We start from the raw sequence: 57,671 nt of genomic DNA on the forward strand, positions 1-57,671 counted from the left end.
CAGCGCCACCGCCTCCAACCTGTTCGCGCGCAACCTGGGCAACACGCTGGGCGCGGCGCTGCTGGGCGCGGTGCAGAACTTCGGCATGCACCATGCCGCGGGCCTGGGCGTGGTCAGCACCGAGCAGCTGCGCCAGGTGCTCGACGGCGCCGGGCGGCACCTGGCCGGCAGCGCGCCGGTGCGCGAGGCGCTGCATCATTCGCTGCACGTCACCTTCCTGGCGATGCTGGTGATCGCGCTCGGCGCCATCGCGGCGATGCTGCTGCTGCCGGGCATCGAGATCGCGCGCCGGCAGGAAGTGCCGGCGGAATAGCGCGCGGGGGCGGGCGGGACCTGCCCCGGGGGCGCGCGGCACCCGGGCGCCGGCGCACCGTGCAAGCATCGGGCATCGGTGCGATAATCGCGGTCTTTTCCGCGATTCTCCCGGGCGGCAGCCGTTCGTTTCGCCCTCCGCCTGCCCGTGCGCCACTCATGCTACCTGCCCTGAAGGCTTTCATCGTGCCCGTGATCGTCGCGTGCGCGATGTTCATGGAAAGCCTGGACGCCAACGTGATCGTGACCGCGCTGCCCGAGATGGCGCGCGCCTTCGGCCACGATCCGGTCACGCTCAAGATCGCCGTCACCAGCTACGTGCTCGGGCTCGGGGTGTTCATTCCGGTGTGCGGCTGGCTGGCCGACCGCTACGGCGCGCGCTCGGTGTTCCGCGCGGCGATCGGCATCTTCGTCGCCGGCTCGATCCTGTGCGCGGTGTCCACGTCGCTGCTCGCGTTCACGGTGGCGCGCTTCATCCAGGGCGTGGGCGGGGCGATGATGGTGCCGGTGGGCCGCATCATCATTTTCCGCGTGGTGGAGCGCTCGGAATACATCCGCGCCATGAACTACCTGAGCGTGCCCGCGATGCTCGGGCCGGCGGCGGGGCCGCTGCTCGGCGGCTTCATCACCACCTATCTCCACTGGCGCCTGATTTTCCTCATCAACATCCCGGTCGGCATCCTCGGCATCTATCTGGCCAACCGCTACATCAAGAACACGCACGAGCCGCATCCCGGCCCGCTGGACTGGACCGGCTTCGTGCTCTCGGCGGGCGGCGCGTCGCTGTTCCTGCTCGGCCTGTCGCTGGTCGACGGCGGCCTGGCCTCGGCCCGGGTGGCGCTGGCGATGGCGCTGGCCGGCGTGGCGATGCTGGCGGTCTACGCCTGGTACGCATACCGCGTGCCGCGGCCGCTGCTGGACCTGCGCTTCTTCCGCGTGCCGACCTTCCAGGCCAGCGTGCTGGGCGGCTCGCTGTTCCGCATCGGGCTGGGCGCGGTGCCGTTCCTGCTGCCGCTGGTGCTGCAGGAAGGGCTGGGCATGAGCGCGTTCCGCTCGGGGCTGATCACCTGCGCCTCGGCGTTCGGCGGCATGTTCATGCGCACGCTCGCGTCCAAGGTGCTGGGGCGCTTCGGTTTCCGCAACACGCTGATGTACAACGCGGCGCTGTCGGGCCTCGCCATCGCGGCGTGCGGCGCGTTCTTTCCGGGCACGCCGACGTGGGCGATCTGGCTGGTGGTGCTGCTGGGCGGCTTCTTCCCCGCGCTGCAGTTCACCAGCCTCAATTCGATGACCTATGCCGAGATCAAGAGCGCCGACGTGGGCCGTGCCACCAGCCTGGGCAGCGTGGTGCAGCAGATCTCGCTCGGCCTGGGCGTGACGATCAGCGGCATCGTGCTGGAGATCACGCGCACGGTGAACGGCCATGCGGCGCTGCAGTGGTCGGATTTCTGGCCGGCCTTCATCGTGGTGGGGCTGTGCTCGTTCGCGTCGATTCCCGTCACGCGGCGGCTCGCCCATGACGCCGGCGCCGACATCTCCGGCCGCGCGCGCGTCAATGCGCGGGCGGCGGGAAAGGCGTAGCGGCGCGCCTCAGAACTGCCTGCGGTACACCACGAAGCCCGATTTCTCGGCCACCGCGTCGTACAGGCGCATGGCGGTCTGGTTGGTTTCGTGGGTCTGCCAGTAGACCCGCTTCGCGCCGTCCTCCTGCGCGCGCCGGTAGACCGCCTCGATCAGCGCGCGGCCCACGCCGGCGCCGCGCGCGGCCTCGGCCGTGAACAGGTCCTGCAGGTAGCAGCTCGGGCCGATCTGGATGGTGCTGCGGTGGTAGAGGAAATGCACCAGGCCCAGCAGCCGGCCGCCGCGCTCGGCCACCAGCGCGTGCACGGGCTCGTAGGCATCGAAGAAGCGCGACCACGTCATGCGCGTGATGTCCTCCGGCAGCGCGGTCGGCCCGTGGCGGCCATAGAAGGCGTTGTAGCCATCCCATAGCGCTTTCCAGGCCGGGTAGTCGGCCTGGCTGGCGGGGCGGATCAGGAGCGGGTCGGTCACGGCGTCATCCTCGCGGCGGGGCAAAGTCCGCAGTATGGCACCGATGCGCGCGCGGCCCGCCGCGTTCTCGCGCTCACGCCTCGGTCGGCGAAGGGGCCGGCGTGTAGCGGGCCTTGCCGCCGCGCTTGGCCTCGTACAGTGCCATGTCGGCGCGCATGAACAGTTCGTTGGCGGTCTGGCCGTCCCGGGGGTCGTGCACGGCGAAGCCGACGCTGGCGGTCGCCACGATGGTATGGCCCTCGATGAAATGCGGGCGCCGCGCCGCGTGCACGATGGCCTGCGCGATGCGCTCCAGGCTTGCCGTGCCGGTGGCGTCGTCGAGCACGATGCCGAACTCGTCGCCGCCGATGCGCGCCACGCCGTCGCCGGCGCGCACGCAGGCCGACAGGCGCTCGCCGAAGGCCGCCAGCAGCTGGTCGCCCACGGCGTGGCCGTAGCTGTCGTTGATGGTCTTGAAGTCGTCCACGTCCACCAGCATCAGCGCGGCGTCGCGGCCGGTGGCGCCGGCGCGCGTCATGGTCTCGGCCAGGCACCGGTCGAAGCCCTTGCGGTTGAGCAGGCGCGTCAGGTGGTCGGTCAGCGTCTGCGCCTCCAGGCTGCGGATGCGCTGGCGTTCGGTGGTCACGTTGCGGGCGAACATGTACAGGCCCTGCACCGTGTCGCCGGCATCGTTCCAGGCCGGCTGGTAGGTGACTTCCATGCACTCGCCGCCGTCCTGGCCTTCGAGGCTGAACGTGGCCGAGGCGCCCAGGTAGGCCTGCGCCAGGTACGGCTGCGACGCCACGTAGGTCGGCGTGCCCCACAGCTCGCGCAGCGTGAGCCCCACGATCTGCCGCGCCGGCAGGCCGAAGCGCCGCGCATAGGCTTCGTTGACGAAGACATAGCGCTCGTTCACGTCGATGAACGAGACGAAGTCCGGCACGTGGTTGGCGATGGCCTCGATGCGCTTCTCGCTCTCGGCGGCCTGGTCGCGGGCGGCGTAGAGCGCGGCCTCGCGCTCGGCAAGCTGCCGCATCACCGTGCCGAAGGTGGTCGCCAGCTCGCCGATCTCGTCGTTGCGCCCGGTGGGCAGGGCGGCCAGCGCGGCCGGGTTGCCGGGCGCCTCGCCCACCACGCGGTGCAGCAGCTCCAACGGCGCCAGCATGCGGCGGATCACCAGCCACATCAGCAGCGCCGCCACCACCAGCGAGAAGCCGGCGGTCAGGATGGTCTTGCTGCGCACCTCCAGCAGCGGCGCATAGGCTTCCCTGGCGGGCAGCACGGACACCACCTCCCAGCCGTTGGTCTCCAGCAGGTGGCGCGCCACGATGGGCTGGCTGGGGCTCACGACCTCCCACGCGGCGCGCGGCGTCTCCAGCCCGCAGTTGTCGCCGATCGCCCTGGCCGGGGCCATCACCTTGCCGGCGTCGGCATGCATGGCATAGCGCGGGTTCTCGCCGGAAGACACCAGGCAATAGCTGCCGGTCAGCCCGATCCGGCTGCGCGCGATCTGGCCGAGGAAGTTGTTCTCCGAGAGGTTCAGCGCGCCGCCCACCACCGCCAGCAGCCTGCCGTCGGGCGCGCGCAGCGGCACCGCCATCACCACGCCGGGTGCGGCGCTCAGCCTGCCGCGCAGCAGGTCCGACACGGCAAACGCCGAGCCGTCCAGGACCTCGCGGAAGTAATCGCGGTCGCCCAGGTGGATGCGCTGCCCGTCGGGCACGGCGGTGCTGAAGGCCATCTCGCCGTCGGGCCAGACCAGGAACACCGCGTTGAAGTTCTGCGGCATGGACACCGCCTGCGCGGCAAAGCGCTTCATGACGGCGGGCGGCTGGCCGAGCATGGGCTGGAGCTGGCTCGCCAGGCGGCGCAGGTCGGTGGCGCGCGCCTCGAATTTCTCGTCGAGCTGTCCGGCGACCATCCTGACCAGGGTGTCCTGCTGGCTCTGGCGCAGTTCCGTGAGGCCCTGGAAGGCGTAATACTGCGCGAAGAGCGCGCGCGCCAGGACAATGAGCGTCACCACGACAGCCGTCGCAATGGCTACCCGATACTTTAAGGAGTGCCGCATGATTATCTTGTTATTGGTGTGCGGACCAGCCATGCTGCCCGGCGCGACTCCGCCGGGCTGCCCGTCCTCCGCCGCGAGCGACTGACCCGGTTCACAGGTTAGCAGAAGCGGTGCGCCGGCCCGGGCATGCCGCGGCGGCGCGATGCGATAAGGCCGCGCGATGCCGGTTCCCGGTGATGCAACCTGCCCACCCGGCCCGCGCGCGGGGCTAGAATGCGGCATTCTTCCAACAGTGCCCCAACCGTGCCGCCCGGCGTGTCTTGCCGGGCCGTCCCGTCCACCCCACCAAGCCGCCGCCCATGAGCCTCGAACCCGTCCTGCGCTTTCTCCACATTGCCGGCGTCACCCTGTGGGTGGGCGGCATGTTCTTCGCCTACGTCTGCCTGCGCCCGGCCGCCGGCGCGCTGCTGGAGCCGCCCCAGCGGCTGCGCCTGTGGCGCGCCGTGTTCGCCACCTTTTTCGGCTGGGTGTGGGTGGCGGTGGCCGTCATCGCCGGCAGCGGCGCCATCATGATCGCCCGGGCGGGCATGGCCGCCGCGCCGCCGCACTGGCACCTGATGCTCGGCACCGGCCTGCTCATGATCGCGATCTTCGTCTACGTGTTCGCCGGCCCCTACGGCGCGCTGCGCCGCGCCGTGGACGCGCAGGACTGGCCGGCCGCCGGCGCCGCGCTGGGCCGCATCCGCCGGGCGGTGGGGGTGAACCTGCTGCTGGGCGGGCTCACCATCGCGGTGGCGACGCTGGGGCAGTGGCTGCGCTGACGGGCGGCCTTTCGCGCTGGCGCCAACGACATGCTGATCGCCGCGCACGCGATGGCGCTGGACGCCGTGCTGGTCACGGACGACACCGCGGCGTTCTCCCGCATCGGCGGGCTGCGGCTCGAGAACTGGATCGCCTGAACGGAAGCCGTCCGCGGGGGCGCGGCAAGCCGCCGCGAGCCTGCCCGCGCTTCCCGGCGTTTGTCAGGCCGCCGCCTCCATCACCGACTCCACCCGGTTGCGGCCCGCGCTCTTGGCGCGGTACAGCGCGAGGTCGGCCCGCCCGACGGCGCCGTCGAGGCGGCGTTCGGCCTTGTCCACGCTCGCTACGCCGATGCTGATGGTCAGGTCGGCCACGCGCTGGCCGAAGAAGCGCGACGACGTTGCCCGCAGGCGCTCGGCCAGCGCCAGCGCCGCCGCCGGGGTGGTGCGCGGCAGCAGCACCAGGAACTCCTCTCCGCCGAAGCGGCCGGGATACGCGCCGGCCGGCAGCTCGCGCTTGAGCATGGCGGAGAAATCGGTCAGCACGCGGTCGCCTTCGGCGTGGCCCATGCTGTCGTTGATGTGCTTGAAGTGGTCCAGGTCGATCAGCAGCAGCGCCATCTCGCCGCCATGCCCGGCCATGTGTTCCAGCTCGCGCTGGCCGGCGTCATAGAGCGCGCGGCGGTTGAGCAGTTGCGTGAGCGGATCGGTCCTGGAGAGGATGTCGAGCTCCACGTGCAGGCGCCGCGTGATGACCAGCATGAAGGCGACTGACAGACCGAGGTCCATCAGCGTGTAGGAACCCAGGTAGATGGCCTGGATCAGGTCGTCGGACGCGAACAGCTTCTGCCCGGCCAGCCCCGAGAACAGGCTCGCCACGCAGCGCGCCAGCACCACCAGCGTCTGCACCGTCAGCAGGAAGCCGAAGAAGCGCGCGCTGAAATCGCGCCCGCCGTGGCGTAGCACCAGCAGCGCCTGCGTGCCGAAGAACAGGCCCATGACCAGGGTCACGATGGTGACGCGCGCGTCGTAGCTCTCGTGCCCGTAGACGAACCACGTCAGCGCCAGCGTGGCCAGCATGACCACGACGGCCGCAGGCGCGCGCGCCTGCGGGCGGCCGTAGAAGGCCTGCGTGCCCAGCGTCCACAGCGCCACCGCGGCGAGCAGCAGGCCGTTGCCCAGCACGATCGAGACCCAGTCCGGCGCGATGTCGCGCAGCCAGAACAGCATCGGCGCCACCACCAGCACCAGCGAGCCGGCCACCCACTCCCCGATGCCGCGGATGCCGCGCGGGAAACTGCGGTACGCCGACAGCAGCACCACCGACATCAAGGCCGACATGATCGATGCAAGGAAGACCGTTGTCTTGAGATCAAGCTGAAGCATCGTGGGCGGCGTATCCCAGGCAGGGGCAGGAGCCTATGCTACCAAAGACCCGCCGCAATGGCATCGCGTTGCCACCGCGCGCGGCGCCGGCGGTCTTCCCGTTTACCGCGCGCATGGGGTCCGCGGCAGCCCGGAGCCGTACTCGCGCGCTTTGTCATCTCCCCCTTGCGAGGGGAAGGGAAATGCCGCATGGCTGCTCGCTCGTATTGTTATAATTTTTATATCAAAAACGACCATCGCAGCGGGCCACGCGCGCTGGGCGCCCTGACACACACGGTGCGGGCAATTGCTGGGGAGCGGCATGAGCGACAGGGGAAATGGACTGCCGGCATGGTCCGGAACGGGGGCGTGGATGCAGTCATCCGCATGGCGGGAGGCGAGGGTTTCCGCCAGCCGGGCGCGCGCCGCGCCGGAGGACGAGCAGCGCGAAGCGGCGCAGGACAGCGTGGCGGTGACGGTCTCGCGCCATTGCCTGGATACCTATCTGGGGTCCTGCGCGGGCATGGAAGGCAATCCCGCGGCCAGCCTCTGGTTTTGCGATGTCCGCTCCAACAGCGAGCCCGTTGCGCCGGCCAGCATGCTGCTGCCGGTGGCGGCGCCGCTGGTGTGGGACGCGGCGTTCCGCCTGCGGCAGCGCGAGCTGCTCGCGCGCTCGGCCACGCAGCAGAAGATCGCGCGCATCGCCGCCGCGGTGCGCAACGCCGCGGGCGGCATGGCGCCGTGCGAGGCCAAGGAATACTTCGAGCAGCATCTCTACGGCCCCGCGGGCCGGGAGTTCAAGCTCACCCTGTTCCCGCTGCCCACCGGCGAGGCCGGCGCCAGGAACTGGACCCGCGTCTACGGCAACCAGCCGGCGCTCAACCCGCAGGAACGCTACCTCGAACTCTGCCGCGACGGCATGCGCTTTCGCGCCATCGGCGCGCTGCGCCGGCAGCGGCAGCCCAAGGTGATCGTCTGCCTGGGCACGCGCAACACCGATGACTTCCTGCGGGCCTTCGGCTTCGGCGGAACTTGCCCGACGCAGCACGTCCTGCAGCCCGCGGACCAGGGCAAGCCGATCCAGGTCTACGTGGACGGGCCCACCACCTTGCTGGTGTGCCCGCCGCTGAGCGGCGCCTCCGGGCTCAACTCCGACGTCCTGCAGGCCGCCCTGGGCAGGTTCGTCGCCGGTTTCATGTAAGGCGCGGGAACCGGCCGGGCGCAAGGCGCGCCCTTGTCGCGCTACGTTCGCGTACCCGCGGCACGCGCCGGCCACAGGCGCAGCAAGGCCTTCATCGCGTAGATCACGATCAGCGTGCCGGACAGGTCGCCGACGAACATCGCCAGGAAACCATGCGCCAGTGCCGCGCGATTGCCGCGCAGCGCGAACCAGATGTGGTGCAGCAGCGGATTCGTCACCGCATATGCCAGCACGAACGCCAGCAGCCGCGCCGGCGTCAGGTTGGTCAGCGACGTCCGCAGGCCGAACGCATGCCGGGCAAGCCGGTAGACCAGGTACGGCGCCGCGCTCGCCAGGATGGCGCCGATGACCGCGCGCGCGGGATCGTCCGGAAAAAGATAAAAGGCATTGACCAGCAACGAGGCAATCAGCAGCCCCGCCGCTCCCGCCGCGCCGAACAAAAGCGTGCATAGCAGCCGGACGCCCGCCGGTAAATAAATCCAATTAATTCCAGGCACAAATTCCAAATGCTGGAAAAGCCACTCATTTAGTGCCATCGCCAAAACAAAGAAAACAATTGTGACGAAGGCCATACTTAACTGGAGGCGAACATGGGGCATTGCCGTAAAATGCATCAGGGCATATAAAAAAAGGGCCTGATGATAGTCGATCCCGCGCGCCGGATACCGCGCTCCGTTTCCCGCAGGATGCCGTCGTGACGCGGCCGGCAGACATCTACCTGCGTTTTCTCCAGTTGGCCGAAGCAGTGCGGGGCTTGCCCTCGCTGCCGGCGCTCGACCCCCTCGAAGAACGGATTCTCGAACTGATCGCGCGTACCAGCCAGGCGCAGCAGCGCCTGTCGGTCAGGGACATGATGGCCCGCAGCGAACTGGGATCGCCCGCCACCCTGCACGCCCGTCTGAAGTCCATGCGCGAGAAAGGCTGGATCATGCTGACGGACACCGAGGACGCCCGCCGCAAGCAACTCGGGCTGACGCCCGAAGCGTTGCGCCATTTCGACAGGCTGTCCGAATGCCTGGTCAACGCGACGAAAAGTCCCTGAACGAAAATCCCTGAACGCCGCGGGCGCGCAATGCGCGCGGCGCCCCGGTGCCAGATGCACGCAGTGCCGTCAGCCCTTCTGCGATTCCCTGGCCGGGCCGCGCGCGTCGCGGCGCCGCAAGGTCTCGCTGGCCACCGATTCCGACAAGAACAGCCACAGCGTGCGCACGCGGATCACGCCATCGCCGGGGCCGTCGTGCGTCAGGCGGCCCGCCACTTCCTCCAGCCTGGCGAACATCTCCGGGCGCAAGCGCGCGCGCAGCGCCTTCAGCTCGGCGGCCGGCACGGCAACCTCGTCGCGGTTGCCGAACACCACGCGCCCGACGACGAACAGCACCGCGCCCAGCACCGCGGCGCCGATCCCCACGTTCTGGAAATCCTCGAGGTGGAAGCTGCTCGCCGCGAAGCACAGCACCGCCACCACCGCCGACAGCATGAAGGCCGCGCGCAGCACCACGAAGCCGCGCGGCTGCGAGATACGGCGAGTCAGCTCGCGCACGGCGTCGATTTCGTCTTGCTCCAGGACGTTGAGGACATTGGTGGTCGAAACTTTCATTGTTTTTACTAGGTCTCGTTTCGTCTGGGTACCGCCAGGCCGGCGCGCAGGGGCAGATGGGCAGCGCAGGTGCCCGGTAGGATGGTATTTCCGTATTTTGAGGCCGGGCGGCCATGCCGGCAATCGGGCTTTTACCCGGTATGCGCCCTCAGGAGAGGGGCCAAAAGGATGAATGGAGGGATATTCGGAGGGATATTTGGAGAGATATTTGGGCGGACGGCCGCCCGGCCGCGGCCACCGGCGTCAAAGCCCGAGGCTGGGCACGCGCGGCACTTGTTGCGACCGCACATTGAAATGCGGCTCGCCGAAGGCTTCCAGCAGGCGCGCAATCTCGCGGGCCGAATTCGCGCGCGTGGTGCGGATCTCGCTCAGCCGGCGCGGCGCCGCCGTGCCAGCCACCACGAAATGCCGCCGCACCGTCAGCAGCGACTCACGCGGCGGCGGAATCAGCACCGGATGCGCATCCTGGTCCTTGTAGCTGCCATAGGTCCAGCCCGACGGGGTCAGGTGCGCCTCGACCCAAACCTCGCCGGAAGCCAGCGCATCCGGCGCAGCCGCTTCGCCAATCGTCATCGCCTTGCGCATCGTCCCGCCTCTCGAACATCGGCCAGGCCAGCCGCCGGCATACCACCGCCAGGCCTGGCTGCCCGAAATCATTTCGCCCGCGCTCTGATTCTGGTTCGTGCGGCGGCGCGTCGGTACCCTGCCTTGGGGGGCATCGCGCAAACGCGGGCAAGCGGGCTGATGAAGCCGCCGCGCCTGTGGTGGCGCGGACATCGTGTTTCTTTCCCCACCAAAGCGTGGCTCCCACCGAAGCAGGGTAAGCGTGGAACCATGCGTCCATCAATAATCCAACCCGGCAAGTGTGACCCCTTGCTAATTCCCGATAGGGTGTAGGCACTCCCCGCGCCTACACCCTCTTTTTTTGCTTTGCGATACCAGATCGGAAGCCCGGGAAATCGGCGCGAGACATGGGGTGCCGGGCATGAGGCTACAATGTTGCGCTGCGTGTCGTCTTCATTCGCTCGAATGAGACAACGGGACATTACCGTCGAGTCCGGGCCAAGGTACTGTGGAACCGTCGCTGTAGATGCAATTACAGCGATCGGGTTTAGCAGCCCGGACACAGGTGGACGGTCGCCTTTGGCGACCGTTTGCGTCCGTCTTGCCTTTGCACGCCCTTATGGGCGGGCCTTGGCGGGGAGAGTCTTCGGGCTCGCCGATCCTGTGTCGGTCTGCTAACCCTGTCTTGCGCCCGCCCACCCGACTAGCAGCGGGGACGCGGGATTGATGTTCCGCTCACAGGAGGCAATCATCATGCCGAAGATCTTGTTCGCCCGTCCCGGGCAATTCCCGCTTTCCAACCATGCTCTCATCGCCATGCGCTCGTGCGTCTGGCAAGGGAGGGTACGTCATGTCTAAGCACGCTCGCTATGGCGTTACCGCGGAACACACCGGCGCCGACATGTTCGTCACCGCTCATACCCCATGCGAAGACCCGTTGAGCCTCGCCGGTGAGAGGGCCGCACAACTCCATGCGCTACTGACCGTCACCCGCGACAACGCCGCCGCCGGCATCGCGAGCGACCCGGCGCCAACCATCCAGGACCATCTGCTCTCCCTGGCCGCCGGCCTCGCCCACGAGACACTCGTCCTGAGCGAGCTCGCCGCACGGCATGACACCGGAGACCAGCACACCTCCGACTAACAGCCGACTAACAGCCGGCGCCTGTTGTCTCCCCTCTCCCGCTTGCGGGAGAGGGGCCGGGGGAGAGGGGCAGCGTCCCCACGAAGTCAGTCCCGTCAAGACTCCGCAGGCCTTCGCCCGCCTCGCCTCACCGCCCAGCCTTCCCCTTCCTTCGTAGGGTACCCGGATTCCGAAGAACAATAATCAAAAAACATCGACGAATTGGTGCGCAGGAAAACAAGAAAAGATCCGCAAATATCAGGAAAATTAATCAATAAATGGTGAATTAAATATCCTGAATATCGACGCAATTATCCAGCTTCACTAGGGTTCGAATTCTTCCGCAATACCCCTTCCGGGGGCATCCCCACCTTTGTTGGGTCCACCCTTCAGTAGGGATAGAAAACCCGGTAAAAACGCCAGTATTGCCTTGAAGATTGACCCCGAGCGGCCATACACTTCGCCGGTCCTCCTGCGGTGGTGCACTGCAAGAGAGACAGCAGGAGATGTCGCGAAACCACCGCCGCAAGGTCCATATCCGCCGGCAGCGCAAACAAGACGGAAAGACACCAACGAGTGCCATGACGGACAAGCGGATTCACCGCAGCAAGGCCCACCTGGAGACGGCAGGGCAGCGCGGAAATTTCGGGTATCAAGGAAATCATCAAGTCGTGTTCAAGCTTCCAAGCAAGCTGCCCGTTGGCAGAGCAGTACTGTGGCTGGGAATGATCCCGTTGCTGGCATCCTGCGCACTTGCGCCAGGCATGCGCTTCGATCCGCAGCGCCCCCTCGATCCCGACGATCCAGAGTCGGTGCCCAAAGTCACGTTGATCACGCCGGCGCTGGTGAAGGCGCTGAAGGCGGCGGCCAAGCCGGCGAATGCGGGTGTGGAGGAACTGTACGGGGAGCCGAAACCGTACATGGTTGGCGTTGGCGACATCCTCTCCATCGTGGTGTGGGATCACCCGGAACTGGTGTTTCCGACGCAGACGTATTCGATTGGTACTGCGTACGATATTCCGAACTACAGCGGTGCTGCCAATGTGCCCGGCTATGTGGTCAGCCCGAGCGGTACCATTCAATTTCCGTATGCGGGCAAGGTCGAGGTCGTCGGCAAGACACCCGACGATATCCGCGGTCAGTTGACCGCACAACTCAAGCCCTACGTGGCCATGCCCCAGGTGACGGTGCGCGTGCTCGCCTTCCGCAGCAAGCGCGTGTATCTGGACGGTGAGGTCAAGACACCCGGGCCGCAGAACATCGACGACGTGCCGATGACGTTGGTGGAAGCGCTCAACCGGTCGGGCGGGATCAATGTGCTGACCGGTGACAACAGCCGCGTCAGCATTGCACGCGGCGGGAAAAACTACATCGTCAACCTGCCTGCGCTACTCAAGCAAGGTGTTGATCCGGCTCGCATTCTGCTGCGCAATGGCGACATCGTTCGCGTGGAGCAGCGTGAAGACAGCAAGGTCTTTGTGGCCGGAGAAGTCGTTCGCCCCATGAGCGTCTTGCCGCGTAACGGCCGCCTTACGCTCAATGAGGCAATCGGTGAAGCCGGTGGCGTCAACCCTGTCTCAGCGGATGCCAAGGAGCTCTATGTCATTCGCAAGAGCGCGGACGGCGACGCCGAGATATTCCACCTTGACGGCAAATCTCCCGTCTCGCTGGCCCTGGCTGAATCCTTCGAGCTCAAACCGAAGGATGTCGTCTACGTAGACGCCGCCGGCGTGGTCCGCTGGAGCCGCGTGATCAATCAGTTGCTGCCAAGCGGCAACTTTGTCACTGGCGCTGCGAACGTCGCGAAATGATCAGGACCGTTCTCGTGGTGTGTATCGGCAACATCTGCAGGAGTCCTATGGCGGAAGGGCTTCTGAAGCAGGCATTGCCGGATATCAATGTCGTTTCCGCAGGGCTTGGTGCGCTTGCTGGCCAACCCGCCGATCCTCACGCCGTCGATCTGATGCGCGAACTGGGCATCGATATTTCCGCTCACAGAGCTCAGCAGATCGGCCGCAACATGGCCACCCACGCAGACTTGATCCTGGTGATGGATAACGCGCAGCGACAGGAACTCCAGCGTTTGTATCCCGCCACCACGGGGCGGGTATTCCGCATGGGTGAACTCAATAAGTTCGACGTGCCCGATCCCTATCGTGAAGATCGCCCAGCCTTCGAAAATGCACTGCGCCTGATCCAGCGTGGCGTGGAAGCCTGGGTGCCACGCGTCCAGGCTCTTCGATAACAGATTCGGTAGCAATGCAGATGAACCAGACTCCCCCTCCCGTTGTTGTAGCAGGTCCTCCGGAAGACGAGATTGATCTTGTCCGCTATCTGGACGTGATACTCGCCAGTCGCTGGCTGATCGCATCTATTGCCGGTGTGGTCCTGGCGCTTGGCGTCGCCTATGCCTTCCTGGCACGGCCTGTCTATCAAGCAGACATTCTTGTGCAGGTGGAAGATAGCCCGAATAGCGCCAATAGCCTGTTGGGCGATGTGTCCAGTCTGTTCGACGTCAAGGCGCTTGCAACGGCCGAGATCGAGATTATTCGGTCCCGTATGGTCGTGGGGAAGGCAGTGGACAACCTGCACCTCTATATCTCCGCCAGGCCCCGTTATTTTCCCTTTGTGGGAGCGTGGATTGCTAGCCGATCTGGCGGTTTGTCGGAGCCGGGTCTTTTCGGGTTTGGCGGATTTGCATGGGCGAAAGAGTCAATTGACGTCGAGCAGTTCGACGTGCCTGAGTCCGTTGAAGGTGAGAAATTCAAGTTGACAGCGCTGGGTGAAGGGCGCTATCGCCTTGAACAACCCAGTCTGGATACGCCGCTCGAGGGGCAGGTGGGGCAGGTCTTGAAGGTCAGTCAAGGCGTAGGCACCATCACCTTGCTCGTGACTGACCTAAAGGCTAAGCCGGGGATTGTATTCGACCTTATACGAAGCTCTCAATTGCAGACGATAGAAAGTCTTCAAAATCAGCTGAAGATTGCAGAGAAGGGAAAGCAAAGCGGCATCATCGGCGCTTTGCTGGACGGCACGAATCCCAAGCTCACGGCCAATATCCTGAATGAAATTGGCGAGGAGTACGTTGCGCAAAATATCAAGCGGAAAGCAGCAGAGGCTGAGAAGTCACTAGTGTTCCTGGGGGATATGCTGCCGCAGCTCAAGGCGGAACTTGAGCGAGCGGAAGTGAAGTACAACGAGATGCGCAACAAGCGCAATACGTTCAATCTCAGCGAAGAGGGGAAGGCTTTTCTGACGGAAAGTGTAGCGGCCGAGACCAGTCTGCTGGAATTGAAGCAGAAGCGCACCGAGCTGATGACGCGCTTTACTGCAACGCACCCCGGTGTCCAAGCGATTGATCAGCAAATCGCGACGATGAATGCCAAAGTGGCTGGTATGACTGTCCGCATGAAGACCTTTCCCAACGTGGAGCAGGACACAATGCGGTTGATGCGCGACGTGCAGGTCAACAATGACCTCTACGTGGGATTGCTCAACAACATGCAGCAGCTCAAGCTTGTCAAGGCGGGCAAGGTGGGCAATGTTCGTCTGCTCGACAACGCTCGGATTCCTGAGCAGCCCATCAAGCCAAAGAAAAGTCTGACCGTTTTGTTGGCAGCGATTGTCGGGCTGCTGGCAGGCGTTGTCGCAGCCTTCGTGCGCGATGCGTTGTATGGTGGTATCACCGATTCGCAGGACATCGAACAGCACACGGGCCTTAGTGTCTATGCCACTGTGCCGTTGTCGGTCACCCAAACCGCCCTTACAGAGGAAATTCGGCAGCGCAAGCCAGGCAGGTTCTTGCTGGCAGACCGCAATCCCAATGAGCCATCCATTGAGAGCTTGCGTAGCCTTCGCACCGCGTTGCAGTTTGCCATGCTCGATGCAGACAACAATCGAGTTCTGCTGACGGGCCCCACGCCAGGTGTTGGCAAGTCATTTATCTCGGCCAATCTCTCCGTGGTGATGGCAGGGGGGGGGAGGCGTGTGCTGCTGATCGATGCTGACATGCGCAAGGGGCATCTGAATCAATATTTTGGCAAGGACAGAAATAATGGCTTGGCGGATGTATTGATCGGTAATGTCAGCTTCGAACAGGCAGTGCATCGTGATGTCTTTGAGAACATGGACTTTCTCAGCACCGGCGGTCTGCCACCGAACCCTGCAGATCTGCTACTCAATGAACGCATGGTGAAGCTTCTTGACGATGTAGGGAAGCAATATGACCTCGTGCTTATCGATACCCCTCCCGTGCTGGCCGTGTCCGATACTGCTATCTTGGCTGCCCGTTGTGGCACGGTGTTCCTCGTAACCCGCTTCGAGAAGACCACTATCGGTGAAGTGAGCGAATCCGCTAAGCAACTGCGCCAAGCAAATGCCGATGTGAATGGTGTGGTCTTCAATGGCCTGGACCCGAATGCATATCGTTACGGATACGGATCGAAATATGGTCGATACCGCTATGCGTATTATGGCTACGCGCCGGATACCGCTGGCAAGAAGCTGACAGTCGAAAGCAATTGACGCGGCGAGTCTAGTGAGTAAGCAGGAATAGGGTCCACGTCGGAGATATATACCGACGACAAAGCCGGCAGACTGACCGGCCAGATAGCAGCCAGCTCCATGAAGCCGGCGAACTTGCGTGACGGGGTAGTAAGCACAGAGTCGTGGAGCGTGTCTGGCTACCACCTTCCCACCGACCGCCCGGTGATCGATTGGTGCATCAGCACCAATCCTGATCCGGGGGGATTTCTCCAATTGCAGGGGTAAGTCGCTGCCATCCGGCGGCGTGCCGTCTCACGCCGGTCTTCGGTGTGGAGAGGGCTGACGTTTGAATTGGCACAAGGAGAGGTCGGATGCAAGAGCCAGCCGTCATTATTCCCGTCGTCCTTTGCGGCGGATCCGGAACACGCCTTTGGCCGCTGTCGCGCGAAGGCTATCCGAAGCAATTTCTCAAGCTCCTGGGTGATCGCTCGCTGCTGCAAGACACATTGCTGCGGGTGCGTGAGATTGCGGGTATCGGCGCACCGCTGCTCGTGACGAGCCACGCGCATCGGTTCATGGTGGCCGAGCAAGCCCAGGAGATCGGTATCGACGACGGGGTATTCATGCTCGAGCCACATGCACGGAATACGGCCCCGGCGGCTGCCGCGGCTGCCCTGCGCGCGCTGGCAGCAGGGCACGATCCGTTGATGCTGGTGCTGCCGTCGGATCACCTGATCCAGGATACATCTGCGTTTGCCGACATCGTGAAACAGGGGGTTCCCGCCGCGCAGGACGGGGCACTTGTGACCTTCGGCATCAACCCCAACGCACCAGCGACCGGCTACGGCTACATCAAGGCCGGCGTGCCCTGCACGGCATCGAGCTTCGCTGTGGCGCGCTTCGAGGAGAAGCCATCGCTGGCGCGCGCCAACCAGTTCCTGGCTGAGGGGGATTACTTCTGGAACAGCGGCATCTTCCTGTTCCGCGCCTCGGCATTCCTGGCGGAGATGGAGATCTTCTCGCCGGAAATCCTGCGCGCGGTGCAGGAGGCCGTCAGTCTCGGAAAGACGGACCTCGATTTCTTCCGGCTGGACGAGGCTGCATTCGCGCGCTGCCCGAGCAATTCCATCGACTATGCCGTCATGGAGCACACCACACGCGCGCAAGTGGTGCCGTTTGCCACTGCCTGGAGCGATGTTGGCGCATGGGATGCAGTCTGGGAACACGGTACGAAGCAGGCGGGAGGCAACGTCACGACGGGTGACGTGCTGATGCACAACGCCAGGGATTGCCTGGTCCACGCATCGCACCGACTTGTCGCTGTCGCCGGCGTCGAAGACGTGATGGTGGTGGAAACGCCTGATGCCGTGCTGGTGGTGCACAAGGACCAATGCCAGGACGTCAAGGCCATTGTGGACATGGTGCGCAAGCAGGGGCGCAGCGAAGCCGCGGATCACCGGAAAGTGTTTCGCCCGTGGGGCAACTACGACTCGGTTGACGAAGGCCAGCGCTATCAGGTCAAGCGCATCACGGTCAAGCCGGGCGCCAAACTTTCCATGCAGATGCACTACCACCGTGCCGAGCACTGGATCGTCGTCAAGGGCACCGCACGCGTGACCTGCGGAGACAACACCTTCCTGCTCAGCGAGAACCAGTCCAGCTATATCCCGCTGGGTACGATCCACCGACTGGAAAACCCGGGCAGCGTCCCGCTGGAACTGATTGAAGTGCAGAGCGGAAGTTATCTGGGGGAGGACGACATCGTTCGCTTTGACGATGTGTACGGCCGCGCGCCGGCTTCTGGATCCAAGACCGAACTCGCCTGACAGACCCGAAATTCAGAACTGAGCGCCTACCATGACCAAGACAAATCAAAAGACTGCACTCATCACCGGCATTACGGGACAGGACGGGTCTTACCTGGCTGAATTCCTGCTGGCGAAGGGCTACATCGTGCACGGCATCAAGCGCCGGGCCAGTTCATTCAATACTTCCCGCGTGGACCACATCTATCAGGATCCCCATGTCAGCCACCGGAACTTCGTGTTGCACTATGGCGACCTGAGCGACAGCACGAACCTCATCCGCATCGTTCAGCAGACGCAGCCGGACGAGATCTACAACCTCGGCGCGCAAAGCCATGTGGCCGTGAGTTTCGAGTCGCCGGAATACACGGCGGACGTGGATGCACTTGGCACGCTGCGCTTGCTGGAGGCGATTCGCATCCTCGGCCTGGAGAAGAAAACGCGCTTCTACCAGGCATCCACCTCGGAACTCTACGGCCTGGTGCAGGAAATTCCGCAGAAGGAAACCACACCGTTCTATCCGCGCAGCCCCTATGCGGCGGCAAAACTCTATGCCTACTGGATTACCGTGAACTACCGGGAGTCCTATGGCATGTATGCCTGCAACGGCATTCTGTTCAACCACGAAAGCCCGCGTCGCGGAGAAACGTTCGTGACGCGCAAGGTTACGCGAGGTCTGGCCAATATCGCGCAGGGGCTGGAGAACTGCCTGTACATGGGCAACATGGATTCGCTCCGGGACTGGGGGCATGCGCACGACTATGTGCGCATGCAGTGGTTGATGTTGCAGCAGGAGCAACCGGACGACTTCGTTATTGCAACGGGCAAGCAGGTGAGCGTCCGAGAGTTCATCAGTCGAAGCGCCAAGCAACTGGGCATCACGCTGCGTTTTGAGAGTGAGGGTGTTGACGAGGTGGCACTGGTGGAAGCGATCAGTGGTGACACGGCACCGGCCCTGGCCGTTGGTGATGTGATTGTCAAGGTCGATCCTCGCTACTTCCGCCCAGCTGAAGTAGAGACACTTCTCGGCGACCCCGCGAAAGCCAAGGCCAAACTTGGTTGGGAGCCGGAGATTACGCTCGACGAAATGATCGCAGAAATGGTTGCCGGTGATTTGGATCAAGCACGCCGCCATGCGCTGTTGAAGCAGCATGGATTCGACGTCGCTGTCAGCGTGGAGTAAATGAAATGAATAAGAAATCAAGAATATATGTAGCAGGTCATCGAGGGATGGTTGGGAGTGCCATCGTTCGCTGTCTACAGAGAACCCCGGAGGCGGAGATTGTCGTCCGCAGTCATGCGGAGCTAGATCTCACCGAGCAACAAGCCGTCCGCGATTTCTTCTCTAAAGAGCGGATTGACCAAGTTTATCTGGCCGCCGCGAAGGTTGGCGGGATCTACGCCAATAACAGGTATCCTGCCGAGTTTATTCACCAAAATCTGATGATTGAGGCAAACGTCATTCATGAGGCTTGGAGGGCTGGAGTACAAAAATTACTATTTCTGGGCAGTAGCTGTATTTATCCAAAATTAGCGCGGCAACCTATGGCAGAAACCGCGCTGCTCAGTGGGGGACTTGAGGAGACTAATGAGCCTTATGCTATAGCAAAGATCGCGGGGATAAAACTATGCGAGAGCTATAACAGACAGCATGGGGTTGATTACAGGAGTCTGATGCCGACAAATCTCTATGGTCCCGGAGATAACTATCATCCTCAGAATAGTCATGTCATTCCTGCGTTGTTGCGTAGGTTTCATGAAGCCAAAGAAAAAAAACTGAACAGTATTTCCGTCTGGGGGAGCGGGATGCCTCGGAGAGAGTTTCTTCATGTTGATGATCTGGCGGAGGCAAGCATCTTGATCATGAATGTTGACAGATCAGAATACGAGTCTCACACAGTCACGATGAATTCTCATCTGAATGTGGGAACGGGAACTGATCTGAGTATTAGAGAACTGGCCGAGCTAATTGGTGCTGTAGTTGGATACCGTGGTGCCATCGAATTTGACTTGTCTAAGCCCGATGGTACACCGCAGAAACTGCTCGATGTTTCAAAAATTAACGCGCTAGGCTGGCGAGCCAAGAAAGATTTGAAAGAAGGGCTAATCGAAACATACAAATCATATTGCCAGTTCGAAGCAGAAATTCGTTAGGTTAATTTGATTTATAAGATTAGGGTTGGCAATTTTCACAGAGAACACTAACTAATGGTTTGGTAATTGTGCTGGCAAAAACTCTCTCCGCCACGCTGTGCATACAGATATTTACTCTGTTGCAAGGGGTTGCTATAGCAAAAATACTGGGCCCGGCGGGGCGCGGCGAATTCGCGGCTATTATTTTATGGGCGAATTTTTTTGCAGCGATAGGAGGCCTGGGAGGTGGCGTTGCACTAGCAAGAATCGCTGCAAAGAACAAGGGAGACGTCGCTGATCTAAAGCGGATAGCATTAATAGTCGGTTGTGTCACGGGTGGATTGACGGCATTGTTATGCAATATTCTAATCGGGGTACTATTGGAAGGTGGGGGCGCCCATCTGGTTGGGACGGCTCGACTGTACACCTTATTTATCCCAATAAATCACGTGATATTGGCGATGATGTCGGTAGACCAGGGGGCAGGAAATCTTGGGGAATTCAATCTGCGCAGAGTCATGTTATATCCGATCTATTTCGGTTTGGTCGCTGCGCTCTATGTGAGTGGGGCGAGAGATGCATCGGAATATTGTATCGCGCTATTGGTTTCTAATGTCCTTCTGTTGGTCTATATGATAGTTCGTGACCATAGCGCTTTAAGAATAAGATCAAATTCTTACTCAGCAATTAATATACTGCGGGCCGGCAGTAGTTTCGGAATCGCCGATATCATCGTTCCGATGACTCAGTACCTGGATAAAGCGCTTGTGCTCTGGCTTCTCGGTCCACTTAATCTTGGCATATACAGTGTTGCCGGATCCGCTAGTGGAATTGCTGCGGGAATAAGCTCAGCTATTGGCATCGTCGCATTCTCCGTTTCGGCGTCTCAGCATGAGGCAAGCGATTTTGGGAGAATAGCAAAGCTATTCAGGCAAAGTTTAATCGCCTGGGGTGTAGTAGGCTTATTTTTGATAATTTTAATGCCATTTGTCTTGCCCGCCTTATTTGGGAAGGATTTCAAGGGAGCCGTAATGCCGGCATGTGTTCTTGTGTTTGGCGTCGCATTTTCAGGGCAGGGACAAATCGCTGAGCAGGTACTCCGTGGTCAAGGTGTGGCGCTTGCCGGTATTTGGGGGCGACTGGTTGCCTTATGCGCACTGTGTGGAGTCGGTGTATTACTGGCTCGTGGCGAATTCGGGGTGACAGGGATGGCGATATCCTATTCCCTTTCGCAGGCAATTTATGCCGCTTTTTTATTGGCAATTATTTTTAAAAAATATGGTGTTAAATTCGGTGAAATAATTCCAGAAGTCTCGGATTGTCGCGATCTCATGGGCGCCGTGCGTGATAAAGCATATTCTTTTGTGAAAAGAAATGGAATCCGATAAAAAACATGGATCCGGTGTGTACGTGGCTATTCGTGGGTCCCGAATGCATTATGCAATCCCACGTCAGCTGAGCGAGCGAGGCCTGCTTTCTCAATTTTTCACTGACACATATTTTTACGATGGGATTGCCAGAGATATGATCCAAGGTATATCTCCGAGAATAATTCCCACATGGCTGAGACGATTGAGCGGCAGAAATGCTAATCTGCCAAATTCGATAGTTAAGTCGTATCCGTTGGATGATCTGCTGTTTCGTCTGAAAGTGAAGCGTGTTGAGGATCCTAACAAGCGTATTTCATTGCAGAGTGAAGCGGCAGCGAAGTTCAACCGGCGTGTTATCCGTGATCTGAACGCTGGATTGGGTAGCGCGATCTATTGCATCAACGGCGATGCACTTGAGATCTTTCAGAATTGCCGTGAAATTGGGATTCGATGTCTGCTTGAGCAATGCATCGTCCCGCAACGTACACAGTACGAACTTCTCTCAAGAAAGTTTATACGAAGTAGAGGGCATACTAGTTTCGGAGCATGGGACGTGGAGCGAGCAGCAGCTCGAGAAGAGGCTGAATGGAGACTGGCGGATCTCATTATTACTCCGAGCGAATTCGTCCGTGATTCAATGGTTACGCTTGGGGTACCTCCTGGAAAGATTGTGGTGGTGCCGTACGGAGTCGACACGGATGCATTTCCTTGTCGAGTACGAAAGCCGAAAAATCCACATCTTAATCTTCTTTTCGTTGGGGCAGCTACCGTAAGAAAGGGGATTTTTGAGCTGCTAGATGCCGCACGGAGGGTAGGTAGTTGCATAGAGTTGAGAATTATTGGTCATGCTGAGGAGCAAATTTCCCGTCTCGCTGGCGCAGAGAGCAATGTGCGGCTTCTGGGAAAGGTTGCGCGATCGGAAATTGTAGAGCATTTCGAATGGGCAGATATTTTTGTCCTTCCGACATTGATGGAAGGATCTGCCACTGTCATTTACGAAGCTCTCGCATGTGGAATTCCTGTTATCACAACACCGAATGCGGGATCGCTGGTCCGCCACGGGCATGATGGACTAATTGTGGAGCCTGGAGATACTGAAGGGCTTGTCAATGCCATTCTGGAACTGGCTTCGAATCATCTGGAAATAACAAGAATGTCGCTCAACGCTATTGAAGGCAGGGATAGGCTATCCGTTTCTAGTTATTCCGAGCGATTGATCAACGCTATCTCGGAGCATTGAAATGAGAAAGAAAGTTCTTTGGTTCACTAATAGCGTGATGCCTGCAGCGTTCCGAAATTTCAAGTTGCCAAACCGGGCGACTGGGCCATGGATGTGGTCTCTACTTGAGAGCTTGACTCATCGCAGTGATCTGGATATCACCGTTGCAGCGATATCGCCAGGGATGCCAGATACAACGTTTTCGGAGAATGGAGTCTCCTATCGACTTATTGGACAAGCAAGACGATTTCAGTACTGGACTGAGTCGACTGCAGTGATTGGTAAGATTCGCCAGGTGGTGGACGACGTTGCGCCTGATATCGTGCATATTCATGGAACGGAACTTCCATACGGAATGATAAGTCGCGATAAGGACTATCGAAGACCGACAATAGTCTCCCTGCAAGGATTATTAGGACCTTTGTCAAAAAAAACTGGTGACAGCCTGCATTGGAGAGATCAGGTAAGAGCGACAACCTTGCTGGAAGCAGTACGAGGGCTCGGTGTAATCAATCAAGCCGGTGCGTATGGTAGGCGGGGACGGCGGGAGCGCGCCATAGTCGGGAGTTGTAGATATTTTATGGGCCGGACTGCATGGGATCGCGCCTTTGTTGAGGCGAATCAACCAAGAGCGCGGTATTTTCATGTGGGTGAGGTGCTGCGTGGCAGTTTCTATGAGAGAGCATGGGAAATTGAGAATTGCGATCCTTTTACCGTTATTTTCACAAATGTCTCCGGGCCAATAAAGGGAGCGGATATATTATTGGAGGCGATTGCCATAGTGAAACGCGATTTCCCTCAGGTAAAACTCCGTTTGGCTGGACGTATCAATGATAAATCAGGGTACGGTAAATATTTGCTTGGTAGAATAAAGGATCTGGGGCTCTCGAATAATCTTGAGATCCTGGGATATCTCGATGAAGAGCAAATGGCAGGGATACTTCTCCGAACTAATCTATATGTTACCGCTTCCTATTGCGATAATAGTCCGAATAGCCTAGCCGAGGCACAGGTGATGGGTGTCCCATGCATTGCGACTGCCGTCGGCGGTGTCCTCGACATGGTAGATGATCGGCGTTCGGGCTTACTTGTCCCGCCGGGGGATCCAGAGATCCTCGCGTGGAAAATTAAGTCTGTTCTGCAGAATCCGGATCTAGCTCAAACCTTGTCGGCTAATGCTCGGGAAATAGCGCAACGACGACATAATAGGGAATCCATTGTTGAGTCTCTGATGACCGCCTATAGAGCGACTATCTCTGGAGAAACCGATGTCTAGTATTCATGTTGATGCGTTACCTCACAATCTCAGATGTGCGCTTCAGCGTGTTGAGGAAGTACTTACCGGTATATTGGTCAGAATCTATTCGTATTGGTGGGGTGTGGATCTTGGGGCTGGGGGCTCATTCTGTGGACTTCCAAGGTTTCGGCGCCCTCCTGCAGCGAGGATTCGTATTGGCTCACGATGCCGATTTCTATCTCGATTTTCTGCAAATCTGCACGGAATCAATCGACCGTGCATGCTAGCTGCTCTAGATCGAGGTGCTGTGATCCAGATCGGCGAAGATTGCGGCATGAGTGGAACAGTCGTATCCGCGAAAACTCGAGTCGAGATTGGAAATCGTGTTCTATGCGGGGCGAACACGACGATATCTGATACCGACTCTCACCCACTAGACTATCGGCAGCGAAATCCGACTTATTTTGGCCTTCAAATTGGTATGACGGATGGTACTAAGTCCTCACCCGTGAAGATCGACGATGATGTTTGGCTGGGGATGAATGTCATTGTCCTTAAGGGCGTACATATCGGGAAGGGAGTGGTCGTTGCAGCAAATAGCGTCGTTGCGACTTCGTTGCCAGACCATGTATTAGCCGGGGGGAGCCCTGCAAAGATCATTCGCAAACTCTCCTAACGATTTGAGTATGAAAATCTACCGACTGATAGAGGTTTCAATTCTATTGATTTGCCTTGGCGCTAGTCTAAGCGATTATGCGATAGAGAATGACTCGATCATCCTTAAAGCGGGGACTGCGCTGTCTTTTGTAATCGCATTCATATTCCTTTTTTGGTGGATTATTCGGTCAAATAGGGAGCGAACCAAATTTTCAGCGACATTTCGCTTGATTTTCTGGGCATTTATGTTTGTGAGCCTCATGGCGATAGCCAGAGCCATTCGGCCGGAGATGAAGACTTTGACGGATATTTTGTTTATCGGAACTAATGGACTGGCGCTGATTTCTCCATTTTGGGTATTTGTCGGCAGTAGTGTTCCTGCTGCAGGGCGCGTCGTCCGGTTGCTTCCGAGGATCTATCTGGTCGGGATTGCTTTGGTAGTATATTTTTATATCACGCGAAGTGCGGATGATTTTTCCACTGAATTCGTAAATCGAAATTTCCTATTTCCTGTCGGTTTCGTGATGCTGTTATGGCGGGTTATTCCAAGGTACTTATTGGGAATGACGGCTGCTGGGCTTGTTGCTTTCATCTTTAATGCGGCCTCCATGGGGAAGCGCTATCTGCTTGGCATTGCTCTGGCTTTTACCCTTGTTTTTATATTTTCGGTGATTTTCAACAAAGGGTCGCTAAAGTTCGGAAGGAAGAGAATATTGGCGGCATTTCTGGTTGTAGGGATGTTGTCTTGTTCAATGCTGTTGCTCTCTCAGTACGATGAGTATGGTGATGGCGCGGTATCCGCTGCGATAAACAGAGTAGCGGAGAAGGGATTAAATAATTCTCGTGACGGCTTGGTTGATGAATTCTTGGATGATCTCAGCCCCGAGGAGAAGATTCTAGGGCGTGGCGTACTGGGTGCTTACACAAGCAAGATCGTATTAACCGCAGAAGAGCGGGGAGGGCGAGGGGTAACGAATCTGAGGAGAAATATTGAAATTGGTTATCTGCAAATCATTCTGAAAGGTGGGTTGCTTCTACTAATTCTGTTTCTTGTTGTTAGCTTGCAGGCCCTGGGCAGAATTATTGGGAAAAGAAATAATTCGCTTGTCTTTGCTGCTGGGTGTGTGGTGGGTATCAAGCTGATGGAGATGTTTATATTCGGGTTGCCGAGTTGTAATGGGGATTACGTGCTGTTTTGGATCTGCGTCGGTATTTGTAGGAATCCTGCTATCGGCAGGATGACCGATGATCAAATCGCGCAACTATTGAAGATAGATAATTCATGGGTGGCATCATCGCCATTTAATTACCCGTTAGCACCGTTTCAAAAAGGGAAACTATAGCCATGATTGTAATCGTAGCTCCTTATGCACCGATTGGTCGTGCTAGCTTTCCCAACTTGGGTGCTTCGAGAAAAATTGAGATTATAATAACGCAACTTGCGGAATTGACATCTCGAGTGGTCCTTGTTAATACTGCGCATAATACAGACGAGGTGGAGGGGCTTGTTGTACGGGAGACAACTGTTGCGGGTGTGGTGATATCAGAGATCATCCCTCCAATTTATAGGAATAGACAGTTGGGGAAACTAATAAACTTGGTGCAGGTAGGAAAAGTCGTGAGCCGAGTTATGGAGATTGGATCCCCCAGTCTGGTGTGGCTATATAATGGCTATGCATTCGAGTCAATATTCGCTCACAAAATTAAGAGGCTGACGAGCTGCCCTCTTGTTCTCGAATTCGAAGATTGGCATTTTGCACGAAGACGTGGATGGAATCCAAAACCATATCTGGATTGGATTTTTTGGAGTCGAATTAAATCTGCGTATACACGCGTGTATGCCGTCAACGCAACGGTAGCAAGCAAGGCCAGCATGGAGGGCGTTGATGTTCGTTTGCTACCAGGCATAGTTCCACAAACGCTACTGGATACGTGTGCAAAGCGACAACCTTTCTCCGATCCCAGCCAAATTACTGTGGGCTATTTTGGTCGCTTGGTAGCAGAAAAAGGTGCTGATAAAGTTATATCTTTTGCGAAAGAGCTCGGTGACTCGTTTCAATTCGTAGTTTCCGGGGCTGGACCCTTAGAAGGCGCGATGGCCGATTTTTCAAAAAATAATCCGAAGCGACTAAAGTACTTGGGCCGAATTTCAGATGATGAGCTATATCAGCAAATATCAAGATGTGACATTTTGCTGAATCCTCACAAGGATATAAATCATTTGGCAAATGGCGTATTCCCTTTTAAGGTTGTGGAGGCAATTGCTTCGGGGCGTGTGCTTGTATCCAGTGCTCTTCCTCAGGAGGGATTTACCGAACTATTAAATACTGTTCTTTTCTTCGACGGTTCTATCGAGGATGGGGTGCAGAAGATACGAAAAGCACAACTATGGTATCAAAAGAAGGGAGAGGAGATCAAAAGTGCTGCCGACAGAGTTGTGGAAACCTATGGGGAAACATGCTTTGTCGATTCCGTGCGTGAGTTGATCTGATTGAATGCTATTGTTGGGACTGGCGCAATGAGAATTTTGCATCTTATTCACTCGGCTGACCCCAGGTTAGGCGGGCCGATTAATGGTATTGTTCAGAGAGGTCTCTTCCTCGCACGCCGAGACCATGTTGTTGATATCGCTAGTTTGGATGATCCGGGCAGCGAGTTCTTAGAAGGATTTCCCGTGCGTATTTTCCCTCTTGGTGGAGGGAGTGGAAAATATGGATTTAGTGCCAGATTCATATCATGGTTGCGAGAGAACTGTGTGCTTTATGATGCTGTCGTGATTAATGGAGTTTGGAGATTTAATAGCTTTGGCGCTTGGAGGGTTCTTCGGGAAAAGAATATTCCATATTTTGTTTTCCCGCATGGAATGTTGGATCCCTGGTTTAGGCGAAAATATAAGATTAAGTTTTTGGGGAAGTTGTTATATTGGTTGCTTGCTGAGCGAAAAGTTATTCGTGACGCTCGAGCTGTTATTTTTACAAGTGATGAGGAAAAAATCGCGGCTCGTCGCTCGTTCTGGCCATATAAGTGCAATGAGACTGTTGGGGCTTATGGCAGTGCAACACCAGATGAGGAGATGGGGACATTAAAGGAATTGTTTTATGACGAGTTTATGGACCTCCGGGAAAAGCGTGTTGTCCTATTCTTGGGGAGGATTCATGAGAAGAAGGGGTGCGATCTATTGATAAACGCATTTTCTCAGATCTGTGATTCGAATAGCGATCTCCATCTAGTTATTGCTGGCCCAGATGATTGTGCCTATGGTGAATCGATGAAGCGCTTAGTCGCTAGGGCTGGTATAGACGGGAGAGTCACATGGGCGGGAATGCTAAAGGGGCGGCAAAAATGGGCAGCATTCTGCGCAGCGGATGTTTTTGTTCTGCCGTCGCACCAAGAAAATTTCGGGATCGCTGTGACGGAGGCGTTAGCGTGTGGATGTCCTGTATTGATATCAAATAAGGTTAATATTTGGCGAGAGATCGAAGCCGCTCATGCAGGATTGGTGGGTGAAGATACGGTAGATGGGACTAAGGAAATACTTACCCAATGGCTTAACCTTGACAAGGTAGAGCAATCGAAAATGCGCCGAAACGCGGTCCGGGTTCATTCCGAACGGTTTACTATTAAGGCCATGGCAGACGATTTGCTACGAATAGTGGAGATTCATTCTTAAGGTGGCTGAAAGAACATGTCATTGAACGGCGCTAGACATGCGTTAGCGATGGTATGGCGTGTAAGCTGTCGATAGCGGCCAATGGAAGGCACTGGAGCCTCTATGCTGGCTTCCGTGCCATTGTCGAAAAGTAGGTGCCAAGAGTGGATGACCGGGTCGCGCCTAATGGCATCTTGTTCGTCCTACAGGCCTGTAATCCGTGGGAAGACTCCCAAGGGGGGGGCGATTTGTTCTGAGTGCGCCTGAGATTGGAGTTGGCTACACTGATTCGAGTCCCTCGGCTCGCGGCCAAGCTTGGTAGCAAGTGCCGCTTCGTTGTAGATCGGCGTGGCGTTGTGACCGGTGTCAATCGCCAAGACTCGATTGTCTTCGAGGTTTTGGTTGCTGTGTCTCTCTATGCCGAGGTTGTCTGGCTGGCCACGTTTTCGCCCCGAGAAAATGCCTGCTGACAAGGGAAACGACTTCGCACGCTGCCGTAGGCATCTGCGCAAGCGTGGCTCAGAATCACACATGGCGCGTCGTAGCGCAGAGAATCATAAGCGACAGCGACTCTCGGAAGCTGTACAGGGTTGTCGAATGGACTCACGCCTGGCTTGCTCGTCTCGTTGCCGGTGCCGCATCAATACTCATCGGGCCTCACTTGCCCTTGCTTGCACCCTCATCTGTTTCAGGTTTAGGGTACGTTTTTTGTTGGTCGGTATAAAAATCGATAGGCGACAAGTGCCCAATCTAAGTTGGTACTCTGGTGGTATTCCTGGAGGGTCGACATCTCGAAGGCGGTATTCCGGTGGGCTGAAGTACTTCTCGTATCGTTTTATGATGCGTGTTCGGTAGCTTTCTTGATCTGAGCCGATATTTCTCTGTTGGGTCTGGATATTTTGTTGGTGAGATTGCCAGAAAGAAAGTTGTCTGTGTCGGGTATTGAATAGGGTGTTTTTAGTGTGCTAAGTGAGAGTTCTTTTGTTTTTATTATGATGAAATACTCATAAATAGACTGAAGTGTGGCGTAGATGAAGCCTGCTCTCCCATCGAGGAAGCCGCGTTTTATTAAATATAGAGCGATGAATTTAGCGAACGGGCGAAAAGGGAGGCGATAGAATATTTCTTTTTGATGATAGCGCCTTTGGTGGAAATCTCTGCTGAACAGAGCCTTCCTAATGCTGGGTGCTTGAATCTGGCTTGAATTCGTGCTCTTATTTTTCGTGATTTGTATTGCTTCAAGCCTACTGTAGCTATTATGTTTGGCGATCCAGTGATCCAGTCCTTTGCTGAAGGGGAAATGGTCTAGATAACCGGACAGTTGGCCAATTAATCCATCGGGAATCAATACGGGATTAACGAGACGTTCGTATCGGACGCGCTCCGGGCGGAGCAATCGCAAATAGTACGGCGATGCCTGCACGTGGCGTAGCCAGGTGCCGAGCAGAAAGTCGCGTCGCTGTATGCGAAATACGACAATGTCTCCAGCGGCCTGTATGGCTTCTTTGGCATTATTTTCTAATTCGGGTGTGACGCGCTCATCAGCATCAACTACGAGAACCCAGGAATTCTTGAAAGATAGGTTGCGAAGTGCCCAGTTGCGGTGTGTGGCCTCGTCTCCGCCAAATGCCCCTAGAGAGGCATTATATGTGCGAGAGGTTACGGTCGCGCCAAAATTTCGTGCAATGTTAACGGTATTATCTGAGCTTCCGGAATCATATACGTGAATATCGTCCGACCAGGCCACGCTTTCCAGGCAGCCGGGAAGGTCCTGTTCCTCGTTCTTGGTCAGGATGAGGATAGAGATACCGGGGCTTTCATTTTTCATGCTGAGTTCTCTTGCCGATGGGTTTTGCCGGTACGCCGGCATAGACCGTCCAGGGAAATTCCAGGCTCTTGCTGACAACGGACCGTGCCGCAATGACGGCGCCTTCGGGTAGGGTCACGCCATGTGAAATGAACGCTTCAGCGCAGATCCAGACCCGGCAGCCCACCGTGATGGGTTCTGCGATGAGCTGAAAATTCGGGGAGTTGTAGTCGTGTGAGCCGCCACAGAGATGGACACCTTGCGATATCACGCTGTAGTCGCCAATCGTCAGCTGATTCATGTTGTAGAGCGTCACCCCGTCCGCAATGCCGACGTTGCTGCCGATCTCCAGATTCCAGGGGGCCCAGATCTTGACGGCCGGATAGACGTGCACGTGAGCGCCCAGCCGTGCGCCGAACAAGCGGAGCAGGAAGGCACGCCAGATGTGCAAGGGACGAGGGCTTGGGCGGAACAGAAAGAGCCATACCCAGTTCCACAATTGCCGGGCGATTCTGTTCCGCAGGGTGAAGGAGGGCTCGACTGTCGGGTCGTTTCCCTCGATGATCATCGTCGGGGGACTTGGAGCCTGTGCGTGCATGTTGTCCTTTGGCTGTTTATGCGCTGCGGGGGCGTTCGCCGGCAGGATTCTCGCGAAGGACGTCTGTGACGTGAGTCGTAAAACGCGTCAGCAGACTGTCCAGGGCCAGAGTTGTCTCCGCATACTGGCGCGCGGCTGTGCCAAGCGCTGTCCGGAGGGCTTCGTTGCCGGCCAGGGAAAACACGGCGTCGGCTACCGCCGAGGCATCTCCCGGGCTGACCGTGATGCCACGACCGCTGACTACGTCGGCCACCTCGGTGCCATCGGCTGCCGTGGCGACAATGGGGCGCCCACTCGCAAGCATTCCCGTCAGCTTGGATGGCATGACGAGATCGGCTGCATCTGCGCGTTGAGGCAGGAGATGAATATCTGCGCTTGCCAGGAGTGATGGCAGGCGCTCGATGGACTGCAGAGGGAGAAAATGCGCGCGATTCAGCCGCGCGCAAGTTTCTTCCAGCGCTGCTTTGCCGGGGCCATTCCCGCAAAAGACGAAATGGATGTTCTGCGAGTCCTGCAGCAGGTTGGCTGCCCTGCCAAGGATTTCCAGGCCCTGCTTGTGGCCCATGTTTCCGGAGTAGAGCGCGACCACGGCGTCGGCCGGAATGTTCAGTTCATCCCGAATCGCATGATCGTTGACTTCTGGGTGGATGGTCTCCACGTCTACCCAGTTGGGGAAATGAACAAGCCGGCTACGGTCGACGCCCTTTGCTTCCGCAAGTCGCATCATGGCTTGAGAGATTGTGGATACTCTGTCAAACCAGCGCAGCAGTCGGTTCTCAATGCGTTCAACGATGCGCTTGGCTCGTTCGTTCTTTAGTATGCCGAGCGCGAATGCGGCGTCGACTTCAAAGTCCTGAATATGCAACCATGTCTTGCTCCCGAACAGCTTGGCAAAAAGGAGGGTTGCAGGGGAGCAGAACAGGGGGGGCTCGACGACAAAGATGACATCGGGTTTCCAGCGCGCCTGCGCGAACAGCACAGGCATGCTGCTAACGGCGAACGTGGCCAGGTGGAGGAGGCGCTTGAGCCCCGAAGGCTTGGCCGGTACCCACAACGGGGCGCGCAGAACGGTGACGCCGTTGCGCATTTCCCGCTTGTAGGAGCAGGCTTTGTAGCCTTCGGAGACTTTCCACTCGGGATAGTACGGCGGCGCGGTAATGACACGTACCTCATGACCCTGCGCGACGAGCCATTCGGCCTGCTCAGCGGTGTATTTGCCTATGCCCGTCAGCTCGGGGGCATAGTTGAGGCAGTACATCAGGATCTTCATGGGCCTAGGCCTGGCGATAGTTGCTGGCCGCCGTGGCAGTGTCCTGTCGGCGCCTGGCAGCGAGCAGGGCAGAGGCTGCTTTCCGTCCAATGCCGTAGTACGTAAATCCCAGCTGGCTGAGCTCCGCCGGCTCATAGAGATTCCGCCCGTCAAAAATCACCGGCTCGCGCAGCGCGGCGGCAATGGCGGTAAAGTCCGGCGAGCGGAACGATTTCCACTCCGTCACCACGATCAACGCATTGGCGCCCTGCAGGGCGGCGGCCTGATCGACGGCGAAGTGGATGCGGGCAGCCGCGGTGCCTTCGTTGGCCAGATCCGCATGGATCGCGTGCCTGGCCTCTTCCATCGCCACCGGGTCAAAGGCCCGCACGCTGGCGCCGCGCGCCAGCAGTTCCTTGATGATCACGCGGCTCGGCGCGGCGCGCATGTCATCGGTGTTGGGCTTGAAGGCCAGGCCCCAGAGGGCGAAAGTCAGGCCGCTGAGGTCTTCGCCGTAGTGCCCGATGATCTTCTGCACCAGGATGCGTTTCTGGTCGTGGTTGACGGCTTCCACCGCGGCCAGGATGCGCGGGGTCTGTCCGTGCTCAGCGGCGGTGTGCTCGAGGGCCTGCACGTCCTTGGGGAAGCAGGAGCCGCCGTAGCCGGTGCCGGCGTAGAGAAAGCTGTAGCCGATGCGGGGGTCGGAGCCGATACCCTGGCGCACCAGTTCGATATCGGCACCGACCACGTCCGCGAGGTTGGCCAGTTCATTCATGAACGAGATGCGGGTGGCCAGCATGGCGTTGGCAGCGTACTTGGTGAACTCGGCCGACGCGATGTCCATGTTGAGGATGCGGTCGTGGTTGCGGGTGAAGGGGGCGTACAGCGCGCGCATGGCGTCACGTGCCTTCTGGCCGGCGGGGCCGGCATCGGTGCCGATGACGATGCGGTCCGGGCGCATGAAGTCTTCGATTGCTGCGCCTTCCTTGAGGAATTCGGGGTTGGACACGATGGCGAAGTCCAGCGCGGGCAACCCGCGCTCCTGCAACTGGGCGGCAATGCATTCGCTGACCTGGGTGCCGGTGCCCACGGGCACGGTGGATTTGTCGACCACGATCTTGGGGGTGGTCATGTAGCGGCCGATATTGCGGGCGGCCGCCAGCACATAGCGCAGGTCGGCGGAGCCATCTTCGTCCGGCGGGGTGCCCACGGCAATGAACTGGATATCGCCGAAACTGACGCTGGCTTCGATGTCGCTGGTGAAGCGCAGGCGGCCGGCGGCATGGTTGCGTTCGATGAGCTCCTTCAGGCCGGGTTCGTAGATGGGCACTTCGCCGGCGTTGAGCATCTCGATCTTGGTGGCGTCGAGATCCAGGCACAGGACGTCGTTGCCGAGTTCCGCCAGGCAGGTGCCGGTGACCAGGCCTACGTAGCCACTACCGATGATGGTGATTTTCATGAGCGCGTGTCGAGGGAGGTGAAGAGCGATCTGGGTTATTTGTGTCTTTGCGTGCCCTGGCGTTTGCCAGCGCATGAGCCAGCGAGAGCACGGCGATGGCAAGTACGGCAGCCGTCAGGTCCGTGAGCAGGTCTGCCAGGTCGGACGAGCGGTACGGAAAGAACGATTGGATGACTTCATCGAGGCCGCCCAGCACGGCAATGCCCGCCAGCGTGATGACGGCCTTGTGCCGGGAGAAAGCCAGATAGATGGCGGCGCCCAGGCAGGCATAGGCGCTCAGGTGCATGACCTTGTCGCCGAATTCCTGGTTGAGCGCCTGTGCCTTGCCGGGGAGGTTGCCCACCACCAGCATGGTCAGGTAGAACACGGCGGCGGCCGCGAGCCAGAGCCTGCCCGTGGGCGAGAACAGCGTCGCGGCGTTGCTGCCCGGGCGCGACGGTTCAATACGCATTCTGCCCAGTCCACCCCTTGAACGCCGTCCAGAAGATGATCCGCAGGTCCATCCAGAACGACCAGTTGCGGATGTAGAAGATGTCGTGCTCGACCCGCTTGGCCATCTTGTCCAGCGTGTCGGTCTCGCCGCGATAGCCGTTGATCTGCGCCCATCCGGTGATGCCGGGCTTCACGCGGTGCCGCAGCATGTAGAAGTCGAGCTGTTCCTTGTAGATGTTGTTGTGGGCCATCGCATGCGGCCGCGGTCCCACCACGCTCATCTCGCCGCGCAGCACGTTGATGAACTGCGGCAGCTCGTCCAGGCTGGTGCGGCGCAGGAACGCGCCGATGGGCGTGATGCGGCTGTCGCCCTTGGTGGCCTGGGTGACGGTGCCGTGCTCGGCGTGCATCTTCATGCTGCGGAACTTGTAGACGTGGATCACGCGGCCGTCCATGCCGAGGCGTTCCTGCTTGAAGAAGACGGGGCCGGGCGAGCCGCGCTTGATCAGGATGCCGATCACGGCGAACAGCGGCGAGAGCGCGAGCAGGACGAGGGCGGCGAAGGTGCGGTCGAACACGGCCTTGACGGCGCCGCGCACGCCGAGCGAGGGCGGGCGGTTCATTTCCACCGCGGGCATGCCGAGGAAGTTGCCGACGTTGTGGTTGAGCAGGTCGAAGTCCAGCACGCTGGGCATCCACTTGATGTCGATGAAGTCGTTGCGCAGGGAGAAGGCGATCTCCTGCATGCGGCGGGATTCGGAGAGGGGCAGCGTGAGCCAGATCTCGTCGATGCCGTGCGCGCGCGAGAACTCGGCGATCTCCGCACTGTCCTTGATGCGCGGGCGGCCTTCGGGCGTGGTTTCGCTTTCGGGCGCGTAGATGCCGCTGACCTTGTAGCCGGTGCGGTGGCTGGCGGTGGCGCGCTGATACATCTCCTGGCCGGTGCGGCCGTAGCCGACGATCAGCACGCGCTTGTGGTTGATGCCGGCACCGCGCACCATGCTGAGCATGGAGCGGGTGGCGAGGTGCAGGAGGAACAGGCCGGCCAGCGAGAGCGCGTACCAGTAGATCATCCACAGGCGCGACAGGGCATCGATCTGATGCATGAAGTAGCACAGCAGCAGGCTGATGAGCCAGACCAGGGTCCACGCGGCAACCAGGCGCGTGGCCAGCGCGGCGAAGCTGCGTCCGCGCCATGAGGCGTAGAGGTCGAAGCCGGGCAGCACGATGAACGCGACCGCGCAGCCGAAGTACTGGATGAACTGGTGAATCGGTGCCGCCGCCCCGGGATCGGCCGGGAAGCGAAGTTCGGCGGCGACGTAGCCGGCGATCCAGATGGCACCGACATCGAACAGGCGCACCATCAGTGCCAACTGATCGTGATGCCTGGCAAACATGTCGCGATAGACTCCCATGATTCCCCCCGAAGTGTTCGCGTAGCAGGCGCCCGCATGCGCCGTGCTTTTCCCCCCGCTGGAAATTGACCTTGTGTGGCAGCCGGTCGTGCCGGTGCCATGCACAGTGCCGCGGCGTGGCCGCGGCGAGACAGAGGCAAAGTCGTGCTGGACTGCTTCCGCGGCAGTCACTCCATGGCGGGTGTGGCGCGGTGGCTGACCTGAGCCACCTGCGGCGTCCTTTGCAGACTGCCCATTGGAGTTGCAACGCTTCGTGCCTGGCCGGCGGCGCTGGCCGCGGCGGCATGCTTCTGTCTCTGCATTGGTGCGGATAATGCGGTGCAGCGAAACCTACCGGTACCCTGCATGAGAAGGGAACGCGTGGGGATCGGTGGCGCGTGTGCGCGCCGGCCGCGATTTTTTGAGACGCACGGTCGAGCGCCGCGGCGGGAGCGGGCTACGCCGCGCATGCCGGCATTGCGCGCAGGCGCCCCGGCGATGGTGGCCCGTGGCGGCTGCCACGGCATTCATCAGCACGATGATCTGGCACGCATTCACCCGCTTCACCCGTAAGCGGCTCGACGCTTATCTTGCGTCTTTGCGGCACGTGGTGCCGCATGGCATCGATGGAGATGCGCGCGAGGCTGCGCTGCGGCGGCAGTCGGTGAAGAGCATATCGCCGGGCAGGTGGCGGTCGATGGCGTCGTGAAAGGGACCCGTCAGGTTTGTCGTGCGTCACCTCCAGGTCCATGACGTGGCCGACGCGTTCGCGCCAGCGCAGTATCTTGCCCGCGGCGTTGCCGCGCGGGCTGCCGGAGGGGCTCGCGCGCGGGCGTGACTGTAGCGAAATTCGCCTGCGCGCGCTGGTGTCGGCGGCCTCATCCTTTTAGGCGATTGCCTTTCCCCGCATGCGCATGCACGCAAGGTCCGCGCTGGTTGTTACCCTGCTCAAGAAGGGATAAATGAGTACAACGAATCCCTCCAAAGGGGGGCGCGCATCGAAAGATTCTCGCGCAAAATCTCGGTCCGCCTAGTTAGTGTTTCGCGCAAACGCGATCAGGTTTCCTTGGGGCGGCATCCGGCGGCACGCGGGTCGTATGGTATTGGCGCCGGAGAGGTTTTCCATGGGGAAAGACTGGTCCAGATTGGTTGCAGGAAGGTCAAATCCGTCGGGGCAGGCATTGCGTCGGGCTGGCTGCTCCCCCGGTACGAAGCGGGATGGGAGGTGCCGGATCGCCGGCGCGGCTCTGCTTCCCGGTCAGCGGATTGTCTCCAGGTTCTATTAGAGATTTGCCGATGCATTCGGGGCGTCTCCTTGCCCTTCACGTCGTACAGGTGAGTATTGCCTCTGCGTGTGGGCATCTTCAACTCCACCAAGCGGTAGAGGCAATGGAAATAGAACAGAAGACGGTATTTTCGCGAGAGCAGCTGGATGCGTATTTCGCATCCTACGTGGGTATGGAAGGCGGGAATCCTGCGGCGGCTGTGTGGTTTTGCGACAGCACGCCTCATCCGTGGGTCGAGTCGCTGGTGGCGCCGCTGGTGCCGCGCGAGCATCCCGTGTCATGGGATGACGCATACCGTGGCAAGCACCGCCAGAGCATGGAGCGCTGGCAGTCGCACCAGAAGATCGCACGGATCATGGCGGCGGCGCGTGCGCGCACCTTCGGCAGCTCGCTGAGCGAATGCGACTGGAAGCATTACTTCGACCACTATCTCTACGCGCCGCGCGGCGCGGAATTCAAGCTCAGCCTGTTCCCGCTGCCGGCTCACCTGATCGGGCAGACGCCGTGGTCCAAGGCGTTCCGCGGCCAGCCCGCGCTGGTGCCCAAGCAGCGCTATCTCGACCTGTGCCGCGGCGGCAGGCGCTTTGCGTTCATCGACGACATCCGCCGGCGCTGGCGGCCGAAGGTGGTGGTGTGCCTGGGCGAGCGCCATCTCGACGATTTCGTGCACGCGTTCTCGCTGGACGACGCGCACGCATCCGACTACATCCTGCAGCCCGCCGATCTCGCCAAGACGCTGCGGGTGCTCAGGCGCGACGGCACCACGTGGATCGTCTGCCCGGCGCTGGCCGGCGCATCGGGGCTGACTTCCGACGTGTTGCTCGAAGCGATGGGCCGGTACCTGGCGGGCTGGCTTGCGCCGGCCGATTTTCCCGCGCTGCGCGCTGTGCAGACGGTGTAGATGCAGCTGTAGCAATGCAGTGGCCGTTGTAGTTCTTGCATGCGGCCATTGTAAAAAAGACAACCTGCAAGGGGGCATCCGCGCGGCCGCAAAACGCCGAGCGAGAGCGGTTGGCGGCGTGCCGCCGCGGGCTTTCCCCCGCCAAGTAGGGGTGACACGGAAGTAGGGATTGTTTATCTAGTGTGCTGGCAGGACGCGGCAGTGCACTGCACCAAAGCGTTGTTGCCAGGTCCGCTTGCAGGGGGCAGCAAGGCCGCGCGATGCGCGGCAGGACCCGGTGGCGCAGGGCGCAGGTGACAGTGTGCGGCGATGACCAGGCGCATTGACCCACAGACCACGTATCGACGTAACGATCTCAGGAGCGAGAAGAGTGCAAACCAATATCAGGAATATCTTTACCCTCGGCATCATGGCGGCCGCGGCAGCGACGCTGGTTGCTTGCGGGGGCGGCTCGGATTCGCCGTCGACACCGTCGACACCGTCGGTCACTGTCAGCGGCAAGGCAGTCGACTTCTACGTGTCGGGCGCCACCGTGACCTTCCTCGACTGCAGCAACCAGACCGCGATCACCAACGCGACGGGTGACTTCACCTTCCCCGCGGGCTGCACCTCGAGCGCGCTGAAGGGATCCGGCGGCACCGACATCGGCACCGGCCAGCCGTTCACCGGCGTGCTGCAGTCGCCTGCCTTGCCCTACAAGGCAGGCGTGACGCCGATGCTCACGCCGCTGACCACGCTGCTGGCGCAACTCGGCGCCGGGCAGGCCGAGGCGCTGGCCACCAAGCTGGGCCTTGCCGGCAAGGACCTGACCTCGCTCGACCCGATGCAGGACGCGGCCGTGCTCAAGGCGGCCGTGGTGGTGCAGCAACTGGTGGAACAGGTCACCAAGACGCTGACCGGCGTGGCCAAGGGCGGCACGCTGAGCGCGGCCGATGCCGCGGCGGCGGCGGCCAAGGCGGTGGCCAGCGCGGTCGGCGCGGCGTCGGGCCCGGTTGACCTGACCAGCAGCGCGCTGGTGACGTCGGTGGTGAGCTCGGCCGTGCAGAACGCCAAGGCGGGCCTGCCGGCAAGCCTGCAGGCGAACATCGACACGGTGGCGGCCAACGTGGCCGCGCTGGCCGGCCCGGTGGTGGCGACCCAGGTGGCGAACGTGAGCGCGTCGCTGGGCAACATCGTGCTGGGCACCACTCCGGCGGCCACGCTGGCCGCGCTGCAAGCGAGCGGCGCGGTCAATGGCGTGGTGGACAGCGCCAAGTCCACCACCGCGAGCGCGCTGGTGTCGGCGGTGCCGGCGGCCACGCTGACCGACCCGGCCAAGACCGCGGGCCTGACGGTGCTGGGCGACGCGGTCGCGAGCGGCAACCCGACCAAAATCCAGAGCGCGGCCAACGGCCTGGGCAGCGGCGCGGTGGACAGTGGCGCCATCGACAACGTGGCCAATGCCGTCAAGCCGGCCAACTTCATCCAGCTGGCGAGCGTGACCATCAACGGCCAGACCTTCCCGGTCAGCGACGCGGTGACGGTGACGGGCGGCACGCTCGGCGCCATCACGGTGGCGGTGTCGAAGGACGGCGACCCGTTTGCCGGCGGCGCCGCGGACGTGCGCGCGGGGCTGAGCTACACCTACAACGGCAACACGGTCAACGTGATCATCGAGAAGGTCTCGCTGACCTTCAGCGGCTCGGCGCTGAGCGCCGTGCAGGTGCCGGTCAACACGACCTACTCGTTCAGCATCTCGGGCGCGACCTCGGCCAACGTCAGCCTGACCAACGCCGTCGCCGACAACCTGTTCAGCAGCGCCAACGGCGGCTCGCTGAGCCTGCCGTTCACCACCTTCCTCGGCAAGCTCAAGAGCGCCGGCGCGCTGAGCCAGGCGCAGATCGACGCGCTTACGCCGAAGGCGACCGCCACCTTCCCGGTGACGTTCGCGGTGACCGGCCAGGGCGGCAAGGAGGTGAGCGTGGGCACCCTGGTCAGCGGTACCGCGCAGAAGGCGCAGGTGCAGTCGGTGCAGACCGGCACGGCCACGGTGAGCGGCAACGCCATCAAGACCGCGGTCACGCTGAACCCCTGACCGGCGCGCAGCCGGCCTTCCGCCCGCACGGGGAAGGCATGCCCGGTCATCCGCCGCGCGCGCCGGCAGGCCAGCGCGGCGGGTGGCCGGCTTCTTTTTTGCGTGCAGTGCGCCGGTGCCCGCTGGTCAGGGCCGCGGCGCATGCCGTGCATGAGGCCAGCCCACGGCCTCGGAGTCTCCTATGCTGTTGTTTCGCTCGCGCCGGCTCGGCAAGGCCGGTGCCCTGATGGTGGGCTTGTCGTGCGCGGGCGCGGCCAGCGCCGCGCCCGACGACGTGTTCATGCAGGCCGAGCCCGCCACGGGCGAGTTCACCTCCGTGCGCGTGGAAGCCAGCTTCGACATGGTCAACCGCTCGATGGACGTCTTCAACCAGGGCGGCAACAGCCTGCCGGACAACGCCGGCGACTACCGCGGCGGGCGGTTGATGCTGGGCTACAAGTTCTCGCCGCGCTGGTCGGCCTCGGCCACGTACTGGCGGCGCGGCATCGACTACGGCCCCGACAACAACCAGATCGACACCTGGATGGTGGCGCTGCACTACGACCCGCTGGCCGAGCCCGGCGCGCGCGACCGCGTCATGATGCGCTTCTCGCTGTGGGGCGACCGCTCGGGCACGCTGGACCGCTCCGCCGCGCTGAGGGTGCGCAGCGCCACCTTCAACGGCGTGACCGTCAACGACGCCAACGACATCCAGGCGCAGGCCGACGTGATCTTCTCGGGCGAGCTGACCGAGCGCAGCCAGTTGACCGGCTTCCTCGGCCTGGGCGCGAGCCGCGTGACCATCGGCGGCATCAACACGCGCCTGCAGCAGGGCGGCTGCAATTTCAACGTCGCCATCGGCTCGGACAACATCGCCAACGGTTCGCTGGCCGCGCCTTGCCGCACGGGCAACGTCAACCTGCAGTCGGCATCGTTCTCCACGGACGCGAGCCAGTACGGGCTCAACATCAACGACGATTTCAACTACGTGGCGGGCTACCTGAACCTGGGCGGCGCCTACCGCTGGAAGTACAAGGATTTCGCCGCGCGGCTGGGCTACCAGTTCCAGTACCTGCTGCGCAGCAACGTCGACAGCCGCGCGCAGGCCTACGGCACTTCGCCGATCCGTTCGAACCATACGCTGGGGCTGGAGCTGTCGTACGCGGTGGTGAAGAACGTGGAGGTGTTCCTGCGCGGGCAGGCATCGCTGCACAACTTCGTGGGGACCATCCCGTTTCTCTACAACGCGGCGACCGCCGGCAAGCTCGACCGTTATTACGGCTACGGCTCGATCGGCATCCGCTTCTCGGGATTCTGATGGTGCCGGCGGGCGGCGGTTGCGCGCCGGCGTGGCTGCCGGCGAAAAAGAGGGGTGCAGGTGCAGGGCGCCCCTGCACCCCTTGAGTGTTTAGCAAGGGGTCAGTCTTGCCAAGGTGAATTGTGGTTGATGTTGCACCGCGTCAGTACCCTGCCTTGGGGGGTGGACCTGCTTCGGAGGGGAATCCGAAACGCCCGGAAGCGCTCCGGTGCTGAAAGAATGAGGTACTGGCGCACCGGCATGCCGCATCGCTCATTGCATCGCCTGCGCGCATCGCTGCGCGCAGGGTTGCCGTGCGCGAAAGCGGCAAGGCGGCAAGCGCGGGCGCACGTGGCGAACAGAACAAGAACAAAAGAAGAACGAGACGGGTGCGCAGAAAAACGAGAACGATCAGAACACCAAGAACAATGAATCGTGGTCAGGGTAGAGCGGACAGGTATGGCTTCCGGGAGCTTGAATTGCACTTCGCGTTAATCAGTGGCCAGGCTGGCGCCTGTCCGGGGCCGGACAGGCCGGACGCGTCCGTCACGGGGCCGGAGGAGGGCCCGCGCGACGCCTTGGCCGAACGCATCGCGCAACTGGGGCAGCGGCTGGGCGCGCCCGAGCTCGCGCCGCCGGGCGCGGAGGTGGTGGAGCGCAACCTGCAGACCGACGACCTGCTCGCGCTGAGCCGCGCCGAGCTGGTCGGCGCGATCGAGCTGGGGCATATCTATCCGGTGTTCCAGCCGCAGATCAGCGCGCGGCACGGCGGCATCGTCGGGCTGGAGGTGCTGGCGCGCTGGTCGGACAAGGGCTGCGAGCACGCGCCGGACAAGTTCGTGGAGAGCATGGCGGGCCACGGCGTGGAGACCCTGCTCATGGACCACTTCCTGTGCGCCTGCGCGCGCGTGCAGGCGCGCTTTCCGCGCTACCACGGCCGCTTCTCGCTCAACGTCAACCCGCGCACGGCGGCGGCGGTGGATTTCATTCCGGTGCTGCTGCGCGCGAGCATGTCGCACGGCCTCGACATTGCACGGGTGGTGCTCGAGCTCACCGAGCAGACGCGCCTCGGGTGCGAGGGCGAGGCGCGCCTGCTGGAGAACCTCAACGCGCTCTCGAACCGTGGCATGGTGATCTCGCAGGATGACTTCGGCGCGGGTTATGCCTCGCTGCAGGCGCTCGGCCTGCTGCCGTTCAAGCAGGTCAAGATCGACAAGACCATGCTGCACCGGGCCCGCCATGCCGAGCGCGCGCGCCGGCTGCTCTCGCTGTCGATGGAGCTGGCGCGCTCGCTGGAGCTGCAGACCGTGGCCGAAGGCGTGGAGAGCGACGACGACATGGCGCTGGCAAGGTCGCTCGGCGCCGACCTGCTGCAGGGCTTTGCCATCTCGGCGCCGGTGCCGCTCGAGCGGCTGGGGGAGCTGGCGCTCTAGCCCTGGCGCTGGTCCTGGCTGCCGCGCGCGTCGACGTGCGCGGCGAAACCGGTCCGGCCCGGCGCGATGCCGGGCCGCAGCGTGAGCGCCGGGATGTCGTAGGCGCCGGCATTCTGCGCGCGGAACGGGATCGGCGCGGTTGTCCCTAGGCCGTCGAGACGCTGGCCGAGCGCATCGCGGATGCCCGCGAAGCGTGCTTCGTCGACCCGGCCGGTCCGGTAGACCACGAACGGCGGCAGCACGTCGAAGCCGGGGTAGTACAGGATGCCGTGCTGGATCGGGAACAGCAGGTCGTCGATCGGGCCGTTGATGCCGCGCGGGCCGTAGTGCGACTCCCAGCCGCCGGCCGTGACCACCAGCATCGCGCGCTTGCCGGCCAGCGTGCCTTCGCCGTAGCGGTCGCCCCAGCGGGCGTCGGAATGTTCGCCCACGCCGTAGCCGAAGCCATAGGCGTAGACGCGCTCCACCCAGCCCTTGAGGATCGCCGGCATCGAGAACCACCACAGCGGGAACTGGAGGATGACGGCATTGGCCCAGCGCAGCTTGTCCTGTTCGCGCGCGATGTCCGCGCTCTGCGTGCCGTGCTCGAATGCGTGCCCGGAGTCGAGGGCGGGGTCGAAGCGCGCGCCGGGCTGGTGGTCCGTGTTGTCGTCCGCGTCGAGCGCGGCTTTCCACTTCATGGCATAGAGGTCCGAGACCTGGACCTCGTGGCCGGCCTCCCGGAGATGCCTGACCGTGAAGTCCCTGAGCGAGCCGTTCAGTGAGCGGGGCTCGGGATGGGCGTAGACGAGAAGTACGTGCATGGCTGGGCCTCGGGTTGCGGTGAGCCGGGTGGTGGCGAGAACAGCAAGGTAGGCCCGTGCCGGGTATATTGGAAATGAATAATCCATATGCCAGGTATTGCCATGAATAATCTGCGACGGCTGGACCTCAACCTGCTGGTGACGCTGGACGTCCTGCTTGCCGAGCACAACGTGACACGCGCGGCGCAGCGCCTGCATCTTTCCCAGCCTTCGGTCAGCGTCCACCTGGCCCGGCTGCGGGAGATCCTCGGCGACCCGCTGCTGCTGCCCGGGCCGCGCGGGATGCGGCCCACGGCCCGCGCCGAGGCGCTGCGCGAACCGCTGCGCGAGGCGCTCGCGGCGCTGGAAAGCGCGGTCGCGCCCGCCAGCCCGTTCGACCCGGCCACGGCCAGCCAGACGTGGCGCGTGGCGGCCTCCGATTACGGCGAGTCGACCGTCCTGCTGCCGGCGCTGAACGGCTTGCGCGCGGCGGCGCCCGGCGTCCGGCTGGCGGTGCTCGAACTGATGCCGCCACGCATCGCGAAGCAGGCGGAGCAGGGCGAGATCGACCTTGCCTTCCACGTCGGCGATGAGGCGTCGCCGGGCCTGCGCCACCGCACCCTGTTCACGGAGCGCTACGTGCTGGCGGGCCGCGCCGGCCATCCGCGCCTGAAGCGGCGGCCGACGCTGGCGCAGTTCTGCGCGCTCGACCACGTGATCGTGTCGCCGGACGGCGGGGGATTCCGCGGCGTCACCGATGACGCGCTTGCGCAGGCGGGCCTGACGCGCCGGGTGGTGCTGTCCGTGCCGCACTTCCTTTTCATGATGTCGGTGCTGGCGACGACCGACCTCGTGGCGATGCTGCCCGCGCGCCTCGTGCACGGCGTTGGTGCGCTGCAGGTGGTGGAGCCGCCCCTCGCGGTGCCGGGCTACGAGATGGCCATGCTCTGGCACGAGCGCAGCCACCGCGATCCCGCGCACCGGTGGCTGCGCGAGTACATCGCGGGCGCGGTGTGAGCGGGGCAGGGCAAGGTGGAGCGGGGCGGCGCCGGTTTGACTACCGTTATATACAACGCTATATTTCGGAAACCGGGCGCCGCCAGCCAGTCGCGGCGCCCGTCTTCACAAGGCCGTGCCGTGAACCAGTCGTTGCTGATCCTCGATGCGTTTTCGCTGTCTCCCGGCGAGCCCGCGGCGCGCGCGCTGGCGGGCGTGCTGGAGAGCGCCGACGCGGGCCGGCTGCCCCGTTTCGCGCAATGGCTCGGGCTGGACGAGGCGGAGTTCTGGCGCATGCTGGAGCAGTGCTTTCCGGGTGCCCGGGCGGCGGGATGGGCACCCGAGTCCGCCCCCGTCGACGCGGCCGCGCTGCCCTGCGAGTTTCCCGACCTGGTGGACATGCTGATCGCCTCGGGCGACGCCAGCCGCCCGGCGATGCGCTGGGCCGCCCACGCGCTGGCCAGCGGCTGCTTCGGCGGCTCGCACTTGTGGCAGGACATGGGCCTGTCCGGCCGGCACGATGTCTCGCGCCTGCTGCAGGAATACTTTCCCGCGCTTTATGCGGCCAACACCGCGGAGATGAAGTGGAAGAAATTCTTCTACCACGAGTTGTGCCGGCGGCTGGATCTGCATCCCTGTCCTGAACCGTCCTGTGCCGCCTGCGACAACTACGTGGCTTGTCATGGGGCGGAGACGGTGGCGGTGCTCTGGCGCTAGCGGCGGGATCTGGGCGCCTGCCCTCTCCCCCGGCCCCTCTCCCACAAGTGGGAGAGGGGAGCACACCGGCAGCAGTGCCAGCGCTTCACGAAGCCGCAGCCCCCAGCGCCAGCGACCCCGCGCCATCCTCCGCCACCGACAGCGGTGCCCGCTGCCCCGGCGCCACATAAGCGGCTTCCAGCAGCGCCCGCGTGTAGTCGTGCTGCGGTCGGTCGAAGATGTCGGCCACGCTGCCTTGCTCGACGATCCTGCCCTGGTGCATCACGACGATGCGGTCGGCCACCTCGGACACCGCGGCGAGGTTGTGCGAGACGAAGAAGCAGGCAAAGCCGTGCTGCGCCTGCAGTTGCCGGAACAAGGTCAGCACCTGTTTCTGGATCGTCATGTCGAGCGCGGACACGGGTTCGTCCGCGACCACCAGCGCGGGCCGGCGGATCAGCGCGCGGGCGATGGCCACGCGCTGGCGCTGGCCGCCGGAGAGCGCGTGCGGATAGCGCTCGCCCAGCCCGTCGAGCCCGACTTCGGCCAGCATGGCGTCCACGCGCGCGCGGCGCTGGGCGCGCGTGAGCGGCTCGCCGTGGTTGAGCGGCTCGGCCACGATGTCGCCGATGCGCTGGCGCGGGTCGAGCGACGAGTACGGGTCCTGGAACACCATCTGGCAGGCCAGCCGGAAGTCGCGCCGGTCTTGCCGGCCGCCGCTGCCGACCGGTTGCCCGCGGAACCGGATCTCGCCGCCGGCGAGCGGCAGCAGGCCGATCAGCGCGCGCCCGAGCGTGGTCTTGCCCGAGCCGGAGCCGCCGACCACGGCCACCACTTCGCCGGGCCGGATCGCCAGCGAGACGCCGTCGACGGCGAGCTTGTCCGCCTGGCGCGAGAACAGCCGGTGCGCGCCGGGGTAGGCCACGGCAACGTTGCGCGCCTCGATCACCGGCGGCGCGTCGGCCACGGCGGGGCGGCTGTCGTCGCGCCGCGGCAGCGCGGCGATCAGGCTGCGGGTATAGGCTTCGCGCGGGTTGCGCAGCACCTCGCCGGCGCGGCCGGACTCGACCTGGTCGCCGCGCTTGAGCACCAGCACCGAATCGGCATAGTGCGCGACCAGCTGCAGGTCGTGCGTGACCAGCAGCACGGCGGTGCCGCTGGTGCGCGTGAGGTCGGCCATGATCTGCATGACCTCGCGCTGGCTCAGGGCATCGAGCGCGGTGGTCGGCTCGTCGGCGATCAGCAGGCGCGGCTTGAGCAGCATGACGCAGGCCAGCATGATGCGCTGGCGCATGCCGCCCGAGAACACGTGCGGGTAGGACGCCATGCAACCTTCGGGGTCGGTGATCTGCACGCGCGCGAGCATGGCCACGGCGCGCTCGCGCGCGGCCTGCGCGGGGATCTTCTCGTGCAGCATCAGGCCTTCGCACAGTTGCGCGCCGACCGTCATGGCCGGGTTGAGCGAGACCATCGGCTCCTGGAACACCATGCCGGCGACCTGCCCGCGCAGCGAGCGCATGCCGCGGTCGGGCAGCGTGGCGACGTCGTGGCCGGCCAGCGTGATGGTGCCGCCGGTCTGGCGCACCTGTGACGGCAGCAGGCGCATCACGGCGCGCCCGGCCATCGTCTTGCCGCTGCCGGATTCGCCGACCAGCGCGAGCACCTCGCCCTGCGCGATGTCGAAGGAGATGCCGTTGAGGATGGGCGTGCCGGCGGCGCTGCGCAGCGTCAGGCCGCGCACGCTCAGCAGCGGGGCGCCCTGGCCGGCGGGGGGCGATTGGGGGACCGCGGGCATGCGGGCGTTCATCCTGGAATTCATCGTGGCTCCATGCGGGGGTCGAGCCAGTCGCGCAGCGCGTCGCCCAGCAGGTTGATGCCGAGCAGCGTCAGCGCGATGCACACGCCGGGCGCGATGCCCAGCCAGGCGGCGGATTCGATGTAGGGGCGGCCCGACGACAGCATGTTGCCCCAGGTGGGCGCGGGCGGCGGCACGCCGAGGCCGAGGAAGCTCAGCGCGCTTTCGGCCAGCACCACCCAGCCGAACATCGAGGTGCCGAGCACCATCAGCGGCGCGGCGCAGTTGGGCAGGATGTGGCGCAGCATGGTGACGAGCTCGCTGTTGCCGATCACGCGCGAGGCTTCCACGTATTCCTTCTCGCGCAGCGACAGCACTGTGCCGCGCACCAGCCGCACCACGGTGGGGGTGTAGGCCAGGCCCAGCGCCAGCACGATGCCGTACTTGTTGGCGCCGGTGACGACCATGATGCCGAGCGCGAGCAGGATGCCGGGGAAGGCGAGCAGCGCGTCGTTGAAGACCATCATCACGCGGTCGATCCTGCCGCGGAAGTAGCCGGCGATCAGGCCGAGCAGCGTGCCGAGCAGCAGCGCCACCAGCACGGTCAGCGCGGCCACCAGCAGGCTGGCGCCGGCGCCGGCCAGCAGGCGCGAGAGGATGTCGCGGCCGAATTCGTCGGTGCCGAGCCAGTGCAGGCTGCCGGGCGGCTTGAGCCGCATGCGCAGGTTCAGGCGCAGCGGGTTGTAGGGCGTCCAGATCACGGAGAGCAGCGCCATCGCCGTCACCGTGGCCACCAGCAGGCCGCCTATCAGCGCGTTGGTGCGTAGTTTCATGATGTCGCCACTCGCGGATCGAAGAGAGGGTAGAAGAGGTCCACGACAAGGTTGACCAGCACGTAGATGCCCGCGGTGAACAGCAGGCAGCCCTGCACCACGGGATAGTCGCGCGCGAAGATGGCGTCCACCAGCAGCCGGCCGAGGCCGGGCAGCGTGAACACGGTTTCCAGCACGGCGATGCCGCCGAGCAGGTTGCCCAGCACCAGCCCGATCAGGGTCCAGGTGGGCGCGAAGGCGTTGGGCAGCACGTGGCGCAGCAGCACGCGCAGCTCAGACAGGCCCTTGGCGCGCGCGTGGGTCACGTATTCCAGCCGCAGCGTCTCGATCGCGCTGGAGCGGGCCATGCGCGTGAGCACGCCCATCTCGATCAGCGTCAGCGTGATGACCGGCAGCACCAGGTAGCTGGCCGCGGCGCGCCAGTCCTGGCTGAAGGTGACGTAGCCGACCACCGGCACCCAGCCCAGCTTGAGGCCGACGAACAGCAGCAACAGCAGGCCCAGCCAGAAGCTCGGGATCGACAGGAAGAAGGTGGCGCCGGCGACGATCACCGTATCGGTCAGCGAGTTCTGCTTCCACGCGGCGAACAGCCCGGCCGGCACCGCCAGCAGGGTGGCCGCGCCCACCGCCACCAGCACGATGGCGGCGCTGACCTGGAAGCGCTCGAGCAGCAGCGGCAGCACCGCTTCGCCGCTGCTCAGCGAGTGGCCGAAGTCGCCGCTGGCCATGTGCGACAGCCACAGGCCGAACTGCACCAGGATGGGTTTGTCGAGGCCGAACTGGGCGCGCAGGTCGGCGAGCTGCTCGGCGGTGCCGGCGTCGCCGAGGATGAGCTGGGCCGGGTCGCCGGGGATCAGCCGCATCAGCACGAAGACCAGCACCGCCACCAGCAGCAGCGTCGGCACCGTCCACAGCGCGCGTCTAAGCAGGTACAGCAGGAAGGACGAAGACAAGGGGGGCTCCGGTTATGTTCATCTGGCTGTGATGCATGCGGGGCGGGAGCGGCGCTAGCGCCTGGCCAGCGACACGCCCCAGGCGCGCGGCTGGCCCATCGGCCAGCCCTTGTAGCCCTTGACGTAGTCGCGCGCGGCGCTGGTGCGCATCTCCGAGTAGAAGAACACCGCCGGCACGTCTTCGAGCAGGCGCGCGTCGAGGCTGTCGAACATGGCCTGGCGCTGCGCGCGGTCCGTGGTGTTCATGCTGTTGCCCAGCAGGCGGATGGCCTCGGGCGTGTCCCACACCTTGCGCGGCTGGCGGTCCTTGGGGCCGATGATCATCTCGTAGGAGAGCGAGGCGTCGAGCCGCGCGGAGTACGTGAAGGCCATTGCCTGGTAGTCGCCGCGGTTGTAGCGGTCGAGCATGGTGGCCCAGTCGAGCACTTCCACGTCCACCTTGAGGCCGGCTTCGCTGGCCATCGCCTGCGTCAGCACGGCCATGTCGAACAGCGAGTTGTAGCGCTTGGTGGCCAGGATCTTGATGGTCTGGCCGCGGTAGCCGGCCTCGGCCAGCAGCTTGCGCGCGGCGGCGATGTCGCGCCCCGGCATGCCGGACTGCGCGCGGCCGTAGAACGGGCTGGCGCGCGGGATCACCGAGCGGTTGGGCTGCGCGGTGCCCTCGGTGAGGGCGTCCACCATCTCCGGCACGTCGAGCGTGAGCGCCAGCGCGCGGCGGATGCGCACGTCCTTGAGCAGCGGGTCGCGGGTCTGGAACAGCAGGCCGTTCAGGCTCATGGTGGGCATGCTCTGCATCACCAGCTCGGGGTGCCTGCGGTATTCGGGCAGGTCGTTGTCTTCCACGTCGAAGATCAGGTCCACGCCGCCGGACAGCAGCGCGGCCTTGGAGGCGGCCACGTCGGGGATGACCACGAAGCGCACCCTGGCCACCTCGGCGGTCTTGTTGCCGGTGTTGCCGTCGCGCTTGCCGGGCAGGGCCGCGTAGTCGGGGTTGCGCACCAGGTCGATGTACTGGCCGCGCTTCCACTCGGCGAGCTTGAACGGGCCGGTGCCGACCGGCTCGCGCCACTTGCCGTCGGGGCCGACGGAGCTGCGGTGGTAGACGCCGGCGCCGCCGCAGTCGGGCCGCGCCAGCGTTTCCAGGAATAGCGCGGAGGGGCGGTCCAGCGTGTAGACCACGGTCAGCGGGTCTTTCGCTTCCACCTTCAGCACCTTGGCCTGGCCGCGCCCGTCGAACTCGGACAGGCAGCGCCAGTTGTTGGCCGGCGTCATGTAGCGGTGCCACGAGAACACCACGTCGTCGGCCGTGAGCGGCGCGCCGTTGTGGAATCTCAGGCCCGGGCGCAGCGCGAAGGTGTAGGTCAGGCCGTCCGGCGAGGTGGTCACGCTCTGCGCCAGCAGCGGGCCCACGGTGGTGTCCTCGCGGAACGCCACCAGGCCTTCGACGATGTGCGAAACCACCGCGTCGGTGTTGGCATCGCGGTTGATGCCGGGATCGGTGGAGCGGATGTCCGCGTTCAGGCGGATGCGCAGCGTGTCCTGCGCCGGCTGGGCATGCAGCGCGGGCGCGCCCAGGGCCAGGCACGCCGCCAGGGTGAAGGTGGCCGTCAGCAGCCGGGCCAGCGGCCGCGCGGCGTTTTTTCGTCTCGTCTCCATCTCTCCTCCGGCCGCGTCAGGCGGCGACTGCCCGCCGGTGGGCGGGGGCCGCGCCATCCGTGCGCGGCTGCTGGATTTCCATGTCCAGAGTGAAGGTGGCGAAGGTGGGATGCAGCGCGGGCAGCATCGACACTTCCATCACGCCCAGCTCCGGCTCCATCACGATCATCGCCACCGTGGCCGACAGGTTGTTGCTCGTGTTCGGGCGCGGCGGGCGGCACACCGAATACGGGGTTTCGAAATCGTCGAACAGCGCGCGCTTGATGGTGTCCACGGTGATGCCGCCCACGTGCGGCAGCACCAGTTGGCGCACGCGCTCGTCGCGGTAGAGCGAGTCCGGCATCTTCTGGATGCCGAGGTCGCGCAGCTTGGACAGCGCCACCGGGCTCTGCCAGTGGTTGGCGTGCACGATCACGCCCTGCTCGGGCAGCACCTGGAAGGTCTCGTCGGGCGCGCATTCGAAATCGATGGCCACGCCGCCGGCGTGGGCCACCATCATGTTGTTGGCCGCCGACTTGGCGCTCACGTACACCGACTGCATGGCGAAGGCCAGGCGCCGCTGTTCCAGCACCTTGCGGCGGATCAGCGCCAGCGGCACGCCGAGCGTGCGGTAGTCGCGCTCGCATTCGAGGTAGTTGGCGGTGATCGAGATGCCGGCCGCGTTCATGCCCGAGCGCGCCAGCGCGCCGGCCTCGGTGAAGGTGAGGTAGTCGGGGCCGTCTTCGCGGTGCACCTTGAGCACCACCGACGATTCGGCGCATTCCGCCTTCCAGTCCCAGTTCTGCGCGTGGATCACGCGGCCGCTGGCGGTGGCGCAGGGCAGCGCCACCACGCCGGTGCAGCCGTCCGGGTCCAGCGGCACCGGCTGCTGGTTGCGCATGCGGTCGGCCAGCTTGAGCACCTCGGTGCGCGCGTTGAGCATGACCACGGCGGCGTACTCCACCTGCGCGCCTTCGGCGATGCCCTTCATTTCCTCGATGTAGGTCGCGTCGAAGGCGGCAATGGTGGGCTCGAAGGTCGCCACGATCTTGCGCAGCTCGGGCCAGCCGAGCTTGTTGCTCTCCAGCTGCCGCGCATAGTGGTCGATGCCGCGCCGGATGCGCGCGGCGGCTTGTTCGCCGTATTGCCGGCCGCGCTCGCGCGGCGGCCCGCTGACCTCGATCAGCGGGCAGTGGGGAACGGTGTCACGGAAGGCGGAATGGTCGTCGGGATGGCTGGACATGGGAGGGAGCGTTCTCGGAGTCGGATATTGTCGCGGCAACGTGGTCGGGTCCGGGCGCTGTCGCTATGGTGTAACCGCGGTGTGCTGCGGGTTGTGTTGCGGTGAAGTGTATTTTGTTGATATAAAAAAATCAACGAATACTTGGGCGGCACGCCCGCTCCCCGCGGCGGTGCATGCCGACTGCCGGCCGGGCACCACCGGCGCGCTCGGCGAACCACCTGGCGGACGCGATTTCCCTTTCCCGGTGCGAGACCATCGGTATTTTCCCCAGGCGCGTGCGCGCTTGCCGCTATGCCGCGCCGCAGCGCCATCCTGCCACCGGCGCCGTGCCGGTCCGCGGCCCGCCCGGCGACCTCCGGACACCTTCGTCCGGACCCGCCACTGCAGACCCGGCCTGCTTCCTTCGCGCCGCCGCGCCTCGCCCCCTCCGATCTGGCGTTTCGCAGCATCCCGCACGCTAAATGTATTGTTTATGGTGTTTTGGATTAACAATAGACACTTCATATTGGCGTCGCCAGCTGAAACAATGGATGCGCCAATTGATGAAATTGTCGCCATTGCGAGGGGGTGGGCACGGTTTTGTGCTGTTCATGGCACAGGACGGGCCTTTCGTGTCTGCATTCCCTCGCGACCCGATAAGACATCCTGTCACACAAAAAACACATGACTCCGGGCTTCCGCCGGGGCCGTGGCGCTTGTGCCTGGACAGGGTTGGTACACGCCGGCACGAGCCAGACCGGCACTCGACTTTGACAACGAGGGGAAACCTGAAGCATGAAGAAAACAGCATTGGTGGTGGCGGCCCTTGCGGGGCTGCCCGGCAGTAGCGCGTTCGCGCAGTCGTCGGTGATGCTGTATGGCGTGGCCGACGTCGGCGTGGAGTTCGCCAATCATCAGAAGGGCGCCGGCGACAGCGTGGTGCGGATGCAGTCGGGCAACCTGTCCGGCTCGCGCTGGGGGCTGCGCGGCGCGGAAGACCTGGGCGGCGGCATGCGGGCCATCTTCGCGCTGGAGAGCGGCTACAACGTCGACGACGGCAAGAGCGGGCAGAGCGGGCGGCTGTTCGGGCGCCAGGCATGGGTGGGGCTGAGCACCGCCTATGGCTCGCTGACGCTGGGCCGCCACAACACGCCGATGTACGACATCGGCGTCCAGTACGATCCGATGGGCATTTCCACGCGCTATTCGATCGGCGTGCAGGACGACGTCTTCCAGTCGCGCGCGGACAATTCGCTCAAGTACACGGGCAAGTTCGGCCCGGTGACGGCCAAGCTGCTGTACAGCTTCGGCGCCGACGGCACCGCCGGCACCAATGGCGAGGTGCCCGGCCATTTCACGGTCGGCCGCGAATACGGCGCCAGCCTCGCCTACGAGAGCGGGCCGCTGGCCGTGGCTGCCGTCTATGACGAGCAGGACGGCGACACCGTGGCGAGCGAGGGCGACCGCACGCGCAAGGCGGCGCTGGTCGGCACCTACGCCATCGGGCCGACCAAGACCTACCTGGGCTACCGCTACGGACGCACCATGACGGCGCCCCTGAACCAGACGACGAACCTGTACTGGGCGGGCGTGCAGTGGGACATCACGCAGGCGTGGTCGCTGACCGGCGCGGCCTACTACCAGGACTTCCGCGCCTCCGGCGCCGATCCGTGGCTGTTCATCGTGTCGGGTGGCTATGCGTTCTCGCGCCGCACGGACGTCTACCTGAACGTGGCCTACACGCGCAACAAGGATGACTCGAACCTGGGCACCGGCGGCTTCGGCTCGACCGTGCCGGGCAAGAACCAGACCGGCGTGCTGCTGGGCATCCGGCACAAGTTCTGAGCGGCGCGAGGCAGGCGGGCCAGGCCCGCCGCGCCTTGCGCGCGGCGAGCGGCTACTCGTCCTTCACCTTGCTCAGGTAGGACGGCAGCGGCGGCTGCTTCATCCTGCTGACGATGTCGAAGCGCAGCATCCAGCGTTTCCTGGCCTCGTTGATGTGCTCGTACAGCAGGCTCGCGGTGCGCTGCGGGTCGTCCGAGAGCAGGGCGTCGATGATCTGCAGGTGTTCGGTGAAGGCGTCGTTGATCAGTTGCCCGGGAATCTGCAGGTACGGGTCGGCCAGATACCGGGTCGGCACGAACAGCACGTGCGTGCGCGCGAGCGCGACCGTCATTTCCTTGTTCGGGCAATACGACAGCAGGCGGATGTGCAGGTCCGTCTCCGCCTCGTCCATGTCCTTGGCCTCGCGCTGTCCGCTGGCGATCTGCGCGGCCAGCTTGTCCCGCACGCCTTCGAGCCAGGCGCGCGGCACGCGCGCGGCCGCCTGCACCAGCGCCACGGGCTCGACCAGGCAGCGCATCTCGAACAGGTGGCCGATGCGCTCCTGCGTCACGCGCTCCGCGATCCAGTGTCCGCCCTTGTCCTTCGACAGCATGCCGACGCTGTGCATGCGCGCCATCACGTCGCGCGCGACCGTGCGGCTGACGTCGAAGTGTTCCGCGAGGCGTTCCTCGGTGATGCGCACGGTGCCGAACAGCACGCGCGTGCACAGCTCCCGCTCGACGGCGGCATACATGCGCTGCCACTGCGGCTCGCCGGTCAGGTCGACCTGCTCGAGCGTGGCGACGCGGCCCGCGCATTCGCCCCGGGCCTTGCCCGCGACCCGGTAGCCGCGCCCTTCGTTCTCGACGAGCAAACGGTCCGAGCACAGCATGGCGAGCGCGATGCGCGCGGGCGAGCGGCCGATGCTGAACGACCTCGCCACCTGCGCCTCGAGCAGCTTTTCTCCCGGAGCGATGCGCCCGCTTTCGATCATCTCGCGCAGCAACTGATAGGTGCGATGCTGGATCGATCCGCCAACCTCCGCATCGTTGGATGCGGCGGGCGGGAAACTGGCGCTGGTGGACAACTGGCTCATGGGCAGGAAGAGTGGACGCGATGGTTGAACCATACTACCGCACTTGCGCCGCGTACAGCCGCCGACGCTACCGCCGCCTCCTCCATGCGCTCAGGCCAGGAACGTGCCGATTTCCCGGTCGATCCGGCCCGCCGTCTCCGGGTCCGCTTCGGACGCCGCCAGATGCCCGTCCTGGCTGGGCAGCTGGACGAGCTGGCAGTCCGCGATGTGCTGCGCCGCCCAGATGCCTGCCTCGACCGGGTTGTAGAGGTCGAGCCGCGGCACCGCGATCAGGGTCCGCGCCCGGATCGCGGCGAGCGCCCGCGCCGTGTCGCCGCCGAAGCCCGGCGTGGTGCCGACGTCGTGGGCGTCGTAGGCCCACGACTGGTAGATCCAGTCGAGGGGATCGGCCTGCTGCCGGCGCCACCATGCCGTGCGCCGCGCCAGCCAGTCGTGCATGCCGTCCAGCGTGGCATCGGCGACATCGGCGGCAAAGCGCGTGGGGCTGCGCATGGCCAGGATGTGCGTGACCGCGACCCACGCGGTCCAGTCGACCTCCGCCGATGATCCGGCGCCGCCCGCGCGCAGCGCGAGCCGGGCCGTCTCGTTGAGCGCCTGGGACCAGGGCGCGGTCTTCGCCATCGGCACCAGCGCGACGATGCGCGACATCGCATCCGGATACGACACGCCCCATTGCAGCGCCTGCATGCCGCCCATCGACGCGCCCGCCACCGCGTGCAGCGACGCGACGCCGAGCTGCTCGAGCAGCCGCTTCTGGCTGCGCACCATGTCGCGGATCGTGAAGCGCGGAAAGCGCTCGCCCGGCTGCGTGGCCGAGTTCGACGGCGACGAGGACAGGCCGTTGCCGAGCGCGTCGACGACGATGGTCGTATAGCGCGCGGGATCGAGCGCGCGGCCCGCGCCGATCAGGAAATCCAGCCGGTGGTGCGTGCTGCCGATGGCGCACAGGCCGAGCACGACCGGTTTCGACTTGTCGCCCAGGTCGCCGTGCACGACGTAGGACAGGCGCAGGTCGTCGATGGCCTCGCCCGATTCGAGCGGGAAGCGGCCGAGCGCCGCGCCGCGGTGCGGCGCGTCGATCCATCCGTCCTGCAGGGGAGGATGGCGCGGGATCATAGCTCGATCACGGCGCGGATGTCGCTGCCCGCCGCGAGCCGGTCGAGCCCCTCGTTCACCTCGCCGAGCGTGATCGTCGAGGTCACGTATTCGTCGAGCTTCAGCGTGCCGTCGAGATACGCCTGCGCCAGCGCCGGAAAATCGCGCGCCGGCTGCGCCGCGCCGTAGCTCGAGCGCACGATGCGCTTCTCGCCCATCAGCGCGCCCCAGCGGAACGCCATCTCGGCGTCGGCCGGCAGCTTGCCGAGCCACACCACCTGCCCGCCCGGGCGCACGAGGTCGACGCTGGCGCGGAACCCGGCCGGGTTGCCCGCCGCCTCGAACACATGGTCCGCGCCGCGGCCTTCGGTCAGCTCCAGGTGCAGCGCGCCGAGCGTGTCGTCGGCAACCAGCGCGTGCGTGGCCCCGAGCTTGCGCGCGACCTCGAGCCGCTGCGCCTGCCGGTCGATGGCGATGATGCGCGCCGCGCCGGCCATGCGCGCGCCCTGCACGGCCGACAGCCCGACCGCGCCGCAGCCGATCACCGTCACCGTCGCGCCTGGTTCCACCTGCGCGACGTGCGCCACCGCGCCGTAGCCGGTCATCACGCCGCAGCCGATCAGGCAGGCGCGCGCGAACGGGATGTCGCGCGAGACCGGAATCGCGCAGTCCTCGCTGACCACGCACAGCTCGGCGAAGCTGCCCGAATACATCAGTTGATGCACGGGCTGGCCGTCCCACGCCAGGCGCGGACGCCCGTCGAAATGGAACGACTGCGCCGCGTGGTCGCGGTAGGGCTGGCACAGGACATGCTGCTGGCGCCGGCAGTAGAAGCAGGTGTTGCAGTGCGGGTTCCACGACGTCACCACGTGGTCGCCGACCGCGACGCTGCGCACGCTGCGCCCAATCCATTCGACCACGCCCGCCGCCTCGTGCCCGGGCACGAACGGCAGCGGCGTGCGCAGGTCGCCGCGCACCGCTTCCAGGTCGGTGTGGCACAAGCTCGTCGCGCGCACGCGCACGACGACGTCGGTGTCTTCCAGCGCCGCCAGATCGAGCGATGCGACCCGAAGCGGGCTGCCCGCTTCGACCATGACTGCTGCATTGAATCCCAAACCGTCTCCCTCCGTTGATCGTTGCGCCCGGCCGCGCTCAGCGCTGCTGGGCCGCGCCCTTGTACAGGATCTTCCAGTTGCGCTCGCCGATCTGCTGGTGCAGCGCGACGAACGCCGGGTCCAGTTCCGCGGTCGGCCTCGGCTCGTGCTCGAACGTGTTGAAGGTGTCGGTGCCGCGCACCAGGGTGGCGCTGTCCTCGCCTTCGAGCTGGCGCACGTAGGTCGGGATGTAGCGGATCGCGTAGCCGATGCGCCGGTTGGCCGAGTCGTTGGGCGGCGAGCCGTGCACGATGCGCACGTGGTGCAGCGACATTTCGCCCGGTTCGAGCTCGATCGACACCGCTTGCGACGCATCCACCTCGACGGCGATTTCCTGGCCGCGCGTGAGCAGGTTGTTGGCCGAGAACGTGTCGCGGTGCGGTATCTGGTCCAGCAGGTGCGTGCCGGGGATGACCTGCATCGCGCCGTTGGCGCGGTTGCTCTCCGACAGCGCGACCCAGGCGGTCACCACGTCGGGCTTGGACAGGCCCCAGTAGGTGGAGTCCTGGTGCCACGACACGAAGGCGGGGTCGTGCGCGTTCTTGATGAAGAAGCTGCTGGCCCAGGCGAGCAGGTTCTCGCCGTAGAGGTCCTCGATCGCGTTGACCACGGCATCGCTGCCGACCAGTTCGTTGAGCCACGGGAACAGCAGGTGGCTCTTGAGGTTGAGCGCCTTCTTCACGAGCGGGCTGTCCGAATGCTCGAAATCTTCGAGCCGCTTGCGCAGCTCCAGCGCCTTCTCGACCGGCATCACGCGAATCGGCGCGACGTAGCCGAACTTCTGGAAGTGCTCGACCTGTTGCGGAGTCAGTGACTTCAACATGCAATCTTCTCCAGTGAATTGTTATGTGGGTTGTGTGACGTGGTGATAAATGGTGAAACAGTGGTGATGAACCGGTTGTCAGCCCGCCAGCGCGCGCGCCGGCGCGCCCGTGACCGTGACGTGCGGCACGCCGCGGGCCGGCATGCGGAACCCGCCGTCGAGCAGGATGCGGCCATCGGCTTCGCGCACGTCGGTGATGCCGCACAGCGCCATCGTCATGTCGAGTTCTTCGCGGATGATCTCGAGCGCGCGCGTCACGCCCGCCTCGCCCAGCGCGCCGAGCGCGTACAGGAACGCGCGGCCGATGTACACGCCGCGCGCGCCGCAGGCGAGCGCCTTGAGCACGTCCTGCCCCGAGCGGATGCCGCCGTCCATGTGCAGCTCGATCTCGCCGCGCACGGCCTCGGCGATGCGCGGCAGCATCGAGATCGTCGACGGCGCGCCGTCGAGCTGGCGCCCGCCGTGGTTCGACACGATCAGCGCGTCGGCGCCGCAGTCCAGCGCGATCCTGGCGTCCTCGGGGTCGAGGATGCCTTTGAGGATGAGCTTGCCGTTCCACTGGCTGCGCACCCACTCGATGTCCTTCCAGGTGAGCGTCGGGTCGAACTGGTTCTGCGCCCACTCGGCCATCGAGGCGATGCCGGTCACGCCCGGCGCGTGCCCGACGATGTTGCCGAACGTGCGGCGCGGCGTGCGCAGCATGCCGGCGCACCACGCCGGATAGCGCGCGAGGTGCGCGAGATTGCGCAGCGTGAGCCGGGGCGGCGCCGACAGGCCGTTGCGCAGGTCCTTGTGCCGGCGCCCCTGGATCTGCAGGTCGAGCGTCAGCACCAGCGCGGAGCAGCCCGCCACCTGCGCGCGCCGGATCAGGTCCGCGATGAACACGCGGTCCTTCATCATGTAGAGCTGGAACCAGAACGGCTTGGTGGTGTGCGCGGCCACGTCCTCGATCGAGCACACGCTCACCGTCGACAGCGTGAACGGCACGCCGAAGCGCTCGGCCGCGCGCGCGGCGAGAATCTCGCCGTCCGCGTGCTGCATGCCCGCGATGCCGGTCGGCGCCAGCGCGAGGGGCATCGACACGGCGTGCCCGGCCATCGTCGAGGTCAGGTTGCGCCGGCTGAAGTCGACGGCCACGCGCTGCCTGAACTTGAGCCGCGCGAGGTCGTCCTCGTTCGCGCGGTAGGTCGATTCGGTCCACGAGCCGGCGTCGACGTAGTCGTAGAACATCTTGGGCACGCGGCGTTTGGCGCGCTGGCGCAGTTCCTCGATGGTGGCGAAATGGGTCATGTCGGTACGGCT

The 57,671-nt window shown here is 63.1% G+C and carries 49 protein-coding genes and 2 pseudogenes (1 of these 51 only partly in view); 28 read left to right on the forward strand and 23 right to left on the reverse strand.

The window, feature by feature from the left end; all coding sequences use genetic code 11:
- Positions 1-313 carry the final stretch of an MDR family MFS transporter gene (locus ACWTPI_RS24520; RefSeq protein ID WP_059413925.1) on the forward strand. The gene continues 1,163 nt to the left of window position 1, outside the view, so the window shows 313 of its 1,476 coding nt (coding positions 1,164-1,476); the start codon falls outside the window, past its left edge; it ends in the stop codon at positions 311-313.
- A 158-nt stretch (positions 314-471) separates the two neighbouring features.
- Entirely contained in the window at positions 472-1,893 is a 1,422-nt protein-coding gene (locus ACWTPI_RS24525; protein WP_020206416.1) for an MFS transporter, read from the forward strand.
- A 9-nt stretch (positions 1,894-1,902) separates the two neighbouring features.
- Here the strand turns inward: ACWTPI_RS24525 and ACWTPI_RS24530 are convergent, their stop codons facing one another.
- Positions 1,903-2,364, reverse strand: a complete 462-nt coding sequence (locus tag ACWTPI_RS24530; protein WP_059413927.1) for a GNAT family N-acetyltransferase — start codon at positions 2,362-2,364, stop codon at positions 1,903-1,905.
- A gap of 73 nt (positions 2,365-2,437) precedes the next feature.
- Complete coding sequence (locus tag ACWTPI_RS24535; protein ID WP_454733002.1) at positions 2,438-4,411, reverse strand: diguanylate cyclase domain-containing protein; 1,974 nt, start codon at positions 4,409-4,411, stop codon at positions 2,438-2,440.
- 299 nt (positions 4,412-4,710) lie between these two features.
- On the opposite strand from ACWTPI_RS24535, the gene ACWTPI_RS24540 reads away from it, so the two are divergent.
- Complete coding sequence (locus tag ACWTPI_RS24540; protein WP_454733003.1) at positions 4,711-5,172, forward strand: CopD family protein; 462 nt, start codon at positions 4,711-4,713, stop codon at positions 5,170-5,172.
- 18 nt (positions 5,173-5,190) lie between these two features.
- Positions 5,191-5,310: pseudogene (locus ACWTPI_RS24545) on the forward strand (PIN domain-containing protein); the annotation flags it as partial.
- A gap of 63 nt (positions 5,311-5,373) precedes the next feature.
- On the opposite strand, the gene ACWTPI_RS24550 reads toward ACWTPI_RS24545, so the two are convergent.
- Complete coding sequence (locus tag ACWTPI_RS24550; protein WP_454733004.1) at positions 5,374-6,537, reverse strand: diguanylate cyclase; 1,164 nt, start codon at positions 6,535-6,537, stop codon at positions 5,374-5,376.
- 352 nt (positions 6,538-6,889) lie between these two features.
- Here ACWTPI_RS24550 and ACWTPI_RS24555 point away from each other — a divergent pair, with 352 nt between their 5' ends.
- Positions 6,890-7,717: a hypothetical protein gene (locus ACWTPI_RS24555; protein ID WP_059413933.1), complete on the forward strand. Its 828-nt coding sequence runs from the start codon at positions 6,890-6,892 to the stop codon at positions 7,715-7,717.
- Positions 7,718-7,758: 41 nt separating this feature from the next.
- Here the strand turns inward: ACWTPI_RS24555 and ACWTPI_RS24560 are convergent, their stop codons facing one another.
- A complete protein-coding gene (locus ACWTPI_RS24560; protein ID WP_454733005.1) occupies positions 7,759-8,289 on the reverse strand; it encodes a hypothetical protein in 531 nt (176 codons plus the stop codon).
- 122 nt (positions 8,290-8,411) lie between these two features.
- Here ACWTPI_RS24560 and ACWTPI_RS24565 point away from each other — a divergent pair, with 122 nt between their 5' ends.
- Positions 8,412-8,759, forward strand: coding sequence for a winged helix-turn-helix domain-containing protein (locus tag ACWTPI_RS24565; RefSeq protein ID WP_020201556.1), 348 nt, complete (start codon positions 8,412-8,414; stop codon positions 8,757-8,759).
- A 69-nt stretch (positions 8,760-8,828) separates the two neighbouring features.
- On the opposite strand, the gene ACWTPI_RS24570 is transcribed toward ACWTPI_RS24565, so the two are convergent.
- Both ACWTPI_RS24570 and ACWTPI_RS24575 read right to left on the reverse strand, forming a co-directional pair.
- Positions 8,829-9,314, reverse strand: a complete 486-nt coding sequence (locus ACWTPI_RS24570) for a hypothetical protein (protein WP_454733006.1) — start codon at positions 9,312-9,314, stop codon at positions 8,829-8,831.
- A gap of 243 nt (positions 9,315-9,557) precedes the next feature.
- Positions 9,558-9,899: a hypothetical protein gene (locus ACWTPI_RS24575; RefSeq protein ID WP_020201554.1), complete on the reverse strand. Its 342-nt coding sequence runs from the start codon at positions 9,897-9,899 to the stop codon at positions 9,558-9,560.
- Positions 9,900-10,728: 829 nt separating this feature from the next.
- Between ACWTPI_RS24575 and ACWTPI_RS24580 the strand changes: the two genes are divergently transcribed.
- The 15 genes and pseudogenes from ACWTPI_RS24580 to ACWTPI_RS24650 all read left to right on the forward strand — a co-directional run.
- Positions 10,729-11,022 carry a hypothetical protein gene (locus ACWTPI_RS24580; protein WP_454733007.1) on the forward strand — a complete coding sequence of 98 codons (294 nt, stop codon included), beginning with the start codon at positions 10,729-10,731 and terminating at the stop codon, positions 11,020-11,022.
- A 650-nt stretch (positions 11,023-11,672) separates the two neighbouring features.
- Complete coding sequence (locus ACWTPI_RS24585) at positions 11,673-12,812, forward strand: polysaccharide biosynthesis/export family protein (protein WP_454734010.1); 1,140 nt, start codon at positions 11,673-11,675, stop codon at positions 12,810-12,812.
- The gene (locus ACWTPI_RS24590; RefSeq protein ID WP_454733008.1) at positions 12,809-13,246 is read left to right on the forward strand and encodes a low molecular weight protein-tyrosine-phosphatase; all 438 of its coding nucleotides are present in this window, start codon (positions 12,809-12,811) and stop codon (positions 13,244-13,246) included. Before ACWTPI_RS24585 ends, ACWTPI_RS24590 begins: the two co-directional genes overlap by 4 nt.
- Before the next feature lie 14 nt (positions 13,247-13,260).
- Positions 13,261-15,525: a polysaccharide biosynthesis tyrosine autokinase gene (locus tag ACWTPI_RS24595; RefSeq protein WP_454733009.1), complete on the forward strand. Its 2,265-nt coding sequence runs from the start codon at positions 13,261-13,263 to the stop codon at positions 15,523-15,525.
- Positions 15,526-15,857: 332 nt separating this feature from the next.
- Complete coding sequence (locus ACWTPI_RS24600) at positions 15,858-17,312, forward strand: mannose-1-phosphate guanylyltransferase/mannose-6-phosphate isomerase (RefSeq protein ID WP_454733010.1); 1,455 nt, start codon at positions 15,858-15,860, stop codon at positions 17,310-17,312.
- Between the two features lie 31 nt (positions 17,313-17,343).
- Positions 17,344-18,474 (forward strand): GDP-mannose 4,6-dehydratase, encoded by a 1,131-nt coding sequence (gmd, locus tag ACWTPI_RS24605; protein WP_454733011.1) that lies wholly within the window; start codon positions 17,344-17,346, stop codon positions 18,472-18,474.
- Positions 18,475-18,479: 5 nt separating this feature from the next.
- On the forward strand, positions 18,480-19,445 hold the full coding sequence (gene fcl / locus ACWTPI_RS24610; RefSeq protein ID WP_454733012.1) for a GDP-L-fucose synthase: 966 nt from the start codon (positions 18,480-18,482) through the stop codon (positions 19,443-19,445).
- A gap of 68 nt (positions 19,446-19,513) precedes the next feature.
- Positions 19,514-20,812 (forward strand): lipopolysaccharide biosynthesis protein, encoded by a 1,299-nt coding sequence (locus ACWTPI_RS24615; RefSeq protein ID WP_454734011.1) that lies wholly within the window; start codon positions 19,514-19,516, stop codon positions 20,810-20,812.
- Complete coding sequence (locus ACWTPI_RS24620) at positions 20,799-22,034, forward strand: glycosyltransferase family 4 protein (RefSeq protein ID WP_454733013.1); 1,236 nt, start codon at positions 20,799-20,801, stop codon at positions 22,032-22,034. The genes ACWTPI_RS24615 and ACWTPI_RS24620 overlap by 14 nt, the downstream gene beginning before the upstream one ends.
- Before the next feature lies 1 nt (position 22,035).
- Positions 22,036-23,289 (forward strand): glycosyltransferase family 4 protein, encoded by a 1,254-nt coding sequence (locus tag ACWTPI_RS24625; protein WP_454733014.1) that lies wholly within the window; start codon positions 22,036-22,038, stop codon positions 23,287-23,289.
- Positions 23,290-23,731: 442 nt separating this feature from the next.
- A complete protein-coding gene (locus ACWTPI_RS24630; RefSeq protein WP_454734012.1) occupies positions 23,732-23,926 on the forward strand; it encodes a DapH/DapD/GlmU-related protein in 195 nt (64 codons plus the stop codon).
- Between the two features lie 10 nt (positions 23,927-23,936).
- On the forward strand, positions 23,937-25,250 hold the full coding sequence (locus tag ACWTPI_RS24635; RefSeq protein ID WP_454733015.1) for a hypothetical protein: 1,314 nt from the start codon (positions 23,937-23,939) through the stop codon (positions 25,248-25,250).
- Between the two features lie 2 nt (positions 25,251-25,252).
- A complete protein-coding gene (locus ACWTPI_RS24640) occupies positions 25,253-26,398 on the forward strand; it encodes a glycosyltransferase (RefSeq protein ID WP_454733016.1) in 1,146 nt (381 codons plus the stop codon).
- Between the two features lie 27 nt (positions 26,399-26,425).
- Positions 26,426-27,577, forward strand: a complete 1,152-nt coding sequence (locus ACWTPI_RS24645) for a glycosyltransferase (RefSeq protein ID WP_454733017.1) — start codon at positions 26,426-26,428, stop codon at positions 27,575-27,577.
- 91 nt (positions 27,578-27,668) lie between these two features.
- Positions 27,669-28,264 (forward strand): annotated as a pseudogene (locus ACWTPI_RS24650) (IS5/IS1182 family transposase); the annotation flags it as partial.
- Positions 28,265-28,391: 127 nt separating this feature from the next.
- On the opposite strand, the gene ACWTPI_RS24655 reads toward ACWTPI_RS24650, so the two are convergent.
- Genes ACWTPI_RS24655 through ACWTPI_RS24680 form a run of 6 tightly spaced genes read right to left on the reverse strand, consistent with a single transcriptional unit; the run spans position 28,392 to position 34,498 of the window.
- Positions 28,392-29,384: a glycosyltransferase family 2 protein gene (locus tag ACWTPI_RS24655; protein WP_454733018.1), complete on the reverse strand. Its 993-nt coding sequence runs from the start codon at positions 29,382-29,384 to the stop codon at positions 28,392-28,394.
- Positions 29,374-29,931: a putative colanic acid biosynthesis acetyltransferase gene (locus ACWTPI_RS24660; protein WP_454734013.1), complete on the reverse strand. Its 558-nt coding sequence runs from the start codon at positions 29,929-29,931 to the stop codon at positions 29,374-29,376. Before ACWTPI_RS24660 ends, ACWTPI_RS24655 begins: the two co-directional genes overlap by 11 nt.
- Before the next feature lie 46 nt (positions 29,932-29,977).
- Positions 29,978-31,231 (reverse strand): WcaI family glycosyltransferase, encoded by a 1,254-nt coding sequence (locus ACWTPI_RS24665; RefSeq protein ID WP_454733019.1) that lies wholly within the window; start codon positions 31,229-31,231, stop codon positions 29,978-29,980.
- 4 nt (positions 31,232-31,235) lie between these two features.
- Positions 31,236-32,669: a UDP-glucose dehydrogenase family protein gene (locus ACWTPI_RS24670; protein WP_454733020.1), complete on the reverse strand. Its 1,434-nt coding sequence runs from the start codon at positions 32,667-32,669 to the stop codon at positions 31,236-31,238.
- Positions 32,647-33,120 (reverse strand): VanZ family protein, encoded by a 474-nt coding sequence (locus tag ACWTPI_RS24675; RefSeq protein ID WP_059413954.1) that lies wholly within the window; start codon positions 33,118-33,120, stop codon positions 32,647-32,649. The genes ACWTPI_RS24670 and ACWTPI_RS24675 overlap by 23 nt, the downstream gene beginning before the upstream one ends.
- A complete protein-coding gene (locus ACWTPI_RS24680) occupies positions 33,110-34,498 on the reverse strand; it encodes an undecaprenyl-phosphate glucose phosphotransferase (protein ID WP_454733021.1) in 1,389 nt (462 codons plus the stop codon). Before ACWTPI_RS24680 ends, ACWTPI_RS24675 begins: the two co-directional genes overlap by 11 nt.
- A 1,392-nt stretch (positions 34,499-35,890) precedes the next feature.
- On the opposite strand from ACWTPI_RS24680, the gene ACWTPI_RS24685 reads away from it, so the two are divergent.
- The 4 genes from ACWTPI_RS24685 (at position 35,891) to ACWTPI_RS24700 (ending at position 41,465) form a co-directional block, all read left to right on the forward strand.
- Positions 35,891-36,682 (forward strand): XpsR family transcriptional regulator, encoded by a 792-nt coding sequence (locus ACWTPI_RS24685; protein WP_231401565.1) that lies wholly within the window; start codon positions 35,891-35,893, stop codon positions 36,680-36,682.
- 370 nt (positions 36,683-37,052) lie between these two features.
- A complete protein-coding gene (locus ACWTPI_RS24690; protein ID WP_454733022.1) occupies positions 37,053-38,756 on the forward strand; it encodes a hypothetical protein in 1,704 nt (567 codons plus the stop codon).
- 181 nt (positions 38,757-38,937) lie between these two features.
- On the forward strand, positions 38,938-40,053 hold the full coding sequence (locus ACWTPI_RS24695) for a hypothetical protein (protein WP_020201540.1): 1,116 nt from the start codon (positions 38,938-38,940) through the stop codon (positions 40,051-40,053).
- A 557-nt stretch (positions 40,054-40,610) separates the two neighbouring features.
- Positions 40,611-41,465, forward strand: coding sequence for an EAL domain-containing protein (locus tag ACWTPI_RS24700; protein ID WP_020201539.1), 855 nt, complete (start codon positions 40,611-40,613; stop codon positions 41,463-41,465).
- Here the strand turns inward: ACWTPI_RS24700 and ACWTPI_RS24705 are convergent.
- Positions 41,462-42,268, reverse strand: a complete 807-nt coding sequence (locus tag ACWTPI_RS24705) for an NAD(P)H-dependent oxidoreductase (protein ID WP_454733023.1) — start codon at positions 42,266-42,268, stop codon at positions 41,462-41,464. The two genes, ACWTPI_RS24700 and ACWTPI_RS24705, sit on opposite strands and share 4 nt — an antisense overlap.
- Positions 42,269-42,370: 102 nt before the next feature.
- Between ACWTPI_RS24705 and ACWTPI_RS24710 the strand changes: the two genes are divergently transcribed.
- Entirely contained in the window at positions 42,371-43,264 is an 894-nt protein-coding gene (locus tag ACWTPI_RS24710) for a LysR family transcriptional regulator (protein WP_059413964.1), read from the forward strand.
- 120 nt (positions 43,265-43,384) lie between these two features.
- Positions 43,385-43,960, forward strand: coding sequence for a nitrogen fixation protein NifQ (locus ACWTPI_RS24715; protein WP_020201536.1), 576 nt, complete (start codon positions 43,385-43,387; stop codon positions 43,958-43,960).
- A gap of 85 nt (positions 43,961-44,045) precedes the next feature.
- Here ACWTPI_RS24715 and ACWTPI_RS24720 read toward each other — a convergent pair whose 3' ends face one another.
- Genes ACWTPI_RS24720 through ACWTPI_RS24740 form a run of 5 tightly spaced genes read right to left on the reverse strand, consistent with a single transcriptional unit; the run spans position 44,046 to position 50,398 of the window.
- A complete protein-coding gene (locus ACWTPI_RS24720; RefSeq protein WP_454733024.1) occupies positions 44,046-45,734 on the reverse strand; it encodes a dipeptide ABC transporter ATP-binding protein in 1,689 nt (562 codons plus the stop codon).
- Positions 45,735-45,754: 20 nt separating this feature from the next.
- On the reverse strand, positions 45,755-46,567 hold the full coding sequence (locus ACWTPI_RS24725; RefSeq protein ID WP_020201534.1) for an ABC transporter permease: 813 nt from the start codon (positions 46,565-46,567) through the stop codon (positions 45,755-45,757).
- The gene (locus ACWTPI_RS24730; RefSeq protein WP_059413967.1) at positions 46,564-47,520 is read right to left on the reverse strand and encodes an ABC transporter permease; all 957 of its coding nucleotides are present in this window, start codon (positions 47,518-47,520) and stop codon (positions 46,564-46,566) included. Before ACWTPI_RS24730 ends, ACWTPI_RS24725 begins: the two co-directional genes overlap by 4 nt.
- Before the next feature lie 54 nt (positions 47,521-47,574).
- Positions 47,575-49,176, reverse strand: coding sequence for an ABC transporter substrate-binding protein (locus ACWTPI_RS24735; protein ID WP_231586587.1), 1,602 nt, complete (start codon positions 49,174-49,176; stop codon positions 47,575-47,577).
- Between the two features lie 16 nt (positions 49,177-49,192).
- Positions 49,193-50,398: a C45 family autoproteolytic acyltransferase/hydolase gene (locus tag ACWTPI_RS24740; RefSeq protein WP_020201531.1), complete on the reverse strand. Its 1,206-nt coding sequence runs from the start codon at positions 50,396-50,398 to the stop codon at positions 49,193-49,195.
- 774 nt (positions 50,399-51,172) lie between these two features.
- On the opposite strand from ACWTPI_RS24740, the gene ACWTPI_RS24745 reads away from it, so the two are divergent.
- Positions 51,173-52,222 (forward strand): porin, encoded by a 1,050-nt coding sequence (locus ACWTPI_RS24745; RefSeq protein ID WP_454733025.1) that lies wholly within the window; start codon positions 51,173-51,175, stop codon positions 52,220-52,222.
- A 52-nt stretch (positions 52,223-52,274) separates the two neighbouring features.
- On the opposite strand, the gene ACWTPI_RS24750 is transcribed toward ACWTPI_RS24745, so the two are convergent.
- From ACWTPI_RS24750 to ACWTPI_RS24770, 5 genes are all read right to left on the reverse strand, one after another.
- A complete protein-coding gene (locus tag ACWTPI_RS24750; RefSeq protein ID WP_082079922.1) occupies positions 52,275-53,297 on the reverse strand; it encodes a GntR family transcriptional regulator in 1,023 nt (340 codons plus the stop codon).
- A 90-nt stretch (positions 53,298-53,387) separates the two neighbouring features.
- Positions 53,388-54,413: an alpha/beta fold hydrolase gene (locus ACWTPI_RS24755; RefSeq protein WP_454733026.1), complete on the reverse strand. Its 1,026-nt coding sequence runs from the start codon at positions 54,411-54,413 to the stop codon at positions 53,388-53,390.
- A complete protein-coding gene (locus ACWTPI_RS24760; protein ID WP_196812844.1) occupies positions 54,410-55,507 on the reverse strand; it encodes a Zn-dependent alcohol dehydrogenase in 1,098 nt (365 codons plus the stop codon). The genes ACWTPI_RS24755 and ACWTPI_RS24760 overlap by 4 nt, the downstream gene beginning before the upstream one ends.
- Before the next feature lie 37 nt (positions 55,508-55,544).
- A complete protein-coding gene (locus ACWTPI_RS24765) occupies positions 55,545-56,369 on the reverse strand; it encodes a phytanoyl-CoA dioxygenase family protein (protein WP_020201526.1) in 825 nt (274 codons plus the stop codon).
- Positions 56,370-56,447: 78 nt separating this feature from the next.
- The gene (locus tag ACWTPI_RS24770) at positions 56,448-57,659 is read right to left on the reverse strand and encodes an alpha-hydroxy acid oxidase (protein ID WP_454733027.1); all 1,212 of its coding nucleotides are present in this window, start codon (positions 57,657-57,659) and stop codon (positions 56,448-56,450) included.
- Between the last annotated feature and the right edge of the window lie 12 nt (positions 57,660-57,671).

This window comes from Cupriavidus ulmosensis, assembly GCF_977008105.1.

What these genes read in the sequence shown, in the direction of transcription:
- ACWTPI_RS24525 (WP_020206416.1), top strand. Translation starts at nt 472, where the DNA reads ATGCTACCTGCCCTGAAGGCTTTCATCGTGCCCGTGATCGTCGCGTGC.
- ACWTPI_RS24535 (WP_454733002.1), bottom strand. Translation starts at nt 4,411, where the DNA reads ATGCGGCACTCCTTAAAGTATCGGGTAGCCATTGCGACGGCTGTCGTG.
- ACWTPI_RS24540 (WP_454733003.1), top strand. Translation starts at nt 4,711, where the DNA reads ATGAGCCTCGAACCCGTCCTGCGCTTTCTCCACATTGCCGGCGTCACC.
- ACWTPI_RS24550 (WP_454733004.1), bottom strand. Translation starts at nt 6,537, where the DNA reads ATGCTTCAGCTTGATCTCAAGACAACGGTCTTCCTTGCATCGATCATG.
- ACWTPI_RS24555 (WP_059413933.1), top strand. Translation starts at nt 6,890, where the DNA reads ATGCAGTCATCCGCATGGCGGGAGGCGAGGGTTTCCGCCAGCCGGGCG.
- ACWTPI_RS24560 (WP_454733005.1), bottom strand. Translation starts at nt 8,289, where the DNA reads ATGGCCTTCGTCACAATTGTTTTCTTTGTTTTGGCGATGGCACTAAAT.
- ACWTPI_RS24570 (WP_454733006.1), bottom strand. Translation starts at nt 9,314, where the DNA reads ATGAAAGTTTCGACCACCAATGTCCTCAACGTCCTGGAGCAAGACGAA.
- ACWTPI_RS24575 (WP_020201554.1), bottom strand. Translation starts at nt 9,899, where the DNA reads ATGCGCAAGGCGATGACGATTGGCGAAGCGGCTGCGCCGGATGCGCTG.
- ACWTPI_RS24580 (WP_454733007.1), top strand. Translation starts at nt 10,729, where the DNA reads ATGTCTAAGCACGCTCGCTATGGCGTTACCGCGGAACACACCGGCGCC.
- ACWTPI_RS24590 (WP_454733008.1), top strand. Translation starts at nt 12,809, where the DNA reads ATGATCAGGACCGTTCTCGTGGTGTGTATCGGCAACATCTGCAGGAGT.
- ACWTPI_RS24595 (WP_454733009.1), top strand. Translation starts at nt 13,261, where the DNA reads ATGCAGATGAACCAGACTCCCCCTCCCGTTGTTGTAGCAGGTCCTCCG.
- ACWTPI_RS24600 (WP_454733010.1), top strand. Translation starts at nt 15,858, where the DNA reads ATGCAAGAGCCAGCCGTCATTATTCCCGTCGTCCTTTGCGGCGGATCC.
- gmd (WP_454733011.1), top strand. Translation starts at nt 17,344, where the DNA reads ATGACCAAGACAAATCAAAAGACTGCACTCATCACCGGCATTACGGGA.
- fcl (WP_454733012.1), top strand. Translation starts at nt 18,480, where the DNA reads ATGAATAAGAAATCAAGAATATATGTAGCAGGTCATCGAGGGATGGTT.
- ACWTPI_RS24620 (WP_454733013.1), top strand. Translation starts at nt 20,799, where the DNA reads ATGGAATCCGATAAAAAACATGGATCCGGTGTGTACGTGGCTATTCGT.
- ACWTPI_RS24625 (WP_454733014.1), top strand. Translation starts at nt 22,036, where the DNA reads ATGAGAAAGAAAGTTCTTTGGTTCACTAATAGCGTGATGCCTGCAGCG.
- ACWTPI_RS24630 (WP_454734012.1), top strand. Translation starts at nt 23,732, where the DNA reads ATGACGGATGGTACTAAGTCCTCACCCGTGAAGATCGACGATGATGTT.
- ACWTPI_RS24635 (WP_454733015.1), top strand. Translation starts at nt 23,937, where the DNA reads ATGAAAATCTACCGACTGATAGAGGTTTCAATTCTATTGATTTGCCTT.
- ACWTPI_RS24640 (WP_454733016.1), top strand. Translation starts at nt 25,253, where the DNA reads ATGATTGTAATCGTAGCTCCTTATGCACCGATTGGTCGTGCTAGCTTT.
- ACWTPI_RS24645 (WP_454733017.1), top strand. Translation starts at nt 26,426, where the DNA reads ATGAGAATTTTGCATCTTATTCACTCGGCTGACCCCAGGTTAGGCGGG.
- ACWTPI_RS24655 (WP_454733018.1), bottom strand. Translation starts at nt 29,384, where the DNA reads ATGAAAAATGAAAGCCCCGGTATCTCTATCCTCATCCTGACCAAGAAC.
- ACWTPI_RS24660 (WP_454734013.1), bottom strand. Translation starts at nt 29,931, where the DNA reads ATGATCATCGAGGGAAACGACCCGACAGTCGAGCCCTCCTTCACCCTG.
- ACWTPI_RS24665 (WP_454733019.1), bottom strand. Translation starts at nt 31,231, where the DNA reads ATGAAGATCCTGATGTACTGCCTCAACTATGCCCCCGAGCTGACGGGC.
- ACWTPI_RS24670 (WP_454733020.1), bottom strand. Translation starts at nt 32,669, where the DNA reads ATGAAAATCACCATCATCGGTAGTGGCTACGTAGGCCTGGTCACCGGC.
- ACWTPI_RS24675 (WP_059413954.1), bottom strand. Translation starts at nt 33,120, where the DNA reads ATGCGTATTGAACCGTCGCGCCCGGGCAGCAACGCCGCGACGCTGTTC.
- ACWTPI_RS24680 (WP_454733021.1), bottom strand. Translation starts at nt 34,498, where the DNA reads ATGTTTGCCAGGCATCACGATCAGTTGGCACTGATGGTGCGCCTGTTC.
- ACWTPI_RS24695 (WP_020201540.1), top strand. Translation starts at nt 38,938, where the DNA reads ATGCTGTTGTTTCGCTCGCGCCGGCTCGGCAAGGCCGGTGCCCTGATG.
- ACWTPI_RS24705 (WP_454733023.1), bottom strand. Translation starts at nt 42,268, where the DNA reads ATGCACGTACTTCTCGTCTACGCCCATCCCGAGCCCCGCTCACTGAAC.
- ACWTPI_RS24710 (WP_059413964.1), top strand. Translation starts at nt 42,371, where the DNA reads ATGAATAATCTGCGACGGCTGGACCTCAACCTGCTGGTGACGCTGGAC.
- ACWTPI_RS24720 (WP_454733024.1), bottom strand. Translation starts at nt 45,734, where the DNA reads ATGCCCGCGGTCCCCCAATCGCCCCCCGCCGGCCAGGGCGCCCCGCTG.
- ACWTPI_RS24725 (WP_020201534.1), bottom strand. Translation starts at nt 46,567, where the DNA reads ATGAAACTACGCACCAACGCGCTGATAGGCGGCCTGCTGGTGGCCACG.
- ACWTPI_RS24735 (WP_231586587.1), bottom strand. Translation starts at nt 49,176, where the DNA reads ATGGAGACGAGACGAAAAAACGCCGCGCGGCCGCTGGCCCGGCTGCTG.
- ACWTPI_RS24740 (WP_020201531.1), bottom strand. Translation starts at nt 50,398, where the DNA reads ATGTCCAGCCATCCCGACGACCATTCCGCCTTCCGTGACACCGTTCCC.
- ACWTPI_RS24745 (WP_454733025.1), top strand. Translation starts at nt 51,173, where the DNA reads ATGAAGAAAACAGCATTGGTGGTGGCGGCCCTTGCGGGGCTGCCCGGC.
- ACWTPI_RS24750 (WP_082079922.1), bottom strand. Translation starts at nt 53,297, where the DNA reads ATGAGCCAGTTGTCCACCAGCGCCAGTTTCCCGCCCGCCGCATCCAAC.
- ACWTPI_RS24755 (WP_454733026.1), bottom strand. Translation starts at nt 54,413, where the DNA reads ATGATCCCGCGCCATCCTCCCCTGCAGGACGGATGGATCGACGCGCCG.
- ACWTPI_RS24765 (WP_020201526.1), bottom strand. Translation starts at nt 56,369, where the DNA reads ATGTTGAAGTCACTGACTCCGCAACAGGTCGAGCACTTCCAGAAGTTC.
- ACWTPI_RS24770 (WP_454733027.1), bottom strand. Translation starts at nt 57,659, where the DNA reads ATGACCCATTTCGCCACCATCGAGGAACTGCGCCAGCGCGCCAAACGC.